Origin of the sequence: Alkalihalobacillus bogoriensis ATCC BAA-922 (assembly GCF_000621445.1) — a bacterium.
Taxonomy (GTDB): Bacteria; Bacillota; Bacilli; order Bacillales; family Bacillaceae_F; genus Bacillus_AO; species Bacillus_AO bogoriense.
This window is the reverse complement of the sequence record NZ_KK211278.1, coordinates 288358-346028: the sequence shown is the minus strand read 5'-3', so window position 1 is coordinate 346028 and position 57671 is coordinate 288358. Positions and strand designations below refer to the sequence as shown.

Here is a 57671-nt window from a genome sequence, read left to right as displayed (position 1 = left end):
CTTCTAAGTAATGCCTTTGATGGGATACAACCTTTGTGTAAGCAAGTACCACCTAATTTGTCCTTTTCAACGACAGCGACACTTAACCCTAACTGACTTGCTCGGATCGCAGCAACATACCCACCAGTACCAGCTCCTACTATGACCAGATCATATTCTTTAGTCATACGAGTCCCTCCTTTTATTCGTTCTCTTTCAAATCCTTCTCTCTCATCTCTCATATTGCATTCCATTTACCTGTTATAATGGAGTTCCAGAGGGATAATGTTTGGCCTTTTCTTCTTTTAGTAAAACGCGACTAGCACCTTCTGCCAAGGCCATCATTTCATCTTCACCAGGTGAAACAACAACTTTACTAATCCATTTCACTCGTTTTGTTATCGTTTCAACTAATCGCTCACTATGAGCTAATCCACCCGTGATAATAATGGCATCGACGTGACCAGCTAAACTGACACTAGCCGCTCCAATTTCTTTCGCTACTTGATAGCCCATCGCTTCTAAGTAAAATTGTGCTTCTTCGTCTCCCGCTTGAATTCTATTTTCGATTTCGACCCCATTATTTGTTTCTACATAACTAACAAGGCCTCCTGCACCAGCTAAAAACTTTAGTACCTGGTCCTTATTATAATTGTAGCATAGGTCTACTAAATCTCCTACTGGGAGTGTTCCCGTTCTCTCTGGAGAAAATGGTCCTTCTCCATATAAGCCATTATTCACATCGATGACTTTCCCTAGCTTATGGGCTCCCACCGTAATTCCTCCACCAAGATGAGCCACAATGACACTCAGACTTTCATACGGTCTATTCCAAGATTTTGCGATTTTTTTCGCAACAGCTTTTTGGTTTAAGGCATGAAAGATACTTTTTCTCTCGATTCCTTTTAACCCCGACACTTTTGAAACCGGTTCCATTTCATCGACCACGACAGGATCGACGATAAACGCCGGAATGTTTACTTGTTTTGCGAGTTCATAAGCTAGCAATGCTCCAAAATTTGAAGCATGCCAACCATGAAGCCCTTCCCTTGCATCTTTTAATAGCTCGTTGTTCACTTCATATGTTCCACTAGGAATGGGTTTAATTAACCCACCCCGTGCAACAATCGCATGAAGTTGTGACAGTTTAATGTTATTTTCACGAAGAAACGCTAGAATCGCTTCGTAACGAATTTGTTGCTGGTTCAATACGGTCGAATGTTGCTCAAGCTCTTCAACAGAATGAGTAATTGTCTTAACTTCCTGGCATATAACATGATTAAAATAAGCTACTTTTGTAGTAGTTGACCCTGGATTGATAACAAGTAATTGAATATCACTATTCATGTCTATTACCTTTTGTTTAGTACGTGATTTCCATTTTGTAAAAATGATTTTCGCGACATTCTCATTGTTTCAATTCGTTCTTCAGCAAGACGATCTGCTGCAACATACGTTGGAATTTGATCTCTTTTGGAGATTTCAAATACTTTCTCAATAGTAGAATAAATGTTTTCTACTTTTTTCATTGCACGATCACGATTATATCCATAAAGCTCATCTGCTACATTAATGACTCCACCAGCATTAATTACATAATCCGGAGCATATACAATGCCTAATTCAGTCAGCATGTCACCATGACGATTTTCTTTCAACTGATTATTTGCAGCACCAGCAATTACTTTTGCTTTTAATTTTGGAATTGTATCATCATTAATAATGGCACCTAGGGCACAAGGAGCAAAAATATCACACTCTTGTTCATATATTGCACTTACATCAACCGCTTTAGCACCAAAAGCATCCACTGCTTTTTGGACAGCTTCCTTATTAATATCTGTTACGATAAGTTTTGCGCCTTCTTCGTGTAGATGTTTACATAAATTAAATGCCACATTTCCGACACCTTGGACAGCTACAATTTTCCCTTCTAACATATCACTACCGAACGCTTCTTTAGCTGCTGCTTTCATCCCAACGTATACACCGTACGCTGTAACAGGGGATGGATTTCCAGACGAACCAAAGGCAGGTGAAATCCCAGTTACATACTTTGTTTCCTCATGAATCGTGTCCATATCTTCTACTGTAGTCCCGACATCTTCAGCTGTAATATAACGACCGTTTAAACCTTGAATATACCGACCAAATGCACGGAACATCGCTTCGTTTTTATCTTTTCGAGGGTCTCCAATTATGACCGTTTTTCCTCCACCTAAATTTAAACCGGCCGCTGCGTTTTTGTATGTCATTCCTTTAGCTAAGCGAAGGGCATCTTCAAACGCCGCTTCTTCACTTTCATACATCCACATTCTCGTCCCACCTAAAGCAGGCCCTAATGTCGTGTCATGAATTGCAATAATCGCCTTTAGTCCTGATGCTTTGTCTTGACAAACAACAACTTGCTCGTAATCATATGTTTCCATGTACTTAAAAAGTTCCATTCTTTCTTTTCCTCCTATCGACATTAACTTCTTGTTTGATTTTTCATTACATGAAGGGCTAATGCCAATGAATATAATTTATTTTGTTTTGTATCTGTTCTTGATGTGAGAACTATTGGAACTTTGCCACCCGTAATAAAACCCCCAACTTCTGCTTTGGCAAAATAAACTAGACTTTTGTAGAGCGTGTTTCCCATCTCTACATTTGGTACGAGTAAAATATCCGCTCTTCCTCCCACATCACTTTGAATCCCTTTGCGCTCTGCTGCCTCGATTGAAATGGCATTATCTAATGCGAGCGGTCCGTCAATAAGACAATGCTTAATTTGATTTCTTCTGTTCATTTGCGTCAATAGCGCTGCGTCCACTGTTGAAGGCATTTTCGGATTTACAACTTCAACAGCAGCAATCGGAGCAACTTTTGGTAAAGGCAATCCCATTGTTCTTGCGACTGACACTGCATTTTCAATAATTCCGACTTTTTCCTCTAGTGAAGGTGTTACATTCATAGCTGAATCGGTTAAAAATAGCGGACGGTTATATGTCGGGACATCAAATACCGCTACATGAGATAAAACTTTCCCTGTTCGCAATCCATACTCTGGGTGCAATGCGGCCTTTAATAAAACCGACGAAGGAACATGCCCTTTCATTAATATCGAAGCCCCACCTTCATGAATGAGCTTCACCGCTTCATGTGCACTTTCTTTTTCTTCTTTGGTCGGAAAAAATCGAATTTGTTCATCAGGCAATTTATAGTGCTGTTGTAAACTTGTTAATTTCTCTTCATTTCCAAACAAACAAAAGGAAGCTAAGTTGTACTGTAACGCATCTTTCACAACCGAAAACATATCATCATTATCAGCTGCAGCAATTGCAACAGAAAAGGAAGGAGTTCCCTCATTTTTGTGAAGTAAATTTCTAAGTCTCATGTCAAACCTTCTTTCTGCCTCACTACTTTCTTATTGCAAGTATTGTGCCAACTTTTCAAAAGAGTAAAAAATCCACAAATTCGTCTTAATTCCATGATGACATCCATGCAAAAAATTGCGTGGTGAGCAATATTTTGCATGCTCATTTTATCATAGTTTGTATTTTTCCATTTTATAATATAAATTCCGAATCGATAATTGCAACTTTTTCGCCGTTGCTGTTTTGTTGCCCTGACATGAATCAAGAGTTTCCTGAATCACTTGTTTTTCAAATTGCTCCACTAAAGAAGATAAAGAACCGGTTTGTTGCTCTACTTTTACTGACCGTTCTTGTTTATTTCCATTTTGATGAAAATCTGGCAATGTCAAAATTTCATCGTCGCTATAGTTCATATAAATTAATGCTCGTCCAATAACATTTTCAAGTTCACGAACATTTCCTGGCCAATTATGCTTCTTTAATAATATCATGACCTCATCTGCAATTTTTTCTACATTTCTACCGTAATCTTGATTTAATTTTTTTAACAAACGATCAGCCAGCATTGGAATATCTCCCTTTCTTTCACGTAAAGGCGATATGTAAATGGGCATTTTATTAATTCGATAGTACAAGTCTTCTCTAAAAGTCTTATCACTAATCGCTTTTTCAAGGTTTACATTCGTCGCACAAATAACGCGAACATCAATGGATATCGCTTTAGTCCCACCTACACGTACAATTTCATTTTCTTGTAATACTCGAAGTAATTTCGCTTGTGTTCCTACAGCCAACTCTCCAATTTCATCTAAAAATATACTTCCTTTATGCGCCTCCTCAAACAACCCGCGTTTGCCTCCGCGTTTTGCACCTGAAAAGGCTCCTTCCTCATAACCAAAGAGCTCACTTTCTAATAGACTTTCCGACAAAGCCGCACAATTCACTCGAATAAACGGACTATATTTTCGTTCGCTTTCATTATGAATGGCATGGGCAAATAACTCTTTTCCTGTTCCTGATTCTCCTCTTAGTAAAATTGTTGCTGGGGTTGACGCAGCTAATTTTGCTTGTTGAATGGCCAACTTCATTTCCTCGGATTGTCCAATAATATCATCAAACGTATATTTCGCTTCTAACGTGCGAATGCGTTGCTTCGCTCTTTCTAATTGGTCAGTGAGCTTTTTCATTTCCGACATATCATGAACGATTGCAATACTCCCTTTTAATTGTCCATCAACAATCACGGGTGCGACATTAACAACGACATCACGACGATGAGGCCCAACCTTTAATCGAACTCCACGAACTGGTTTTCTTGTTTGCAATACGTACATATGCATACTTTCGCCTTCAGAAATATCTGCTGTTGCCGGTTTTCCAATCACTTCTTCTGGCTGCAATCCGGTTAATCTTGTATATGCTCGATTGATCATTAGCCCGTTTCCATTTTCATCTACAACCGATATCGCATCATCGGTTGATTGAATAATAGCCTCTAACATCGTTTGAATACTCTTTAAGTTTGTGACTTCTTCCGCCATTTTTTCAATTTCAGTCACATCTTTAAATACAGCTAATGCACCTACCATTTGATTTTCATTTTTTAACGGCACTCTTGTTGTAATGATATTAGCCCCATTTTCCAGAATTTGATTTTTATTTCTTTCTTCCTTATTAGTAGAAATGATGGAAGGAAGCCGACTGGAAGGAAGGACTTCCTCTATTTGTTCTCCTAATGCATCAGCCGCTTTGACACCGGATATTTTTTCAGCTGCCTGATTAAATAATGTCACATTACATTTTGTATCAATAGCAATCATGCCATCTTCGGTTGAGTTTAATATTGTCGATTGAATCGATGCTGATTTTTTCAAATCAGAAATGAGCTTTTCTTTTTCATTCATTAATGTAAACAACAAACTCGCAACCGAGCTTGGAATAATGGTCGTATGTTTATGTATTTCAGCTTTTAATTGTTTTAATAATCGTTTATCACCAGTAGCCTCTAACACAACATCAATTTTCGGAGTCAGTAGCTTTTTCCATTCTGTTGTCGTGTTAATTCCTAGTTTCCGAGCAAGGACCATCCCTTCTGCTTGTTCATCAACATCTGAGACTCCTACGACATGAAGCTCTTCAGCTTCTACTAACAAATCTAAAAGCGCAGATCCACCTTTCCCTGCTCCAATAATAATTATATTTTTCATGCAAATTCCCCCTTTAGGAACCCAACTTCTGTTTCCACTATTACGCAAATGTCACAAACTTGCAACTGTTGTCTTGGACAGATTGTATCTTAATCAGGTAAAATATCTATATCACGATGTGTAGAAAGGGTTTTGATCTTGCAACGATTTATTGCGTTAACAATAATGGTGATTCCCGCTATTCTAGCAGGCTATGGTATAAAACTAATGCGTGAAACCGTGTTCCAAACACTTATCTCTCCCTTCCCCTCCCTCGGGTTACAATTTATAATCGGCTTCCTTCTGCTAATTGGTGGGGTTGCTTTTGTTGGGGGATTTATCTTTTACCGTGACAAAAAGAACGGAAAAGTAGCACCAAAATATTTAAAGAAAAGAACATAAAAACAATTATAAGCGCGTAGAACTCCACAGTTCTGCGCGCTTTTCTTTATTTTCAATTCGCTTCTATCTTTAAGAGTAGGAAGCAGACCATTTACTAAAAAATGTTTTTAAAAAGGCAAAAAACAATTCTTCTGTCGGAAGTAGCTTTCGATCTTTTGCAGTAATAATACCAACTGTTCGAGGAACAACGGGGTCAACAATCGGAATCTTCACTGTTGCTCTAGGAAAATTCTCTAACACCGTACTATCAGGTAGTACAGAAATGCCTAGTCCTGCAGAAACTAAGCCTTTCAAAGCGTCGACATCATCCCCTTCGAATGCCACATTCGGATTAAACCCTTGTTCTCGACAAGCCGACGTAATCATTTCTCTTAATTTCATCTTTTCAGGTAAAAGAATAAAAGATTCTCCTTTTAATTGTTTCAATTTTAAGACAGGTTCTCTCGCTAAATGATGATTAATAGGAACTAAAGCAACCATTTTTTCCGTAAATAACACATGACCATATAGTCGTTCGTCATGCTCTGGAACTGGTCCTAAAATAGCCATATTATAGTCACCATCTAATACAAGGTCGATTAATTCATGATAGGTAGCTTGCTTTAATTGAAACTTCGCTTCAGGATACTGCTCTCGGAAAGCGGAAATAGCTGTTGGAATAATGTAAGCTGCTAAACTAATCGGAAAAGATACTCGGATTGTTCCACGACTAGGGTCTAGTTGCTCTTTAACTTCTCTTGTTGCATTATCTAACATTTTCATCGCTTGAATTGTTCTATCTAAGAACATTCTACCAATTGGAGTGAGGCGTACCTTTCTCCCCTGTCGAATGAATAAACTTACACCAAGCTCAGCTTCTAAATTACTAATTTGCCTACTCACTGCAGATTGAGCGACATGCAATACGTCTGCAGCTTCTGTCATATGCTCACGTTTAGCCACCTCAATAAAATATTTCAATTGTCTAATTTCCAAACGGTTCCCTCTATTCTTATCTAATTTCGATATTAATATTATCGTTTATTTATATTGATTAGATTAATCACTAATTATAAAATACAGCTAAATCATTGTTTTTGCAATTGCTACTATAATGTGTCTTTCATAGTTTCGCTCATACATCAACGCGTTAACAAAATACTGAATATTCATAATATTTCGTTCTAAATTTGAAAGGAGTATATTCAATATGACAGAAAAAGAAACAAAAGAATGGAAAAACTGGCAAAGGAAAGTGCTATACGAGGAATATGTGAAACCTGAGCTATCCGAAATCTTATTAGAGAAAAAAATCGCCGCTGTCAATAAAAAGTACAATCCAAAATTAAGACATTAAAATGGGGTACCCCCCCATTTTTTTGTTTTATTACAAGGACACAAAAAAATAACAATCTCTTTTTTTCATATAAACACCTTGTCCTGTCTTACTAATATCATTTTGGCATTAGAATCATCTATTTTTTGTATTGTTGTAGATTAGCTGTAAATAATAAAATACAAAATAACAAATTATTTAAACAATTTTAAGAATATTCATAGATTATTCATAAAAATACATTCAAGGAGGAAACTATGCCAACGCTAGATATAAAAAAAGAGAATCAGCAAGAAACAGGAGCAAATCAATACGTACAGTTTATTTTCGAGGAGGTACAAAAAAGAAATCCGAATGAGCCAGAATTTCATCAAGCTGTAAAAGAAGTACTCCATTCACTCATTCCAGTAATCGAAAAAAACCCTACGTACATGAAACTAGGGATTCTTGAAAGAATTGTTGAACCTGAACGCTTGATTTCATTTCGAGTGCCGTGGGTAGATGATTCAGGTCAAGTAAAAGTTAACCGAGGTTTTCGCGTTCAATACAATAGCGCAATCGGACCATATAAAGGTGGTTTACGTTTTCACCCTTCAGTAAATGCAAGTATTATAAAGTTTTTAGGATTTGAGCAAATCTTTAAAAATGCCTTAACAGGACAACCAATCGGTGGCGGTAAAGGTGGATCAGATTTTGATCCGAAAGGAAAATCTGACGGAGAAATTATGCGTTTCACGCAAAGTTTCATGAGTGAGCTTAGCAAATATATTGGCCCTGATGTAGATGTTCCTGCTGGTGATATCGGTGTTGGCGCAAGAGAAATTGGCTATTTATTTGGTCAATATAAAAAATATCGTGGTGGCTTTGAAGCAGGTGTACTAACAGGCAAAGGAATTGGTTATGGCGGGAGCTTGGCTCGAAAAGAAGCGACCGGTTATGGTACCGTTTATTTCGTAAACGAGATGTTGAAAGATCAAGACTTAACCTTCTCTGGAAAAACTGTTGTTGTTTCAGGTTCTGGAAATGTATCCATCTATGCAATTGAGAAAGCGACACAATTAGGAGCAACCGTTGTTGCTTGTAGTGACTCTAGTGGTTATATTTACGATAGAGATGGAATTGACCTTTCTTTAGTCAAACAACTTAAAGAAGTTGAGCACGAACGAATCTCAGAATATGCAAATCGAAAGCCAAGCGCAGAATTTTTCGAAGGTTGCCAAGGAATTTGGTCGATTCCATGTGACATCGCTCTTCCTTGTGCGACTCAAAATGAAATTGATGAAATTTCAGCAAAAATCCTTGTTGCAAATGGGGTGAAAGCGATTGGCGAAGGTGCAAATATGCCTTCTACGCTTGAAGCGATCGATGTGTTCCAAGAAAACAATATTTTGTTCGGACCTGCCAAAGCAGCCAATGCAGGAGGAGTTTCCGTATCCGCACTCGAAATGGCGCAAAATAGCGCAAGACTTTCATGGTCATTTGAGGAAGTCGATCAAAAATTAGAAGAAATTATGAAAACCATTTATAAAGAGTGTGTCACTGCAGCAAACGAATACAACGCCCCTAATAATCTTGTTGTAGGAGCTAACATCGCAGGTTTTGTCAAAGTAGCCGATGCTATGCTTGCACAAGGTGTTATATAATCGAAGAACCCCCCACTTCAAAGTGGGGTTCTTTATTAATTAGACAGTCACTCAATCATGTTACAGACATTTGTTCCGTTATTACAAGAAAATCAAGCAGGTTTTCATTTTTTCGGACACCTGTTCCGTAATTTGACCAAAGCGAGAGCGCAAAACACCTATTTTTCTAATGTACCGGAACAGATGTCCATTAGCCATTGAAAAACAAAACTTTTTACTAAAATAGCGGAACAAATGTCCGAAAGAACATCCATTCAACCGATGCACCACGTACAAGTGCAAGCTTTCATTATTTTGACGAGTATACACCCCAACTATCAATCTTACGAAGGAGCGGAGATTGTTCGATCCAGTGTGAAAAGGAAACTTTTTCAGCCAAAAGGGTTAATGTAAAAAATAATAAGATCACATACCATTGATATTGAATTGGTGCGTATGAAACAGTTAATACCGCTAGAATTGCCCCAAGTGCGGTTGCTCCATTATCCCCTAGCATCGCAACTTTATGACCTTCGAGCACATAATGGACAAAAAAATAAGTTAATAAGTACAAATAAAAAGTAAATGGCATCGCCGCAAAGACCCCGACAAAAAATAAACTATAAACGAAGGTTATTTTCCACACGCGAAGCGGCCTAGTATCAAATAAATTCATAATATGTGGCGTAAGAATCAGAATAATCCCTGTCCTCACCCATTCCTCTAGACTTTGTGGTTGTAATGTGAGCAAATAAACGAAGGCTAAACTCACCGTCCCCCCGACTTTGAGTAACCCTGTGCTCACTTTTCCCTGTCGGATAAAATGAAGAAAATGTCCTTTTAATCCTTTTGTTTTTTTCGCACCAAATATATCATCAATAAGTCCGATAAACCACACTCCAAAAATATAAATAACACTCATCGTGGTTAATACGGTCGTTTCCCTTTGAAAAGCAAGGAGAAAGCCGAGCAAACAAAAAACAACTAATACCCCTAAACTATATGGGATTTTTTTGTGTTCATAATTAAAAGTAAACCAACCACATTGCAAAAAAAGAATCGCACTTGCATACGCAATTATCGGCAATAATAAAATTAGGGCACCAGTCATTCTAACCCTCTCCATACGGACTTTTCTAACTCTAACCACTGCTTGCCACGATGAAGAAATCCAGCGAGATTTTTTCCTGTTGCCCGATGAGTAATAAATGTATCGACTTCAATGACTGTTGCACCTGCTTCTAATAAATCCAGAAGCATTGCAGTTTCTATACCGTATCCTTGATATTGATTTTTCATTAACGTTGCTAACCATTTTTTTCGAAATGCGCGCTGGCCAGAAAGTGGTGCGCTAATCCAATGACCCGTCTTTTTATAAATCAATCGTTTTGCTCGCTCTTTAACAAATCCTAACCCTCTCACCTTTTGTTGTGGTAATCGTCCGATGACGACATCAATAAAGTCCGACTCAAACGGTTCAATTAATGGTTGTGCCTCTTTGACCGATTCACCTAAATCCGCATCTAAACAAACAATAATGTCACCACTTGCTTGCTCCCAGCCGATTTGTAGCGCCTCACCTTTTCCTCTGTTTCGTTCCAATTGAATGGCGATATTACTTAAATTCGCACAAAGTTCTCCTGTTGCATCCGTACTTCCATCGTTTACAGTAATAATTTCGTGAACCCACGATTGTTTTCTTAATGTTAATAATGTCTCTTCAATGATATCCGCTTCGTTATAAGCTGGTACGACAACACTAATTTTCATCATGAATTGTCTCTCCTTTTAATTTTAGTAACGAAAGATAAAATTGAAAAATATCCGGATGCTCATCAGGGACAGTATCGAGCACTAAATGTGGAAATTCATATTCGGTAACTTCATGCCCAATAGAAACTACAATTCCTTCTTGAGCAAATAGTGATTCTAACGGTTCTAACTGCAAAGGCTCTACCCCAATTTGCTGAAATAATTGCTGGAGATGACGATCATCCTTTTCTTCTGATGCCACATAAACTGGAATCGCTTGTAGTTGCTCTCCGATAAAGGTCAACCAATGTTCACGTTCATAGTGTAGCATTTGGTTTTCTGCTTTAATTTTCGATACATACGCGTTTTCTTGTTCTGACAACCACTCTTTATCTAATAAAAGACCAAATACAAATCCAGCAGTAAAAATAAAAGCAATGAGGATAAAAGATTTAAAATGGAGTTTAGTCATGTTACTTAACCTCCTATCCAATAAAAAAGTATCGAAAGCAATGCAAAAAATTTAGACGATTGTGTAGCAATGGCAAGAACACTTGCCGTTACTGCGATGGAACTCACTTGGGGTGTAAACCAAGCCGAAGAATGGTCAAGTAATTGATGTATTCCTTTAAGGTCAACAATTTTATGACCTGCATTCATCCGAACGAGTAGACTTGATCCCATTCCAGGACGACCTTTCTCTAAATAATCGGTCATCGATGTATGGCTTCCAACGATAAAAATGAGCTTTGCTTTTGCCCAATAAGAATACATAATCGCAATATCTTCACTTGTCCCGATAAAATCTATCGTCTCAGCTTGTAAACCTAATTTTTCAATTCTTTCCTTTCCAGGAGATTGTCCATTTTTATAACTATGGGCAATCAAAGTTGCACCCGATTTTAACGCCGCTTCACTGACTGAATCCATATCACCAATAATGAAATCAGGTCTAAGCCCGATATTGACTAAGCCATCTGCACCACCATCAACAGCGATAATGACGACTTTTTTTTGTTTAATCCATCTTTTCGCTACCTTTAAATCAGCTTCATACTCTTGGCCTCTTGTTACGATTAATACTTCTTGTCCGTTTATTTTTTGTAAACAAGTAGGTATTTGAGGTTCAACTAAAAATTCATTTAATTCTTTTTCTCCATATTCAAAGGAGTTAGCTGCAAAACTTTTAAATGTCGATGGGAAATTGGCCTGTGCTTTTTCGATGATTTTTCCACATCGTTCGAATGTATACCGAAATAAGGATGCGATAAACACCCATCGATTTTCTTTCCAAACAAAAAGCTTCTCGTCCCTAATTTTAACTTTCATCCCATGAAGGCACTCATTGTCCATCTCCATTACGACAACGTCATAAACAGGGATATTCGCTTGAAGTAATTGAATAACGCCTTGGTGTACATAATCGCCACTCATGGATGACTCAAAATTTAAAATCGCTTTTACTTGCTTTTGTTTTAACCCGTCTACAGCAACCGAATCAATATCACGATGATGTAAAATCGCCACTTTTCTTTTCGGAAGTGTTTTCAGTAGCTCTTTCGTTCGCTTATGCTCATACGCGGTTTCAGCAATAAAAACGTCCAAAGTCCTCAAACTCCCTCTTCCAATTGTTCTTACGTTAGTATGAGCATTCTTCAAAAATAGATTCCTGAAAAAGCAAATTATGAGAAATGACATAAAGAAAAACGCGGGAGCTTCTTTTCTTTCAAGCGAAGTGGAGAGCCTTGACCGCTTTTTGACAAAAACAACCAACACATCCCATGTCTCATTTTTGCGGTCAGAGCAGCCATTATTTGTGAACATGATACGGGTTTCCGTTTTTTAGCGGCCACAGGAGCGCTTATTCACGCAAAAGCCACTCTATTCCTAACGATATATTATGATTAACGGCTCCTGTGTCCTCCAACGTTCCAAAACGCTAGCAATGTTCACAGGTAACGGTTTTCATGGCCGCTTACTTCCTATAAACAACAAAATCTCTACGCGTGAAACGCGCAGGAGCGTAGTTTAAACAAAAAGGCCAAATCTATGATTTGGCCCCTTTGATTAACTAATATGAACAGCCTGTTTACCTACTTGAAGCTGATACATTTGATAATACTTCCCTTTTCCTTTCAAGAGTTCCTCATGATTGCCACGCTCAATAATTTCACCGTGGTCTAAGACGAGGATTTGGTCAGCATGCTTAATCGTCGATAACCGATGGGCAATGATGAAAGTTGTTCTTCCTTCTTTCACAACATCTAATGCATGTTGAATCATCGCTTCGGTTTCTGAATCAATATTAGCGGTCGCTTCATCTAATACTAAAATCGCTGGGTTAAATGCAAGCGCACGTGCAAACGAAATTAATTGACGTTGTCCCGCCGATAAGGTACTGCCTTTTTCAATCACTGTCTCGTCATAACCGTTTGGTAAGTTTAACACAAATTCTTCGGCACCGACATCTCGGATCGCCTGTTCTATTTTTTCTCTTGTTATCAATGGATCATGTAAACTCACATTTGTAGCAATTGTCCCGGAAAACAAAAACGGCTCTTGCAAAACGATAGCCATATGCTTCCGAATTTGTTGACGTGGCATTTTTTGTATATCCATTCCATCAATGAGAATCGAACCTTTTTGATAATCATAAAAACGGAAAAGTAAATTAATTATCGAACTTTTTCCTGAGCCAGTATGACCAACTAATGCAATGGTTTCGCCTTGTTTTGCATCAAAAGATAATTGCTTTAGTACATCATTTTTCCCATTATAAGAAAATGAAACATTTCGAAAAGATACTTCCCCTTTATACCGTGGAATTAGCTGCTCATTAACATCTTCTCCTATTTCATCCATTAACTCAAATACTCGAATCGATGCGACTCTCGCTTGTTCGAGTTGCGCAAGTTGGTTTACCACATCAGTAACCGGCTGGAACATTCGACCTATATAGTCGACAAACGCATAAAGCATTCCAATGGAAATCATCGTTGTTGCATCAAGTGACATTCCACCAAAATACCAAATTAATAACACAAGCGTGAGATTTCGAAGCACAGAGACAAGATTATGCGAAGTGAGCGAGTTTAAGCTTAATAATTTGTTTTGGTACGTGAAATGTTCATGATTTAAAGCTTCAAATTCATCAGATGTTTTTTCCTTGCGACGAAACGCTTGAATAATCGGCATTCCTTGAATTGATTCATTAATCATACCGTTCATATCACTTAATCTAGATCGAATTAAATGATTGTATTTTGCTGCATATTTTCGATATAACACGATCCAAATCAATAAAATCGGGATAACTAGTAATGTAATAAGCGCAAGTTGTACATCTAATAAAAATAAAGCGATGTAAATCCCAATTAAATAAATGGCGCTCGTAAAAAAGGTCGCTAATACTTTTACATATAATTCGCGAATCGCTTCGGTATCATTTGTAATTCTCGATACGATTTTCCCCGCTGGCCGGCTATCAAAATATCGAATCGGCAACCGTTGAATTTGTTGAAACACATCTGTACGCATTTTTTGGATAATCCGATTGGCTGCTGATTGTAACAAGACCGATTTCCCATATTGAAACAAAGCCGCAAACAACAGCAGCCCTAAATATAAAGCCAATAAAAAGACGATTGGTTTAATTTCCGGCTGATAAAACGCCCAAACTTCAGCAGCAGATAGTTGCTCCACCTCATATTCGACTTTTTGTTCCCCTAGCGTAATCGTTAATAAGGAACCATCTAGAGAGCGTTGACCGTCAAATAATACAGGTTCATCTACAAAGTAAAAGAAACGACCAATTTGTAGTATTCGCACTTCACGGTCAACAGCGATTCCTTCTGCATATTGTTCTCGAACAAATGATTCACCTCGGTACGAAACGACATTTTCATTTTCTTCTGTCGTCGCATACCACGTTGCTTCAATACCAAGAATATGATCATCAATAATCTTTTTGGCGATAAAGGGGCCACTTAATTCTGCTGCTACTGCTACTGAGAGAAGGAGAAGTGCGATCAGAATGGTCTTTTTAAACGTTAATGCGTATGCAACTAATCGTTTTCCAGTTGTTTGATTTTTCATCCTATCCCACCTCACCATACGAATCCGCTTGCTGACGTTCACATTGCTCTTTATACCAGCCGTGTAAGGTAAGCAATTGTTCGTGTGTTCCTTCTTCAATGATCTGTCCATTTTCCATTACAATAATCCAATCCGCATGTTGAACTGCTGATATGCGGTGAGCAGAAATGAACGTTGTCTTCCCTTTTCTCTCGTGACGAATATTTTCAATAATTTTTGCTTCAGTTTTTCCATCCACAGCTGACATCGCATCATCTAACATTAAAATTTCTGGATCTTTTAATAGCGCTCGTGCAATCGAAATTCTTTGCTTTTGACCACCTGATAATGCAACTCCTTTTTCTCCGACTAACGTTTCTAACCCTTCTGGCAATAACGTTAAATCTGTATCAAAAGCTGCTGAAGCTAATACATTATTAATTTCTTCTGTTGAGACATTTGATTTTCCAAACTCTAAATTTTCACGAATAGAGCGGGAAAATAATATTTGCTCCTGTGGTACATAACCAATCCACCGTTGAAGTGTATCTAGCGTGATATTTTCAATAGGAACACCTGAAATAGAAATTCTCCCTGCACCTACTGGGTACTCTCGTAATAACTGCTTCAATATCGTTGTTTTACCACTCCCTGTTTTCCCAACAATCCCTATCGTTTGACCCTGTTTAACCGTAAAGGAAACATTTTTTAAATTCAATGTTGCAGACATCGGATATTGGAAACTTACATTGTCATAAATAATGGATGTGGGTACATCCAAATCGGCAGAATCCTCTTTATCAAACACATCCGGTTTGTAACTTAATGTTGTATTGACCCGGTCTAACGAGGCATTTCCACGTTGCATGACATTAATTAACTCACCAACAGCAAACATTGGCCAAATCAACATCCCTAAATAAACATTAAAGGAAACAAGTTGCCCAAGCGTAATTTCATTTTGGAATACTAAATACGCCCCAAACCCTAAACCAATAACATAGCTAATTCCGACTAAAATCTTGATAGTTGGTTCAAACAATGAATCGGTTCTAGCTACCGACATATTTTTTTCAAAGACATCGTCAGTCATCATTTGAAACCGTTGTTGATCCGCTTTTTCTTGAACGTAGGCTCGATTCACACGAACGCCAGCAATTGACTCTAAAACGTTGTCATTCATATCCCCAAACGAATCTTGTGCAGCTAAAAATTGCTTATGAATGACTTTTCCATAATAATTAATTGCAATGGCCATAATCGGCATTGGTAATAGTGCCGCAAGTGTTAATTTCCAACTTATAAAAAATCCCATGACTCCAATGATAACCATCATAAAAATACTGGCGTCAATTAAAGTCAGAATTCCGAAACCTGCAGTCATTGAAATGGCTTTTAAATCATTTGTAGCGCGTGCCATTAAATCACCAGTTCGATTTTTTTCATAAAACGTCGGTGTCATTGACAACAAGTGTTTCATAAATTTGAACCGCATTAGCCTCTCTAATAAAAATGCACCACCAAATAACTGATACATCCAAAAATAAGTTAACACATAGCTTACAACAATAATCGTTCCGTAAAATAAAATCAATTGCAGTAAACTTTCTGTTGTTAACGTCCCAAATTGAATTTCATCGATAGCCATCCCAACTAACCATGGTGGGATCACATCTAAGAAACTTACAATAATTAATAAACTGATTGCTACGGTATACCGTAACCAATATTTTTTAAAAAACCAAGCTAATTTACCTAAAACTGAAAACATCTATTCTCCCCCAATCTTAATTAACCGCCTTCAATCTCTCCTAAACCAATCATACGAATTCTTTCATTTCCATTCATCTTCATTACCTCCTTATATTTTTGTATATTAAAGGGTCAAAAAAAACCCAGTAATAACAATCCACCATTTTATGAAAAAGGAAAACGACGAAACAAAAAAAGACGACAGAGCGTAAACACGCAATGTCGCCACTTTATTCTACAAAAAGGGTTCATTAGCGTAGATCACAAGGCGTGACCTACTTTGATTAACGAGTTCTCGTTTAAACGGTCACAAAATGAGCATATGAAATTTGAGTTTGGTGTGTTTTAGTGTGAATTCTCATTTTGTTTCCCTCCGTTTCCTAATAATGGTTTCTTTACTTATTATATACCTGTTCAATAATCTGTCAATTGTTTTTTATAAAACCCATTGACGAATCGCTTTTGCCACTCCGTCTTCAGTGTTTTTGTCAGTAACCCAGTCTGCCGCTTCTTTAACTTTATCTTGAGCATTTCCCATTGCAATCCCTAAGCCTGCCGCCTGAATCATCGCTAAATCATTCAAGCTATCTCCCATTGCAATAACGTCTTCCATCGTGATTCCTTCTTTTTCACAAACTTTGGCTAAGGCAACAGCTTTATTGATTCCGACAGCATTCACTTCAATATTCGTAGGACTAGAGTTACTAAGTTCCAGTTCCTCATTTGCTGATAGTATACTGAAGATTTCTTCTCTTGCCTTGTCATCTTCAATATCAAAACCATATTTTAACCATTGTTCAGCATCTGGTATCTCTGGAAATTCATCTCGCCACACTTTATCTTTTGTTACCGCCCACATTTTTGTTTTATATGTATTCGTTAAGTCCCACATTGTTTTAATATGCTTATAGTGTAATGGGTTCCGTTCAAGCAATGTTCCTTCGGTATGCCAAATTTCACTCCCATTGACAGTGACTAAATACGATGATAATTCAAGTTGTCTCGCAATATCCTCACAAGTTCGAATAGAACGCCCTGTACTTAATACAACGATTACTCCTTTTTCTCTCGCAGCTTTAATCGCCTTTTTATTTGCCTCTGGTACCTCATGCTTGTCATTTAATAATGTTCCATCAATATCTAACGCGATAAGTTTCCATTGTTTCGTTTCTCTCTCTTGTTTCATCTCCATCTCCTCCTACATTTTTTAAACGCATTTCCCTCTATCTTACAACAGTTTGAAAAGAACAGAGCTTTCACTCTGTTCTTCTCTATTATAACTTGAATTGTTGAATTAATGAATTCAGTTTCGTTGCCTCTCCTTCAAGGGCTTTCGCACTATTTCCTACTTCTTCCATCGAGCTTGTTGATTGTTCTGTCGTTGCTGATACTTCTTCAATACCAGCTGCTGCCTCCTCAGACACAGTAGCAATTGTATCTACTGCATTATTCATCCTTTGCGTATCATCTAACACATCAAATAATGAATTTGTCATTTCATCTACTTTTGTTACTGCTCTTGAAATTGTATTTGTCAATTTTCCAAACGTTTCTCCGGTTGTTTCAATTTGTGTCGTTCCTTCTGTTACAAACTCATAGCCACTTTCAAGTGAGCCAACGACTTGCTTCGATTCCGTTTGGATGCTGCCAACAATATTTGTAATATCACTAATGGAATGACTCACTTGTTCTGCTAGTTTTCGAACTTCGTCTGCCACAACAGCAAACCCTTTGCCATGTTCTCCGGCTCTTGCGGCTTCGATAGCGGCATTAAGAGCTAATAAGTTCGTTTGCTCGGCGATAGATTGAATCACATTAACTAACTCTGTTATTTGCGTTGTTTTATTGTCTAACCCTTTGACCATATTTAAAGACTGTTTCATCGTTTCATTAATTTCAGTCATTTTCTTAACCGATTCCACCATGTAGTGACCGCCTTCTTCGGTTAATTTCAACATGATTTCTGATTCGGCTTTAATTTCAGTACCTGTATTATTTACTAAGAAAATGGTCTCACCAAATTGCTTCATTCTCTCGCTTAACGCGACCGTGCTGTTTGCTTGTTCTTCGCCACCTTTTGCTAATTCCTCCATCGTAATTGCAATTTGTCTACTTCCTACTGTTACTTCATCTGCATATTGAACTAACTCTTCACTTTGTGCAGTAACATTTCCTGATACAGTTGATATTTGCGTTACGATGTTTCGGAGGCTACCATTCATTTTATTAACAGATTCGGTTAATCGACCAATTTCATCATTAGATGGGACGATAAGATCTTCATCTGGCAACACTCCACTCGCGATTAGATTCATTCTTTCTTCAACTTGAACGATTGGTTTCGTAAGGCGATTCGCTATAATTACAGCGATAAGTATACCGACCACGACAACAGCAAGCGCTAAGATAATGGCGACAATCTTTGTTAAGTTCACCTGAACCAATAATTCATTTCCATCTGCCTGTATTTGTTTTTCACGTTGTTCTGCTAAGTGATGAAAACCATGCATTAATTCAATCGCTAATGGCTCTGCTTTAACACGTAATACCTCTGCAGATGTTTCAATATTAGTGTACGTAAACACTTCACTTTCAATTATCTCTTGCCACTGCACACTTTTCTCGATTAATTCCACCATGTCAGCAGGAGGATTTGTTGCAAGAACAGTTGCTTCGATGGCCTTGCTTTCTTCTGTATACATTGCAAATACATCTTGATATGATTTGTCACCGTATAAAACATAAGCTCGAGATACAGCAACTCGTTCAGCGATATTATATGCTAACTTTTCTTCTGAAATTAATAGTGGCAGCTCTTTTCCTAATATACGATCAACTGAACGGTCGATCAACGTTATCCCTAATAAGCTGTTAATGGCCAGCACACATGTTAATAAAATTACAATAGAAAAACTAATGATTAATTTCAATCGAATGCTTTTCATTTTCATTTCTCCTTCACTTTTACAAATAAGAAATCTTACCTAGTACTATAGTCTATACCTCATTATAGCACGCCTTTAAAACTTTTGCATATAAAATAATTATCACAAAAAAACATCACCTTTTACTCTATGTAAGTTACATACGAGTAAAAAATGATGTCCTTCTTTATGCTTTTACTTATCTCGTTCCTCTCAAGAAACTTTATGTTCAATGCGAAGCTTATCAGCTACCATCGCAATAAATTCTGAATTTGTTGGTTTTGCTTTTGAATGGCTGACTGTGTATCCAAATAACGATGAAATTGAATCAATATTTCCACGACTCCACGCCACTTCAATGGCATGACGAATCGCACGTTCTACACGACTTGATGTTGTGTTGAACTTTTTCGCGATGTCTGGATATAACACCTTAGTGATTGATCCAAGTAATTCAATATCATTGTAGACCATTGTGATGGCTTCCCTTAAATACATATACCCTTTTATATGAGCTGGTACACCTATTTCATGGATAATGTTCGTAATACTTGCATCAAGGTTAAACTCTTGTACCTCTGGTTTAAACGATTGGACAGAAACTGTTTTTTGAATGAAAGACGTTGTTTTTTGACCACTTACTTCTCTAATCTTTGTAATCAATGTTTCCATATCAAACGGCTTTAAAATATAATACGATGCTCCCAGGTCAACTGCCTTTTTCGTCACATCTTCTTGACCAAATGCTGTTAACATAATAATATTTGTTTTTTGCTTTAAACCTGTTTGGTTTACCTTTTCAAGAACAGCTAAGCCATCTAAATGAGGCATGATAATATCTAATATTAAAACGTCTGGTTGTTTTTCTTCAACAAGGCGTAAGCACTCCTGGCCGTTAAAGGCAATTCCAACAACCTCCATATCATCTTGAGCCGTAATATACTCATTTAATAAATTTACTAATTCTCTGTTATCATCTGCTATACATACTCTAACCTTTTGCACGCGATGTCCTCCTCAAACTTCTTTATATTTTGTCTGTCCTACATTTTCGACAAACACTTTTCAGTTCCTTTTATTTTTTCAAAAAAAATAAAATTTTTCTTGTTTTTTATTATGTAAATGCGATATAATATTAATTTCGACTTTCTTCGATCTCCAAAAGGAAGATACTGGAGCGTTTGTCGAATTTCTTTTAGCTGTTTTTATCATACCACTTTTTAATAAATATTTCTTTATTTTTTTATAATATGAAAAAAAGACGAGTAATTAACTCGCCTTTGCCTTTCCGTAAATATCTATCCCTGCTTCTTCTAACATCCATTCAATATGACAACCATACCCACTCGTAGGGTCATTTACGAAAACATGTGTAACTGCTCCGACAACTTTTCCATCTTGAATAATCGGACTTCCACTCATTCCTTGTACAATTCCACCTGTTGCCTCTAATAATTTTGGGTCGGTCACTTTAATGACAAGCCCTTTTGTTGCTGGAAATTTCTGTGGTACACTACTGACGATTTCAATGTCAAATTCTTTTACATCTTCACCTTCAACAACAGTCAAAATTTTAGCAGGGCCTTCTTTTACTTGACTAGAGACGGCAATCGGCATCTCTTTATCCATAATATTATTTTTTAATTTATTTGTTGTAAGTTCTCCAAATATCCCAAAAGAACTATTTTTACTAATATTCCCTAGAACTTGTCGCTCATCTGAAAAACTCGCCAATTTCTCTCCAGGATCCCCATTACTTCCTTTTTCAATGGAGGTTACTGATGATCGAATAATTTGTCCATCATGTACAACGATAGGTTTTTGAGTATCAACATCTGAAATAACATGTCCTAACGCACCATATTTTTTTGATTTCGGATCGTAGAAAGTTAAAGTACCAACACCAGCTGCAGAATCGCGAATGTATAACCCTAAACGATACGAATCCTCATCTTTTGCTTTTAAAGGTATTAGCTCTTTTTGTAACACTTTGTCTTCTCTTTTTACTTCAATTTGAAGAGCCTTTCCTTTTTCACCTGCGTCTTGAACAAAACTAGAGACTTGATTCATCTTATCAATTGATTCCCCATTGATTTTTGTAATCATATCTCCAACTTTGATTCCGGCAATTTCACCTGGTGACTGTTCACCATCTTCGGTTTCGACTAGATGGTGTCCCACCACTAGCACACCGTCTGTATTTAATTTCACACCGATGGATTGCCCGCCTGGAATAACTTTAATTTCAGGTAACACATTGACATTCACTTTCTTAACTGGAAAGTTGCCAACTTCCATTGTCACAGTATCATCACCTTGATTCTCAGCTGTCACTGTAGCAATTTGCCCATCATTTTTTTCCTCATCAGCGGTCATATTAAATACAACGATATCCTCTTGCTCGCTTTTTGCAGTTACTTGTGAGTGAGATGATTCAAACAAAACCATTTCTTGTCCTTCTGTAAGAACGATGTTTGTTGGAATGCTTAACCACTCTTGTACAGGCTTATTAAAGCCTAAGCTGATTACAAAAACAAGGAGAATCACACCAATCGCTTTTCTCATTTTGTCTGTATTCAATCATTTCACTCTCCTCGCCTCTGGCCCACACCTCCAATTTCACTGTACTACTAATGTTGCCTTGTTTTAGGTTATTTATAACTCCTTCATAAGAAAAAAGCTCGCCTATTTTGGCCAGCTTTTCAAGAATTGGATTTAATTTTTTGCGCTTGTTCTAATAATTCTTTTGCGTGTTCCCTCGTTAATTCCGTCATTTCAACACCTGAAATCATTCTACCAATTTCCTCCACTCTTTTTTCATTGGAAAGTGGATGAACAGTAGTAAAGGTTCTTTCTTTTTCTTCTTTTTTAGCAATATATAAATGCTGATCAGCCATTGCTGCGACTTGAGGCAAATGCGTAATACAAAACACTTGAGAATTGCTTGAAATTTGCAAGATTTTCTCAGCAATCGCTTGAGCAACACGACCACTCACGCCCGTATCCACTTCATCAAATATAAGTGAAGTAATCCCTTGAGAAGATGAAAATATCGTTTTCATCGCTAACATAATTCTGGAAATTTCTCCCCCAGAAGCCACTTTCGCTAATGGCTTCACAGGTTCGCCAGGGTTTGTCGATAATAGAAACTCAACTTGATCTACACCGTGCTCAAAGAAACGTGATTCTTTCGTTTCATGCTCTTTCCACGAAACGGCAAACCTTGTTTTGTCCATATAAAGAGCTTTTAATTCATGGTGAACAGCTTCAATTAACTGGGCTGCGGCTTTTTTACGAATCGTTGTCAATTGTTCTGAAAGCTGTTTTAATTGCTGTAATGTTTTGGATAATTTCACTTCAAGTTCTTGAATTCGGTCATCTTTATGAAGAAGACCATCTTTTTCTTGAGCTATATTCTCTGCATAAGCCATAATTTCTTCTACCGTTGAACCGTATTTTCGTTTTAGTTGATTTAATTCATTTAATCGACTTTCAATGACATCTAAACGGCCAGGGTCAAATTCAACTTGCTCTTTACGGTCTCGGAGTGAATAAGTGGCTTCCTCCAATAAATAAAAACAGTTACTTATTGTTTCATGTAAATCTTCAAGCTGTGAGTCAATTGAAGCAGCCTCTTCGATATAGGCTTGAGTTTTTGTTAACCAATCCAGTCCTTTGCTATCACCGTATAAACCATTGTAAGCGTCCTGTAATAGATGATATAATTTTTCACTGTTCGCCAGTCGGTATTTTTCTTCAGCTAACCGCTCATCTTCATTTGGTTCTAACTTTGCTTTTTCAATTTCTTTTAATTGATATTGAAGTAAATCCAAACGATGAGTTAATTCCTGGTCATTTTCAGTCATTTTTTTTACTTGTTTTGATAAAGACAAATATTCAGAATACAAATCTTGATACTGTGCGAAAGGTTGAATTAATTCCTGTTTAGCCATAGAATCAAGCAGTTCAAGATGTCGTTCTGGCTGCATTAAAACTTGGTGTTCGTGTTGTCCGTGAATATCAACAAGAGTTTGTCCAATTTCACGCAAAATAGACAATGTGACCATTTTACCATTAATACGACAAACACTTTTTCCATTTGCAGTAATATCACGACGCAAAATCATCATATCATCATCACTATCAATTCCAAACTCTTCTGCTTTTTCTATCGATAAGTGACCTGGATGGATAGAGAACAACCCTTCAATTTCAGCTCGCTTTGTTCCATAACGAACAAATTCAGTTGATCCTCTTCCACCAACAAGCAATCCAATAGCATCAATAATAATGGATTTTCCTGCACCCGTTTCTCCCGTTAAAACAGTTAATCCTTTTTCAAAAGGAATCGTAAGTTTATCAATAATGGCAAAGTTTTTAATCGATAATTCAACAAGCATGTTTTTCCCCCACACCTTTTATAGCATTTCTAAAAAACGCTCCGTTACAATAGGCGTTGCTTCTTTTTGTTTACAAATAATAAGAATCGTGTCATCACCACAAATCGTTCCCATGATTTCAGTCCAATCTAAATTATCAATTAATGCTCCGACCGCATTTGCATTTCCAGGTAATGTTTTCATTACAATTAAGTTTTCCGAGCGATCTATACTAACAAAGCTATCCATTAAAGATCGCTTTAGTTTTTGTAATGGGTTAAAACGCTGATCAGCTGGTAAGCTATATTTATAACGGCCATCCATCATAGGAACTTTCACTAAATGTAATTCTTTAATATCACGCGAAACCGTAGCTTGTGTGACATTATATCCTCCATTTTTTAATTGCTCCACTAATTCATCTTGCGTTTCAATTTCTTTGTTTGTAATAATTTCTCTAATTTTAATATGACGCTGCCCTTTATTCATAATCCATCCACCTTTATATATATACTTTCATTAACGCTTAACACTGCGGTTCCAATCATACTTCTACTTTTTATCATACATGATTTATTCAATTTTAACAAATAAATATTAAGTTTTATGAATAAATAATACTACACAAACTTTATGCTTTTGTGAATAAAGAAAAACGCCGGAGCATCTTTTCTTTCAAGCGAAGTACGGATTCTTCGCTCTTCTAGAATAAGCTTTTAAAGCTTCCACAGCTATACCTAAATTTTCTTAAATGTTAAAAAAAGGATACCCCTTAAACTTAAGAGATATCCATTACTCAAACCACTACATGTATTTAGTTATGTTCCATTAACTGAACGTGTGCTTGGTTGACAACTTGTTCTGCGGTGACTTGACTTTGAAATTGACTTTCCTCGTCATCCCAACGCAAGTGCAGTAAAAATTCGATATTACCTTCCCCACCTTTAATCGGTGAGAAGTCAACTCCAGCAATGTGGTAGCCTTCTTGTCTTGAGAATGAGATAATCTCTTCTACTACACGAAGGTGAATTTTTTTATCACGCACGATCCCCTTTTTTCCAACATCTTCTTTTCCTGCTTCAAATTGCGGCTTAATTAAAGCAACAACATCACTATTTGGCAATAATAATGTTTTTAAAACTGGTAAGATGAGTCGTAGTGATATGAACGATACATCAATGGTCGCAAAATTTGGCAAACCAAATGGTAAATCGGCTTTTGTGACATAGCGGAAATTTGTCCGTTCCATGACACAAACACGTTCATCTTGCCTAAGTTTCCAAGCAAGTTGATTATAACCTACATCAAGCGCGTATACTTTTTTTGCTCCATTTTGCAAAGAGCAATCCGTAAATCCACCTGTGGAAGCACCAATATCAAGAACAATTTTATCCTGTAACTCCAACCCAAATGACGAGATCGCCTTTTCTAATTTTAATCCACCCCGGCTAACATAAGGGAGAACATCTCCCTTTACCGTTAAGACCGTTTCTATATCTATTTTCACACCCGGTTTATCCAACCGCTCTTCTTTTGCATAAACAAGACCAGCCATTATAGCGCGCTTAGCTTTTTCTCTCGTTTCAAATAACCCTTGTTCTACAAGCAGAACATCAATTCGTTCTTTTTTTGCCATTCATTTACGCCCTTTGTCTTTTCCGAGGTAACATTAGTTTAACTTTATCGACAACGGATGGTGTTGTTAACCCAATTTCTTCTAACAATTGAGAAACACTTCCATGTTCGATAAAGCGGTCTGGAATACCCATACGATGGATTGTCAAGTCGTGGTAGTTGGCATCATGATAAAATTCTAAAACAGCACTTCCAAAACTTCCTTGAATTGCAGCTTCTTCTAATGTAAGAATGGGAATATTTTGCTTTGCTATATCAAATAATAGCTCATCATCAAGCGGCTTAGCGGACCTTGCATTTACCACTTTGACAGATATGCCTTGGGCAGCTAACTCTTCAGCCGCTTGTTCTGCAACAGGAATCATTGTCCCAAATGTTAAAATACAGGCGTCAGAACCTCCTCTTAACACATCCCATTTTCCAATTGGAATTTGTTTTAACTCCTCGTCCATTTTTATACCATACCCATTACCACGAGGATAACGAACAGCAATTGGTCCTCCGTCATATTGTATCGCAGTATAAATCATATGCTGTAATTCATTTTCATCTTTTGGCATTAAAATAACCATATTTGGTAAATGTCGTAGAAAAGCAATATCAAACACGCCTTGATGTGTTTCTCCGTCAGCCCCTACAAGCCCAGCACGGTCAATGGCAAATACAACATTTAAATTTTGGCGACAAACATCATGTACTACTTGGTCATACCCACGTTGTAAGAAAGTCGAATAAACTGCAAATACCGGTTTTAACCCTTGTGTTGCAAGTCCACCAGCCATTGTCGTTGCATGTTGTTCGGCAATTCCGACATCAAACATTCGCTCAGGGAAAGCTTTTGCAAATTGATCTAGTTTTGTTCCGCCTGGCATTGCAGCGGTTAAGGCTACGATTCGATTGTCATCTGCTGCAATTTTCTTCAGTGTGTCACTAAATACACCACTATAGCTTGGAGGTCCTGGTTTTTTTACAACTTCACCAGACTCAATTTTATAAGGTCCAAGACCATGCCATGTTCCTTTCGCATCATTTTCCGCCGGGGCATATCCTTTTCCTTTTTTCGTTAACACATGGACGAGAACTGGTCCCGATGTTTTCTTCGCATATTTCATATTTTCCATTAAATCATCTAAATCATGCCCATCAACAGGACCTAAGTATGTGAATCCCATCTCTTCAAAGAACACACCTGAAACAAGTAAATATTTCAAGCTGTCTTTCACACGTTCAGCTGTTGAAGCCAGTTTTCCTCCAAACGCAGGAATTTTTTTAATGAGCATTTCAAGCTCTTCTTTTGCTTTTTGGTATTTCCCTGCTGTACGAAGCTTCGCTAATACATTGTGTAATGCTCCTACATTTGGTGCGATCGACATTTCATTATCATTTAAAATAACAATTAAGTCTTTTTGTTCATGCCCAATATGGTTTAATGCCTCTAATGCCATTCCACCTGTTAGGGCGCCATCACCAATAATAGCAATGACATTATCATCTGTTCCTTTAATATCTCTTGCTGTTGCCATGCCCATCGCCGCTGATAAAGAAGTTGAACTATGTCCGGTTTCCCAGACGTCATGTTCACTTTCATCACGCTTTGGAAATCCACAAAGCCCTTTATATTGTCTTAGTGCGTCAAATTGATTTGCTCGTCCAGTTAAAATCTTATGAACATACGCTTGATGACCAACATCCCAAATTAATTTATCTTTAGGACTATCAAAGCAATAATGTAAGGCTAGTGTTAGCTCCACAACACCTAAATTTGGTCCTAAATGTCCGCCTGTTACTGAAAGCTTTTCAATTAAAAAACTCCGGATATCACTTGCTACATATTCTAATTCTTGTTTTGATAAAGATTTTATGGCACTAGGGTCTTTAATACTCTCGATATCCATAAATACCCTCACTTTCGCTTTTTCTGCTCTTTTCGTTTACTCTTCCCATTTTTTGAAAAAAGACTTATTTTTAATTTTACCTCTATAATATACAATAATCTACCAACTTGATAAATAATTGGCGTCGAAAATTGTATAGCCATCGTTTTTCCAATCGATTTCCCACTAACCGTAAGGGCTGCAACAACACTCGTAAACAGGACCGATATAAAAAACTGAAAATAGGACCCATCATCGTACCCTAATTGCAATGCAATTTGAAGAACAACATAGGCTGAAGCAGTTCCACTAACAATACCTGAAATATCACCAATGACATCATTGCAAAAGTTTGCAAATTTATCTGCGTTTCTCGTAATTTGAACAGCTTCTTTTGCACCAGCTAACTTTTTCGCAGCCATCGCATGAAATGGAGCTTCATTTGCTGCCGTGGCAGCTACACCAATTGTATCAAAAAATATACCAACTAATACAATTAGTAAGACGATTATCATTCCAACCCCCCATGTTACTCCACTTAATAAGAAGGTTGAAATAATTGAAAAAATAGCCGCTAACACAAGCGTGATAACGGCAATCCCTAAGCTCCAGTGTATAGTTTTCAAAAGGGAATGTTTCATCGTTAAGTAATCGACACCTTTATATTATTAAACTATTTACAACCAATTGTAAACGTTTAAGAGTATGTACGGACTGAGTGGTCATATAAAGAGTAAAAGCTGTGGCTTAGGTCCAGTAGGATTTCCCAAATAAGTACCAAATCGTCGCCGATCTGACGGTTTCCCTTTAAACCTATCTTAGCGCTGTCACCAAACGCTAGACTGGATTACCACTTAGTCCACACTTCAATCCCCTTTATATGTCTTATGAACAGTCTAGGAGTTTTCCTCAACAGCCCTTGCTATACTTTTATCCTCTTTTGCAGAGCAGATTTCATATGGCAAAGAATATTCGTTGTTGGCCGACAACTAAAATATCCCCAATTTCCATAATCCCCTCTAACTCCACTCAAGGCAGGCTACGCTGCTAGTATGCTTCCCAAAGCTACTGTCGCAGGTTCATACCCTTCTTTCCACTTTACACCTTAATGTGTAGCATGAAAAAGAAAGGCCTCCGCGGTATTAGGGTCAACGCCCACATGCCGTTGTGGATCGCCCGAATACCTTAACACCCAGCGCCGACCCAAGGCTGGGCGCCTCAAGCCGACACAAGGAGCTTCATCGATGTGCCCTTCGGCGGATTTTTAGGCCCGCCCTCAAGTATAGAGAACTGACTAGAATACTGCACCACTCAGTTTTACAAGTTATTATAACACCTGCTTCGTACATCCTCAATGAAAATGTATGGAAGAGATGAGAATTAGTTAATGGTCACGCTCAGCGATATACTCTGTAATCGCTTCTAACAAAGAATTTTCCATCTTTACTTTATATAAATATTCTTTTGCTCGTGAAGTATGCTCATTTAATTTTGCTTTTGCCCCGTCCATTGTTAAAAGGCTCGGATACGTCACTTTATTATTATCCTCGTCACTCCCAATCGGCTTTCCAATCGTCTGTTCATCACCTTCAACATCAAGAATATCATCTTTAATTTGGAAAACAAGACCTAATTCTTTTGCAAAAGCATGAAGATTGTCCACCTCTGCTTGCTCAGCGTTCGCTAAAATGGCACCAGCTACAACCGAATAAGCAAGTAAATCCCCTGTTTTATGGTGGTGGATATATTCCAGATCATCCAGTTGTAACGTTTTCCCTTCACCATCTAAATCTGAAACTTGTCCACCTACCATTCCTTCTGGTCCAGCTGCTTTCGCTAATAGTTCCATTAGCTTCACTTTCATTTCAGATGTGATGCTTGGATGTTTCAAACCTGCTATTAATTGAAAACTATACGTAAGGAGGGCATCGCCAGCTAAGATGGCTAATGCTTCACCAAACACTTTATGATTTGTTGGTTTCCCACGACGCATATCATCATCATCCATCGCCGGTAAATCATCATGAATTAAAGAATACGTGTGGATCATTTCGATCGCACATGCGACATCAATCCCAAGTTCTTCTTTTTGGTTAAAACCATGTAGAGTCGCTAATAATAATATCGGACGGACACGCTTCCCACCAGCTTGCAAAGAATAAACCATCGCTTCCTTTAAACTTTCTGGTGCTTGAAGCTTCTGAATGTGCTGTGGGAGAGCCTCATCAATCTTTTGTTTATGTATCGCTAGAAATTGTTGTAGTCTTTCGTTTCTCACTCTTTATGATCCTCCTGAAAGCTCGTGACTTCCACTTGACCGTCTGCATGTAAAATTTGTTCCATTTGTTTTTCTACAGCTGACAGCTTGTCATGGCATACTTTCGATAGTTTCATTCCCTCTTGAAACATGGCAATAGCTTCCTCTAATGGTACATCCCCTTGCTCTAACTTATCGACCACCTCTTCAAGTTGTTCAAGTGCAAGTTCGAACGTGATTTCAGTTTCTGGCTTACTCATTTTCATTTCCTCCTGTTACTTCTTTTGTTTCTATATCTTCAACAACGCTATAAATATGGCCATCTTTTACTCGAATCGTGAGTTTATCCCCTTTTGAAACATGACGAGTCGATTTTATTAACTGTTTATTCTCACCATAAGCCAAATTATATCCTCGATCCATCATCGCCAGTGGACTTAAGACTTGTAGCTTTGCAAGTTGCTGCTGAAATTGATTTTCGGATTTGGTTGTTTTTTCTTTCAATAAACGAATTAATGTTTGCCTCATGTGTTCATGTTGTTTTTTTGCTTCCGCTATCAAGCGGGCCGGATGATTTCGTTCAACAGCATTCGTTAATTTTTCTACTGTATCTTGCTTTTGTTTAATCATACGTAAAAACTCTTTTTCCAACTTTTCAATTGTCCGGTCAAGTTGCTGTTCCTTTTGCTTGATTAGTTGTTCAGGATATCGGAAAGCATAGGACTTCTGTAAGCGCGACAAACGTTGTCGTTCATTCCCTAAACGGTCCTTAGTCGCACGGAGCATTCGTTGTTGTAATCCTTCGACTCTCTGTATTAATTCTTCTATATGTGGAACTGCGAGTTCAGCTGCCGCTGTTGGCGTAGCTGCTCTTACATCAGCTACAAAATCAGCAATCGTAAAATCCGTTTCATGTCCAACTGCCGAAATAACTGGCAAAACAGATGAGAAGATCGCTCTAGCAACAAGCTCTTCATTAAAGGCCCATAATTCTTCAATAGACCCTCCGCCACGACCAACAATAACAATATCAAATAAATTAGCTTGATTTGCTTGTTCAATCGCGCGTGCAATCGATGGTGCTGCCCCCTCACCTTGAACTAACACCGGAAGTAACGTAACTTTAGCAATCGGGTAACGGCGTTTAATCGTCGTAATCATATCTTTAATTGCTGCTCCCGTTGGTGATGTGACAATGGCAATATGTTGGACAAAACGTGGTAAGGGCTTTTTATGTTCAGGATGGAACAACCCTTCCGCTTCAAGCTTTTGTTTTAATTGCTCATATGCCAAATATAAATTTCCGATTCCATCTGGTTGCATCTCACGAGCATACAACTGATATTGTCCATATGGTTCATATACAGAAACATTGCCACGAATTAACACTTTCATACCGTCTTCTGGTTTAAATGTAAGTGAGCGATTATTCCCAGCAAACATGACTGCTTGCATTCTTGACCCTGAATCTTTAACCGTAAAATACATATGTCCACGACTATGTAATTTAAAATTTGAAAGTTCCCCGCGAATCCAAACATCTTGAAGAACATCGTCTAAATCAAATGTTTTCTTTATATACCTCGTTACTTCTGTAACTGTTAAAAATTGTTCTTGTTTCATAAAAACACCTTATTATGCATAACGTTTTGCCGCTTCAATCGTATTATGAAGAAGCATCGTAATCGTCATTGGTCCTACTCCACCAGGAACAGGTGTAATAAAAGACGCGACTTCTTTTGTTTCCTCGTATTTTACGTCTCCACATAACTTTCCTGTCTCAAGACGGTTCACCCCAACATCAATGACAACAGCACCTTTTTTTATGTAATCAGCTCCAATAAAGTTCGCTTTTCCAACTGCGACAACGAGGATATCCGCCTGTTGTGTAATTGACTTCATATTAGTTGTTCGAGAATGACAATAGGTGACAGTTGCATGTTCATTTAATAAAAGTTGTCCTACTGGCTTTCCGACGATATTACTACGTCCAATAACGACCACGTGTTTTCCCGCTATTTCAATCCCTTTTGATTTAATCATTTCAACAATACCTAAAGGAGTACAAGGTAAAAATGTTTCTTCCCCAATCATCATTTTACCAATGTTAATCGGATGGAATCCATCGACATCTTTTTCTGGAACAATCGCTTCAATGACCGCCTGTTCTTGAATATGGTTAGGTAACGGCAATTGAACTAAAATACCATGAATTGCCTTATCTTCATTTAAATCATAAATTTGATTTAATAATTGTTGCTCAGAAATAGAATCTTCCATTTCAATAAGAACAGAATGAACTCCAATGTCTTCACATGCTTTTTGTTTCGCTTTAACATATGACCTTGAAGCTGGGTCGTTTCCAATCAAAATAACAGCTAATCCAGGTGTTATTCCCCCCTGCTTTAACTTCATTACTTCTTGTTTCATCTCTTCTCTCTTTTGTATAGCTAATTCTTTCCCACTAATGACTTCTGCTGTCATCATTTTCACACTCCTATCCCATTTCTTTTTTTATATTTGCTCTACAACGTTTGAAAGTACCCCGTTAATAAAGCGTCCAGATTCTTCTCCCCCGAATGCTTTTCCTAACTCGATAGCTTCATTAAATGTTACATTTTTAGGAATGTCCTCAATGTGTAAAATTTCATAAATGGCCATACGTAAAATCGCACGGTCTACGTTCCCGACTCGTTCCAATGACCAATTTTCAATATTCTTTTTTAAGATCGAGTCAATTTCAGGTTTATGTTCTAGTGTTCCTTGAACAAGATTTTCTAAAAAAGGACTCGTTTCTTCATTTTCATCGAGCGTGCTCTCAATTGCCTCTTGCCATTGTGAGCCTGTTAAATCAATTTGAAACAAGGCTTGGACTGCACGTAGTCTCGCTAATCTTCTGTTCATTGGCTTTTACTCCTTTTGTTGGTACCTTTGTCTTCTTTTTCTATGTACGATAATAGCATAACTATTGAAATGAATACAGTTGAAAGTGCGAAATTGATCGAAAAACAGCCAAAGGTGTCCTTTGGCTGTGTCTTCTCTAGGAATTAGCATTTCCAAATCCATTCAGTTTTAACCGTATTACGATTAAATCCCCGTTTCTTCTAACGGTGCTTCACTCGTTTGTTCAAACTGGATTCCAACAACATGAACATTTACCGCTTCTAAATCAATGGCTGTCATTGTTAAAAGTGCTTGTTTAATGTTGGATTGAATCTTTTTCGCTACATCTGGAATGGATACCCCATACGTAATCGTCACAGTTACATCGACAGTAATTCCACTTTCTCCAAGGTCAACTTTGACACCTTTTCCATGGTTTTTGCGGCCAAGTCGTTCAGCAACGCCTGTAGCAAAGTTTCCACGCATCGTTGCAACCCCTTCAACTTCAGAAGTTGCAATCCCTGAGATTACTTCAATGACTTCTGGAGAAATTTCAACCTTACCAAGTTCGTTTTTTTCATCATCCATTTCAAGAATATGATTTTCGCTCATAATACGACACCTCCATTTTATTTTGGAGCCTATATGACGAGTATATCATACAAAGGCTTTTCTTACTCTGCTTTTGTTGTTAAGTCATAGGTTTCTAAAAATTTCGTATTAAAATCCCCTGATACAAACACTTCATGATTTAATAGTTTCAGATGAAACGGAATCGTCGTATCAATGCCTTCAATTTCAAATTCAGTTAATGCCCGTTTCATTCTTGAAATCGCTTCTTCACGAGTGGCGCCATACGTGATGACTTTTGCAATCATTGAATCATAAAAAGGTGAAATCATATACCCTTGGTATGCTGCAGAATCAACACGTACACCTAATCCTCCTGGAGGAAGATAAGTTTTAATTAATCCTGGGGATGGCATAAAATTTTTCTCTGGGTTTTCAGCATTAATGCGGCATTCAATCGACCAGCCGTTAAAGGTAACCTCATCTTGTGTAACTGAAAGTTTTTGCCCTGAGGCCACTTTAATTTGCTCTTTAATTAAGTCAATCCCTGTAACCATTTCAGTAACTGGATGTTCTACTTGAATTCTCGTATTCATTTCCATAAAGTAAAAGTCACCAGTATTATGGTCAAAAATAAACTCAACCGTTCCCGCACCTGAATAGTTAACCGCTTTTGCTGCAGCAACCGCAGCTTCACCCATTTCAGCTCGTTTTTCTGGAGTAATCGCTGGAGATGGTGTTTCCTCAACTAATTTTTGCAATCGGCGTTGTATACTACAATCTCGTTCACCTAAATGAATAGCGTTGCCATAATTATCTGCCATGACTTGAATTTCAACATGACGGAAATCTTCAATATACTTTTCAATGTAAACACCAGGATTCCCAAATGCCGTCGCTGCTTCTTGTTGCGTAATTGAAATTCCTTTTTTCAATTCTTCTGGTGTACGAGCAACACGGATACCTTTTCCGCCGCCACCAGCAGTCGCTTTAATAATAACAGGATAGCCAATTCCTTCTGCTACCTTTAATCCATCTTCAACAGTCGGTATGATACCGTCTGAACCCGGGACAATAGGGACTCCTGCTGATTCCATTGTGTCTCTTGCAACATCTTTTGTCCCCATTTTATTTATTGCTTCAGGACTTGGTCCAACAAATGTAATATTACAAGCTGCACATATTTCAGCAAAGTCTGCATTTTCTGCTAAAAATCCGTATCCGGGATGAATCGCATCAACTTCTGTTAACGTAGCAACGCTCATTATGTTCGTAAAATTTAAATAACTTTTCGAAGATAATGTTGGTCCGATACAATACGCTTCGTCGGCCATTCTGACATGCAAAGAGTCTTTATCTGCCTCAGAATATACCGCAACGGTCTCAACTCCAAGCTCTTTACAAGCACGGATAATTCGTACCGCAATTTCTCCTCGGTTTGCTATGAGTAGTTTTTTTATCATGAACAACGCTCCTATTCCGGCTTAACTAAAAATAGTGGTTGACCATATTCAACAAGCTGACCATTTTCAGCAAGGACTTCGACAACTTGCCCTTTCACTTCAGCCTCAATTTCATTCATGAGCTTCATTGCTTCCACAATACAGACAACGGTTTCTCCACTTACTTTATCTCCTACTTTTACATACGGATCAGCGTCTGGTGCTGGAGCCACGTAAAATGTACCGACCATCGGAGAAACAATTTTATGTAATGACGAATCTACTTCTTGTGCTGAACTTTCTGTTACTGTGTTTTCTTTTGGTGTTGCCTCAACCTGCTGCTGTTGCTGAGGAGCCGGTTGCACCGTCTCTTGAACGACATATGGTTGACTAGGTTGTCCACCTGCTTGTTGAGGAAGTGCAGAATATTTCTTTAATGTAATCTTTGACCCTGACTGCTCGTACTTAAATTCATCAATGTTCGATTTGTCTATGAGTTTAATTAACTCACGGATTTCTTGTATTTTTAACATTATTTTTCCTCCTAACTTCCCTCTTAGTACCAACCTATTATACCATATCAAAAATAATAAAAAACCCTCTATTTTAGAGGGTTTTTATTCTTCACCCTCTATTACCTGTTCTTCTTCTTTTACAATTGCGTCTAATTTATATTGGCGAAACACAGGAAACTCGGATAAATTATCTGGAATCTTTCCGTTTTCCAACAATATAATTTTTACAATGTTTTTATTTCGGGCCATGTGGTATTTTTCACCGTACTCATTTTCTTTTGTAAAGCGTTTTAAGCTATCATAATCTTCCTCTTGAATAGAGACTGTATATACACTTCCACTTTCTGTTTCAAACTCCTGCTTAAATCCAACTTCAAACTCAACAATTTGAATATTGTCATTTTTTAAGTTTCGTGTTTGTTCAAGTACTGCTTTTGCTCCTTCAGTTAAATCATTCCATTCCATAGTTACATTACTCTCCCTTTCTTAGTAAACATTTTTCATACGATTACTCGTAATCACTTTGTATAGTATAGCATGTTACAAATCAGGATTCATAATTTATCCAAAAACATGTTTATCTTACAGAAGGAAAGTGAACGTTCAGAATGAAATGACCCCAATAGTCTAAAGACTTTGGGGCCTTACGTTTGACCTAACATGGCCACGTTTATTTAGAAGCTTGGTGTTTCACAAGAACGTGCTTGTCACCCAATTGTTCTCTAGCTAAAGCTAAAATCTCAACTGCTTCTTCACGAGAAAGCTCATCTGCTTTTACAATCACATTCACTCTATCGTCTTTTGTAATGACTAGTACGTCTTCATAGCCTTTTGTACGAACTAACGTTTCTAACATTTCTTCTTGTTGTTGCATCGATAACAAAGCTTCTTGTTTATCAACCGCTTCTGCAATAGCTTCAGCGGAAGCCCCAGATGTCATTACATTTGTATAACTTTCTAGTAATTTATCTCTTGATACTTGACGGTCTAATCGAAGAGAGGTAAAGGTTTCATCACTTGAAATCGCTGAAATCATCCCTGCTTCTTCATCCCCTTCAGCAGCATCCTCATAAACAACCTCCATGTCCATGTCCAATTCCATCTCTTCGTCTACATTAACCGTTACATCAACATTATCTTCTTGCGCGTTTTCCTCATCCATATATGCATAATCAAGTGATTCTCCTGGAGACGTCATATAATAAGCAGATAACACAATAATTAAACTTAACATTGTTAACAACCATACCGTTTGTCTTTTTAATACCATTTTTTCTTATTCCTCCTTTGTTTTTTTCGGTAGAACAGAAACACGATGGGAAGGGACATCTAGTACCCTACTAACCGCTTCTACTACCCATGTTTTCACTTGAGCGTTTTCTACTCCTTTGGCTACAACAAGAACCCCTCTAATTTCTGGCTTTTCCTGTTTCACAAGAATGGCTTCCTCCCTATCCCCATTACGGACGATAACGACTTGCTCATCTCTTGTTGTGTCCTCCACTTTCCGTTTGCCACCTTCACGGTCCGTTTCATCAGTCACTTGTTCTTTCGTATTTGTATTTCGTTCATATACATTTCTTTCCGTTTCAGCTAAGTTAATCATGATTGAAACGTCTGAAACACCAACTACTTCATCAAGTACTTCTTTAAGTTGATTCTCATAGCGAATCTCATAATCTTTCATCGAATTTGGTTCTGGACTGTCACTTTGCCCGAACACTGGTTGATCGTCTGTGGAAGATTGGTCTGAATTAAAAACAGGTTGACTTGTAGGAGATGTCTCATCACTAGAAAAGAAATTTCCTAATATCATTAGAGCTACACCAACACATAGAATCATGACAACATAGTGCATTCTCTGTTTCCCGTTTTTGCCTGCCCCCTTCTCAAACAGTTTCTTCAACCATTGCTTATCCTTTTCGCCAGAGTCCATGCTACTGCTCGCCCCCTTCCCATGTTACAGAAATCATGTCTTTTGGAATGTCCCATTCTTCTGATAAAAAAGAAACAATTGATGTTATATCGAGGTTCTCGCCAACTTCTTTTGTTTCCGGTTGTTCATCAACATTAATAGAAACAACAGGAACAGCTTCAACTAATTCGTTTTGTTGCTCTACTTCTTTTAAATGGTCTTGTTTTATTAAATGAACCTTCACTTCTTCAATTGCTTCTTCTGGCCTATCAGCATGAACAGGGATTTCCTTCACAGAAAGTTTAAGTTCCTTCATCTCTACATCAAACCTTTCAATCAACTCCTCTTCCACTTGTCTTTCCAGTTGGACAGCCACCTCTTCAAAAATATATGCACGTTGTCCCATTTCTATTTCTATTTTCTTTGATTCTATAGAATTTTCTAATGATAAGTTTGAAGTATGGTTGTCCTCTAATATAGGTAAAAACTCACCTATATCCTTTGAAAAGATTGATAGAACAGGGTTTAGCAGTACAACTAGCAACAATAATCCGACGACCATCTTGACATATCGTTGCATGCTGGAATTCGGTAATAACAACTCGATAATCGTTGCCAGCAAAATAAGAAGAATGATATTTGTTAGCCAATCGGTTAAAACACCCATGAACCATCCCCCTCCTTTACCTCATCATAAGTGACACATTTCCCGCTGCGATGACAATCGTGACCGCAAGGAAAAACATTAAACACACTGTAGCGAGCGCGGCAAAAATATACATTACCGATTTTCCAATAATCGTTAAACAATCTATAATTGGTCCGCCACCAAGCGGTTGTAAAATAGCGGCTGCGATGTTAAAAATTAAAGCAAGGGATAATACTTTTATAGCAGGAAAGGCACATAACAAGATGAGAATCGCTAACCCTGCAATTCCTACTGTATTTTTTAATAACACACTTGCACTCATGACCGTATCCGCAGCATCGGTAAACATTCTCCCGACAACTGGGACAAAGTTTCCAGCTACAAATTTGGCTGTTCGAATCGTAATTCCATCAGCAGCAGCACTTGTCGCCCCTTGTACGGAAATCACGCCTAGAAACACCGTTAAAAAAAGACCTAAAGCACCGATGCTTATATTTCTTAAAAAATTGGCCAGCTTTGTCACTTTATAATGAGAAGTGAGTGTACTAACAATGCTAAGCAATGCTGATAAAAACAATAATGGCATTACAAAATTTTGAATTAATAGTCCGCTTGTATTGACTAAAAACACGATGAGAGGGTGAAAAAACGCGACGGACGTAATACTACCGATGGACGCCATTAACGCTAACAATAACGGGATTAAGGCAATCATAAAATGAATCATATTATCTATCGCTTCTACAGCGTACGTAATTGCAACATGAAAACTATTTAGCGCTAATATAATGAGCACCATGTACGTAATTGCATAGGCGACTTTTCCGATCGAATGTTGCTCAAATGCATTTTGCAATGTTTGTAAAATCATTGAGAAAACCGTTAACAAGATGAGCATACCTAACAATTTTCCGTTGACTAGTAACTCGTGCAGTAAAAATCGCAAAAACCCAATGAACCACTCTTTAATAGAGAAGTTTTTCTCGCCACGAAGAAAATCCATTAACGACCCTTTTTGACTTTCCGGCAAAAACCCACCGTATTCATTCGCAATTTCATCCCAATACTTACCAATCTCATCCAACCCAAGTTGGTCAAGTTGTTGCTCGACAAAGCCTTGGTCAGGAGGCTTGTCTACTGTTTCTGCAACAACCGTTATTGGAAGAATCGATAAAAAGATTGCTAATGTTAGAAAAACGACTCGCATCCATTCACCCCCTTTTAAAGCTTGTACACTAATTTGGAATTAACGAGATGAGCATTTCAATTATGGCTGTTAAAATCGGGATCGCCATGACCATAATGAGCACTTTTCCGGCTAATTCAATTTTTGATGCAATCGCTGCTTGTCCAGCATCTTTGGCAATTTGGGCTCCAAATTCTGAAATATAGGCAATACCAATAATTTTTAAAATCGTTTGTAAATACACCATATTAATATTGGCTGTCACCGCAATTTGTTCTAACATCTGTAAAACTCTTGAAATTTCATCAATTAAAAATAAAAATATAAGTACACCGACAAAGACTGTTAATAAAAAGGCGAAAATGGGTTTTTGTTCTTTTACTACGAGGGCTAGGAACGTGGTTACTAGTCCTAACCCTACAATTTGAATGATTTCAATGGTCATCACCCCCCGGCATTATCCTTGAAGGAGGAAAACGCCTTTAATTTTTTGGAATAAGTCATCGACAATTGAAGCAACCATATATAATACGACAACAAACCCAATGAGGGTAACCCAATGTGCCCAATCTTCTTTGCCCATTTGCTTTAGAACTGTATGAATCATGGCCACCACAATGCCGATTCCAGCAATTTGAAAGATTGTATTTACATCATAAGCCACTCATCTCTCCTCCTCTTGTCCATCATTTATCCGTTTCATTGGACTTACAGCATTAAAATAATAATGAGTAGACCTGATAAAAACCCAAGGCTTTTAATCATTTTTTCATAACGTCTTTGCTTTTCTAATGCATCCCCTTCTTCACGTTCGAGATGGGCTAATGTTAAGCGTATTTGCTTTTGTTGATTGGCTCTATCATGCTGGCCAAGTGTGAAACCGAATTGTTTCATAATTTCAAATTCTGATTGAACTAAAGAGGTGAGATGCCATGTTTCAACTAGACTTTCCTCCCAAGCTTTCGCCACACTTTCTTCCTGATTGAGCAAATGAAAAGAAAAGCGTTCGAATAAATACCTCATTGGTTTCGGTAATTGTTTGGCTAAGTTCGCACTTGCCTCTGCTAACGGGGTCATCCCATACATAATCTCCGCTTCTAGTGATTGTAACGCCACTTTTAGGTGGCGAAGTTGTCTTGGTCGTTCGCTAAGACGTTTGGCAAATTCAAATCCTACCCATGTCGAACCGAGCAATATGATGATAGCCCCTAATAGTTTCAAATGACCCTCACCACATCTTTCTTCCCGCTATTTCTTATTCTCTTTATCGTTCCAGCTCTTTCACCTTTCGCTAATTCAATGCATCTGTCAAATACTTTCATTTCAAGCAATTCCTTAACGATGGGGCGATGTTCAATATCTTCCATATCAAATCCATGTATCGTAGTAACAAGCTGGACGCCAGCATTTATCGCTTCATGGATAGCAACAGCATCTTCTTTCCTCCCAATTTCATCAACAATTAAAACATCCGGACTCATCGAACGAATGAGCATCATCATGCCATCTGCTTTCGGACATCCATCTAACACATCAACGCGACTGCCTAAGTCATGTTGAGGGATGCCATGTACGCACGCTGCAATTTCAGACCGCTCATCGACAATCCCCACTTTACTTGGTGGAATATTCGCTTTTTTTGACCCGTAACTTATCACTCTGGCAATATCCCGTAGCATTGTTGTTTTTCCGGTTTGAGGTGGGCCAATTAACAATGTGTTTAACCAGCCTCCATCATAAATATGTGGGATAAGCCTTTGCGCTACACCTATCTTTTGTTTGGCAATCCGGATATTATAGGAGCTTATTTCTTTCAACGCTTTAACCTGTCCATTTTCAACAATGACTTTACCTGCTAGTCCGACACGGTGACCGCCACGAATCGTAATATACCCTTGTTTTAATTCTTCTTCGAACGCATACAAGGAATATTGGCTTAATTGATTTAACAAATGCTTTGCATCTTCTCGAGTGACAATATAACTTTTGCCATTTCGTTCAGGATAATATGGTTTACCTGCAGCAATAATTTCTAACGGTCGATGAATTCGAACTCGGATTTCTTCGATTTGCTCATGTAACGAAAAAGGAAATTGACTAATCACTGAACGAAGTGATTCAGGTAATACGACATATACTTCTTCCATTTATGGCTCTCCCCCATTGTCGTCTTTCACGTAACACTTCTATCTAAAATGTATGCGAGATGGACAAGAATATGACGATTTACTTACGCAAACCGATTAAGATAAGTGCGACACCAGCCCCAATTAAGAGCAACTTCCCAACAGAAAGCTTATCCGCCATTCCAACAAGTCCAATCGCCATCGTTGAGATTAAGACGACAGGGCCAACAACGGCTAGCAATGCATTAATTGCCACCGCTTTTTCTACACTATTAAACCGAAACATAAGTGCTGCTGCGGATAATTCAATTAATCCGGAAATGACCCGGATAACAACCATCCCTAACACTGCAGCTTCTAATCCTGAAAATATCGATTTCATCTTTTCCACCCTCTACAATGTTCTCTTTGTACAACCTATGTTGTCAGCTTTAGATTAAGAACAAGAACTAGCTTCGAAAAAAAGAAAAAACGGCCATTGCCGTTTTTGAACTAAGAAGCGATCGTATCGAATTATTATGCTGTTTTTAAAGGAAATAAGCCGTAAGAACGGTGATCCAAACACCCAATAAAAAAAGCGTAAACCGCTCACTTGCTTTTAATTTCTCATTTTTGCGGTCAGAGTAGCCGTTATTTGTGAACATGATACGGCTTTCCGTTTTTTAACGGCCACAGGAGCGCTTATTCACGCAAAAGTAACTCTATTCCTAGCGATATATTATGATTAACTGCTCCTGTGTCCACCAACGTTCCAAAACGCTAATAATGTTCACAGATAACGGTTTTCATGGCCGCTTAATTAGCATAAACAACAAAAAAAGAGCTGAAAATCCTTTGGATTTCCAACTCTTTTATCATACATTCAAATATTAGGCTCTAGAAACATAAGCTGCATTTCGAGTATCAATGATAAGAACATCACCTTGGTTCACAAAGAACGGCACTTGTACGGTTAAGCCTGTTTCTAATGTGGCAGGTTTTGTTCCTCCGCTTGCTGTATCACCTTTAATGCCTGGTTCCGTTTCTGTTACTTCAAGTTCAACCGTGTTAGGAACTTCAATTCCTAACATTTCCCCTTGATACTGCATAATTTGAACATCCATATTTTCTTTTAAGAACTTTAATTCATACTCAATTTGAGAAGAGGTCAGCTCAATTTGCTCATATGACTCGTTGTCCATAAATGTATGCACATCACCACTAGCATATAAATATTGCATGCGACGGTTTTCGATATGTGCTTTCGCTACCTTTTCACCTGCGCGGAATGTTTTTTCTTGAACAGATCCTGTACGAAGATTGCGAAGTTTAGAACGAACAAATGCCGCTCCTTTACCTGGCTTTACGTGTTGAAATTCCATTACTTGCCAAATACCTCCGTCAACTTCAATCGTTAAACCAGTTTTAAAATCATTAACCGAAATCATAAATAGTTCCTCCATCTGTATGTACTACGTCTTTCAATTTAAACTATACCACATGTTTTTTAATTATTCACCGACAAATAATAATTCTTTTGTTGACTTTGTAAACGACTGATTTCCATCTTCAGTAATTAAAGTATCATCTTCAATACGAGTACCGCCGACACCTGAAATATAAATACCTGGTTCAACTGTAACAACCATGCCTGGTCGTAACACAATGTCCGATTTCACTGATAAGCCTGGTGCTTCGTGGACTTCCATTCCTAATCCATGTCCTGTTGAATGACCGAAAAACTCACCATATCCTTGTTCTGTAATATAATCACGCGTTATTGCATCGGCTTGTTTTCCTGTCAATCCAGGCTTAATTTGGTCCATTCCACGTTGTTGCGCTTCTTTCACGGTGTTATAAATATTAACTAGCTCGTCACTCACTTGGCCAATCGCTAATGTACGTGTTATATCAGAACAGTACCCTTTATAATAAGCACCAAAATCAAGAGTGACTAATTCACCTTTTTGAATAATCTTATCGGATGCAACACCATGCGGAAACGCCGACCGAATACCTGAAGCGACAATAATATCAAATGAAGATGACGCTGCCCCTTGCTTTCTCATAAAAAATTCAAGCTCATTGGAAACATCAAGCTCCGACATCCCTGCACGAATAAAGGATATAATATGGTCAAAAGCAGCATCCGCAATTTGAGCAGCTTCAGTCATTATTTGAATTTCTGATGCATCTTTAATTAAGCGCAACTCTTCAACTAATCCTGTGACAGGGACAAGTTCACACGTAATGTTTTTCTTATAAATATCATAGGATTGGTATGTAACATGTTCTTGCTCAAATCCTAATTTTTTTATGCCCATATCTGCTACTTGTTTTGCAATTTCTGTGTAAATCGCACCTGAATGTTGTACTACTTCAAATCCAACCGCTTGTTCCTTTGCTTGGTCAGTATAACGAAAATCTGTAATAAATTTCGCTTCTTTTTCTGAAATAACAACAGCCCCAGCCGTCCCTGTAAAATTCGCAATATATCTTCGGTTATAAGGACTAGCAATTAAAATGCCATCAACCTCATGTTCTTTAAACAACTCACGCAAACGCTCAATTCGACTCATCTTGCATTCCCCTTTCCTTAAACGCCAATACAGCTAATGTATAACCAGATAATCCAAATCCAACAATTTGTCCTGTTGTGACAGGTGCCGTTACAGATGTATGACGGAATTCTTCTCGTTGGTGAACATTTGAAATATGGACTTCAATAACAGGAACATTGACACTTGCAATCGCATCACGAATCGCATAACTATAATGAGTGAAGGCACCCGGATTTAAGATAATACCGGTTACATTTTCATCTTGTGCTTTATGAATCCAGTCAATAATGTCTCCTTCATGATTTGATTGTCGACAAGTGATTTCAAACTCATGTACTTTCCCAAAATCGACAATCGACTGTTCTAATTCTGCCAAAGTGACCCGTCCATATACCTCTGGTTCCCGCAATCCTAAACGATTTAAATTCGGTCCATTCACAACAAGTAATTTTTTCATCGCACTCTCCCTAACCTATTGGATCATACGGTCATTTTACCATAGCTGTTTCATTTTTACTATGAAAGGAGTTCAGAAAAATCACTATGTACGGTGTTGAGCTTGGTTTAATTCTTCATATTCATATGAAATCGAGTAACCAATGAACACCCCATATAATATATATAAACAAATCGATGTAATAATCGTATTGATATCTAATTGATTTAATGGTTTTAATCCATGAAAAACAGGGTTTAACAAATAAAACACAAGTCCCCATAATACCAAGCCGTATGCGAGTCCTGCCCAAATATTATTAAATTTTTTTAACAACACCATGTAAATAAATGCCACAAGAATGGATAATAAGCCAATCACAAAAATACCTACAATTTGTCCAATATACCCATTTTTCCAATCTCCTAACGCCCAAGGCATCAGTACTAACGCCGGCCCTACTCTCATAAAATTAAAAAAGAATGCAAGATACCCGATAAGACTCCAAAAAATCCCTCCACAAAATCCAATCGTTGCTACTTTTGCATTAAATGTCATTGGTTCTTCTCTACGGTTTTGTTCAAGTTGTCTATTTGCCATGTTTGATTACACCTCCATAACGTAGTATGTCCCGCTATTTTATTCGTTATTGATGTTTCTTTTAAAAAATTTATTCATTTTTTTAATCCATACGTGTAATCTAAAAGAAACAAGGGAAAAGTATAGAAATAAAATGAGATTTGAATCAAAAGGATTTTGCGACTTCCTTATCGAATAATAAATATAGTTTTCTTTATAAAACGCTACTAGATTTTCACATTAAAAGATTTTAATTGGAGGTGAGTTGTATGTCGCGTCTTCGAATCAATCCGCTTGTTTTGCTTTTAATCGGGTTAGCTATCTTTGGGTTCATGTACACTCTCATAACTGATCCAATGCGAATAATCACTCAAGTGCTTATTTTTTCTGCGATTGCGTTTGTCTTGTTCTTTCTTTATAAGCGCTTTCTTGCAAAACAATATGGAATGCCAAAACAAAGCTCTCACCGTCCAATTAAAAAAGCAAGCAATATCGTACCACACCGGAGTAAAAACCCGAGTGCAATAAAACGAAGCAAACCTTTACAGAAGCGGAAAACCGAACATAATTTTAAAGTAATAGAAGGAAAGAAAAATAAAAAAAAGAATCGAGCGCTTTTTTAAGCTCGATTCTTTTTAATACTGCCATTTTTTTAAAAACAATTCCGTTTTCATCTTCCCTAACTGAACAAGCTGCTGTTTCATTTCATCAGATAAATCAAAATCGGTTGCTTTCACATCGTCAATCGGGATAAAAACGATGTTTTGGGCATGCTCTTTAATAATATAACGAATATCATGTGCTTTTCTCATCGTTTCAAATAGAGAATGGAACATTTCTAACGCATTGGAGATTTTTCGATTCGGAATATCTTCGAGTTTTGGGGTTAACCGAAAACCAATGACAGGACGGCGCGAACGTAATGTTTGAGGATCCATAAATAACCAAATCGGAAAATTACTTAACACTCCACCATCAACGATATATGACTTTTTCCCTTGCCGGTCCCATAGTTTCGCAGGTTCAAAGAAATAAGGAATACTGCTACTCATCCGAACGGCTTTCGCTATCGGAAATTTTTCAGGAATTAAACCATATTGAGGCAAATCATCAGGTATTACGACAATCCGCCCTCGTGTAATATCCGACACAACAATTTTCAAGCATCCCTCTGGTAAATCTCCAAAGGTCGATATTCCTTTATCAGCTAATTTTTCTTTCACCCATTTTTCTAAATGTTCACCTTTATATAAACCTAATTTATAATACAATAAGAACCATCTCATAAATTTATTCGGGATCCATGTTTTTCGGTAATCCATCAGGGACTGTGCATCCAATTCATTAATGAGATTATATATTTCCTCACTTGTATAACCGGCTTTAACAAAGGAAGCTACAATCGATCCAGCACTAGTTCCTGCCACTCGTTCAAAGGAATAATTCCTCTCCTCTAATACTTGAAGTGCGCCGATAAAAGCAAAAGATTTTACCCCTCCACCTGCAAACACACCATCAATTAACATTGAAACACCCCCCTAACTCAATTGTATGAATGAAATAAGGGATTGTGCCTAACAAATTAATTTTGCAGGGAGCGTTTAATGTCTTTAACCAACTCATCTATTCTATTAATTAAAAGTAGTAACTTTATCCCTAACAAAAAAAGCGGGAAATAGACAGGTTTCACTATTCAAAAAAGTTCCATCCATTACAATATGATATCAGTTTGTATTCTTTCCTTTAAAAACAAGAAGGAAAAAGCTTTTCAACGCTTCATTGCTAATAACCTAAATTTTAAAATAAACGCAGGAGTGCCTTTTTGTTTCAAGCGAAGTGCGGAGTCCTGCCCGCTTTTTCCAGTGAATCCAATTGCTCTTTTTGGGGTGAAACACTCAGGTGAGGAGCCTTCTCTTTTCTTGAAAACTTCACTGCTAGACCAAATCTTTTCTTTCTTACCTAAAAAAAGAACAATCTCCATTAAGATTGCTCTTCCTCATTTCGTTTTTGTACGATTCGCAAAGAATTGACTCTTGACTCATCTTCTTGAAAAAATTGAACTAAGTCACCGATGCGGTCAATTGCATCCCAACTAAGATGGTGTTCAATTCCTTCTACATCAGCGTAAATATTTTCACTTGAAACGCCAATTATCTTCATGAAATCTTCAAGAAGATCATGGCGATACACAAGACGCTTTCCTACTTTTTTTCCTTTTGCTGTTAAAACAAGCCCTCGGTATTTTTCATAAATTAAATATTCACTTTTATCAAGCTTTTGGACCATCTTGGTAACTGAAGAAGGGTGGACTTCTAATGCTTCTGCTATATCTGAAACGCGCGCATATCCTTTATCCTCAATTAACAAATATATTCGTTCTAAATAATCTTCCATACTCGGTGTTGGCATGGTGTCTCCTCCAATCTTTCACCATGAATGCAACAGGCATTCCGTTCTTGCATTGTATCTATTTTACTATAATGAAAAGCCAACAACAACGGAAAAACACGAATCATGTAAAATATTCTATTTTTGCCATCGGAAAAAACGTATTAATATAAGATTCAATCGTTTTTCTTAGCTCGTCCGCTTCATCAGTTTTATACACATATTTCCCTCTTCCATATTTTCCCCATTTGTATTTACGCTCATCCTCATTCATGACAAGTTTTGTTTTCGGGTAGCGTTTTTCAATAATCCGTTTTGCCGTTTTTGTAAATCGATGTTGGATCATTTCAAACGTTAAATCTTTTTTTGCATAATCAGGTAATGTGTCCGCGAGCCGTTCGAATAACTCTAAATAGCCTTGTTCCCAGCCTTCATGTCGGTATAATGGAGCTAAAATAAAGCCTAGAGGATAATTCGCTTTGGCCACCTTACCCGCAGCTTCAATACGTTTTTCAAACGGGGACGTTCCGGGTTCAAAGTGTTTAATGACATAATTGGAATTGACACTAAATCGAAACCTAGTTCTACCGTTGTGCTTGGCATCAAGTAAATGATCGACATGGTGATATTTCGTTACAAACCGTAATCGCCCAAAATCTGTTTGCCCGATAAACTCAATTGTTTTCTTTAACGAATGCGTTAAATGATCTATGCCAACAATATCCGATGTACAAGCTGCTTCAAATCTTGTTATTTCTGGTTTACGTTCTTCGATATAAGCTGTTGCTTGTGCAAATATATCTTCTAAATTCACATACGTTCTAATATATGGTTTGTCTCCCATTGTCGTTTGTAAGTAACAGTAGTGGCAATGCCCCATACAACCCGTCGCAAGCGGAATTGCATATTCGGCTGACGGTTTTGACGGTTCAAATTTCAATGTTTTTCGCACGCCAACAACTAAAGTGGATTTCGCATTTCGATATTGCTGTTGTTCATTATCTCCAGGGATATTTCGTACTTGATTATGTGATGTCGTCTGACGAATTTCAATGCCCATCTTTTCAAACTTCTCTTGGAGCTCTTTCCCTAATGGGTATTCAAGCGCTTGTGGTTCTATATAAACAAGCTGTGGAATAAAGGGTTCCATGTCAATTCTCATCCTTTTTTTCTTTAGCTTGTTCGAACTACACTTGGCGCAAACAAAAGGTTATTGGAAATAAAGAAAGGATTAAGCATTTTGCTTAATCCTTTAATTTAAAGACTTTTCCCATTACTTTTAATCCTATATAAATACGTTCAAAAAGAAGCGGCATGTCCCATCCTAAATCGATTTTCTAAACGATACCTCAATGATAAACTCATTTTCACGGACATGAGCAAGCGCTTTTCCTCCCTGTTTGTTAACAAGTTGCTGAACAATATGAAGTCCTAATCCAAGCTGGGTACCAGATCGACTTGTGTCCAACCTGAATGTTCTATTAAAAATCTGTTGAAGTTCCGTAATATTAATGTTCTCAACATCATTTACTGCCCTTAACCAAATATATTGCTCTTCCTCTACATAATTAATTGTTAAATAACTTTTAGCATAAGTTAAGGCATTCTGAATAATGTTGGTTACAATCCGAACAGTTGCTTTATTGTCAGCAAGAACAGAGGTTACACTCGCTTCATCTAAGTTTACCTTTAATTGCTTTTTCTCAAAATCATCATAGAACATTAGCATTGTTTCCACAACAATTTGATCGAGAAACTGCTTTTCCATCGTCAATTTCTTGTCCGATGAGTCGAGTTGTGAAAGTTCATAAAATAAATCAACAATCATGGTGAGATTATCAATCTTCTTTTGAATAATTGCTAAAAACTCTTTCCTTTCTACTTCAGATATGGACGGTTCTGTTAATAACTCTGAAAATCCTTTAATTGATGTTAAAGGCGTTCTTAAATCATGGGAGATATTCGTAATTTCTTGCTTTAGTTCCATTTCCCTTCTTTCGACAGACTGCTGATTCTGTTTAAATAATTGAATAAGCTGATTAATTTCCGAAGCAAATCGGGCCAAGTTTTTATTATGGGTATTTGTGCGAACTAATTCATTTGTCCCGAAATTCGCACTGATTTCCTCTAATTGTTTCGTCATCTTTCTGATATCCCAATGGACAAGCAGAAGTTTAGAGAGTGCAACAATTAACAGGAAAACCAAAATTATAATTAACCAGCTGCTCACGTTCTTCATCCCTTCTCCATCAATCGATGTTTTGATTTCCGAATCTTTTTGCTCCAATCAGCAAAGCCATCCCGGAAATAATGATACCTACAATCCAATATTCGAGCGCAAATTGGACTCCTTCATTCATAAAGCTCGTTAAGTTTTCATTGAACAATGTATTCGGTGCATAATTGTGTAACTCCTTTAAGCCTGATATCTCTCGGAAGACCCGCAGCAAGTTTCCAGATAATCCATAAATAAAAATCAACACGATAATGATGTATCCTTCCCCAACCTTGAGCATTTTCAATGTATGAGTTAGGAAAAATCCACTCAGAACAAGCGGAGCCATATTCACACATGCAATTAGAAAATTGCTCACCGACGGATTTTCACTTGATAGCAAGTTTTCACCTAAAACCATCATTAAAATGATCCCAACAACACAGACTAGTAAAAAATAACTTAATGTCAAAAATAGCTTAGACCAGAAGATGATATTACGAGAAATACCGAAAGAAACAGATTGTTTAATCAAAGAGATATCTTTGCCAGTGAGAGCTGAATTAAAGAGTAACCCTACGATGACAATCAACAATCCAGCACTAATTGCATTTGAATAGAAAAATTTACTTGTTGCGTAAGGAAAATTCGGGTCAGTCTGTCCAGATAAAGTAAGGACGGCAGCAGCGGCGACAATTAACAAATAACATATCAATCCTGTTACATAAGGTCCTTTTTTACGCAGTAGACGATAACATTCGCTTTTCATATAATTAATCATTTTGATTTCCCTCCACTAATCCTAAGAAGTATTCCTCTAGATTCAGTGATTCGATGCGAAACTCCTTCACCATCACTTCATGATCAACTAAGAGGCGATTGATATCTCCACTATGCTCTACATGATTTTGGATGGTGATAGCTTGATTAGGAAGGACTTTAAACTGAATATCTGCATATGCTCGTTCTAATAGTTGTGCTGCTTTTACTGTATCATCAACAGTAAGCAGAATTTGTTTCCGACTCTTCTCTTCCAGAACCTCTTTACTTAAATCATCAACGATTACACCATTTTTGATAAATACAAAACGTGTTGCTAGCAATTTCAATTCCGTTAAAATATGACTAGAAATGAATATAGTTACTTGTTTTTCCTGATTGAGCTTCTTCAACAATTTGCGGATTTCCATAATTCCTTCCACATCCAAACCATTGATTGGCTCATCAAGCACTAAACAATCAGGATTGCTTAAAAGACAAAGGGCAATGCCTAACCGCTGCTTCATTCCCATAGAATAGTCTCTAAATCGTTTCTTATTTTCATTAGCCAGACCGACAATCTCAAGGACTTCATAAATAACTTTCTTGTCCACTACGCCACGTTGTATCCGGAAATATTCCAAATTTTGAATGGCAGTAAAATCCGGGAAAAATGCAGGTGTTTCAATTATAAAACCCATTCTTTTTTTCACATTCTCGAGCTCTTTCCCAGATTTACCAAATAGATGAATCTCTCCCGAAGTCGGCATGATTTGTCCCGAAAGAATTTTGAATAAAGTCGATTTCCCCGCACCATTTTTTCCAATTAGTGCACAAATCTCTCCTTTTTTTAATGAGAAATCAAGCGGTTTGATCACTACTTGTTCCTTGAATTTTTTCGTCAATTGATACGCTTGTATAATGGCATCCAACTTTTTCGACTCCTTCACTAAATTTCTTATTGTTTTTAGTTTAGCTTAGAAGTCTTTAAAAACCTTTAAGCAAAACATAAAGAAATCATAAAGAAGTCAAACAAGTATAAAACCTACTCCCCATATGGTCTTTATATATTCTTCCGTAGTTATTTCTGAAATTTTCTTACGGAGATTAGAAACGTGAACACTGATTGTATTATCATCACCATAATACGTCCCGGTCCAGATTCTTTCATAGATTTCCTTTTTGGAAAGGGCACGCTCAGGATTATTTATAAAAAATGTTAAAATATCAAACTCAGCATTCGTCAACTGTAGCTCCTTCTCGTTTAAAGTTACAGACCTTTTTTCACTATTCACTTTAAGCCCTCGCCATCTCCTTTTACTTGGTTGCATCGGTTGAAAACTCGCTTTTCGTAATTGAACTTCTACTCGGGCCATCACTTCTTCCTGATGAAATGGTTTTGTTATGTAATCGTCCGCACCCATTTTTAATACTTGCACTTTATTCTCAAGATCCACTTTAGCTGAAATCACAATAATGGGAACCATACTCTTTTCTCTAATTTCTTTTATCAGATCCTCCCCACTTTTACCTGGTAGCATTAAATCCAGTAAGATTAAATCAAACGAATGATTTTGTAAATGCAACAAACCTTCTGTACCAGAATAAGCTGTAACCGATTCCATCTGTGATTTTTCCAAAATGACAGTTAGTAGTCTACTAATCTCTTGGTCGTCTTCAACAATTAAAATTCGTTTGCCTTCATACATAATATCACCTATTTCGTTTTGTCCTGTTACTATAAGAAAAACGCGGGAGCGCCTTTTCTTTCAAGCGAAGTGCGGAGCCCCGCCTGCTTTTGACAGTGAACCCCAAGTGCTCTTCTTGAAATAGCTTCCAAAGCTTCACTGCTACACCAAAAATATGATGCTCCCTCATTTGTCTCATTTTTGCGGTCAGAGCAACCGTTATTTGTGAACATGATACGGGTTTCCGTTTTTTAGCGGCCATAGGAGCGCATATTCACACAATAGTCACTCTATTTCTAGCGATATATGATGATTAACTGTTCCTGTGTCCACCAACGTTCCAAAACGCTAGCAATGTTCACAGATAACGGTTTTCATGGCCGCTTACTTCCCATAAACAATAAGAAAAACGCGGAGCGCCTTTTCTTTCAAAGCTTCACTGCTACACCAAAATTTTTATACTTCTTATCTTTTAAAAAAACACCCCTTCAGATAATAATATCCAAAGAGGCATTTCTTCGCGACTTTTTTATAAACATCGCAACTTTATTTCAGAGCTACACTTTCTCTTTATTTATCCGTTTATAACCCACATTTTAACTGGGCGCCACAACTTGTGCATGTATTACATCCACCGAGGTCTTCGACTGTACCTTCACGACAAACAGGGCACGTATCTCCTACTTCAGAGCCGATCGTTACTTTAGTGGAACGTAAATCAGCAATCGTATCCACTAAAACAACTGGACCTTTTTCCTTTGTAACTGCTGTTTCTTCATAATCATCAAATTGATTATCTTCTGCTTTTAACGAAAGAACTTGCGCATCACGGCTACCATCAACATAAACCGTACCACCTTTAGCTCCTCCACGATAAAGACGCTCATATACTTGTTGAACTTGCTCCACCGTATATCCTCTAGGTGCATTAACTGTTTTTGATAATGAGCTATCTACCCAACGTTGGATAATACACTGCACATCAGCATGTGCTTCTGGTGCTAATTCCATTGTAGAAATAAACCATTCTGGAAGTTGATTCGGGTCAGCATCCGGATTTTCATTCAAGTAATGTTGTACAATCTCAGCTTTTACTTCAATAAATTTCCCTAATCGACCACTACGGTAATAAGAAAATGAGAAATATGGCTCTAGTCCTGTTGAAACACCAACCATTGTTCCTGTACTTCCAGTTGGAGCAACCGTTAATAAATGAGAGTTACGAATACCGTGAGCCAGCACGCCTTCACGAATGTCCTCAGGCATCTTTTGCATATAACCCGTATTAATAAACGCTTCACGTAAAGCTAATGTTTCTTCATACGTGTCTCCAACTAAAAACGGGAAGCTGCCCTTTTCTTTTGCTAACTCTATGCTTGTACGATAGGCTGTTGTCGCAATTGTTTCAAACACTTCGTCAACCATTTGATTGCCTTCTTCAGATCCATACACCGTTTCACAATAAATAAGCAAATCATGTAATCCCATAACACCTAAGCCAACACGACGCTCACCTTTAGCTTGCTTTGTATTATCTTCTAAGAAATATGGTGTGGCATCGATAACATTGTCTTGCATACGCACGCCTGTTTCCACGGTTTGTTTTAGCTTTTCAAAGTCAACCACTTTGTTCGTGCGGTCCGCCATTTCTGCTAAATTAATCGCAGCTAAATTACAAACTGAATATGGAGCTAATGGTTGTTCTCCACAAGGATTTGTCGCCACAACTTTTTGACCATATGCTTTTGCATTTGTCATATCATTCGCATTATCAATAAAGAAGATTCCTGGCTCAGCACTATATGTTGCACAAATATTAATTAAATTCCAAAGCTCTTTTGCTTTAATTTTTCGGTATGTGCGAACTTTAAAACCACGTTGTTCCCACTCGCGCACATCCCCACATTCGTGCCACTCGTTATTGTAAATTTCCATTTCTTCTGGACTGTAATTTTCAACATCAGGGAAACGAAGAGCGTATTCTTCGTCAGCTTCCACAGCTGCCATGAACTCTTTTGTTAAACAAACTGAAATATTCGCCCCTGTTAAAAATTCTGGATTATTGACACTATAAGTGCCACCTAATGCTAATTTTTCTTCTGCTTCTTTAATCACTTTTTGGTCAAATCCACCTTGGCCGACCACTTTTTTGAAGTTTACAATTCCTTGATACATCGCTGTTTCCACTTCAGACAATGGAGTGAATTTTAATTTTTCTTTTACCAGCTGTTTAATTTGAGCGTCTTTTGTATTCTCAAGCAAAAATCGTAAAATACGAGGATTTTGCATTTTTGAAATAATAAATTCTAAAATATCAGGATGTGAATCGATAAGCATAATCATCTGTGCTCCGCGACGACTTCCGCCTTGTTCCACTAGATGTGTTAATTTTGCAATATCGTCTAACCATGATACTGAACCAGATGATTTACCGTTAACTCCCCGTGCTAATGTATTTCTTGGACGAAGAGTCGAACCATTCGTTCCAACTCCACCACCACGACTCATAATCTCCATTACTTGCGTACGGTGTTCTGAAATCCCGTTTCTTGAATCTTTTACATACGGCATAACGTAACAGTTAAAATACGTAACGTCCGTACCTGCACCCGCTCCGTATAACACACGACCTGCCGGGATAAAATTCATGTTCATTAACTCATGGTAAAATTTTTCAAATGATTCTGTTCGTTTGGCTTCATCAACTTCAACTGAAGCCAATCCTGTTGCAACACGTTTTGCAATTTGCTCATAATAAATTTCTAATGGTTTTTCAATTGAATCTAGAGAACGAAGGACTACTCCTGTTTTCATTTCCTGTGGGTCATCTAACACACCTTGGAATTCCTCATCCACTAAGATTTTCGCTTTGTTTTCATCTTTCAACATTTCTAAAACATAGCCGTAACCTCTTGCAGGGAATTTCGGGTCATCTTTAACCGTTAGAACAACGAAGTCGCCTTCTTTTAACGTTTTCTTTTCTGTATCCTTAAATGTATATCTGTCCAACATTACGAGACGAGATACACCTTTTTTAGTAATCCCCATATCTGCTGTTATTTCATGTACTTGTGGGAATTGTGCAATATCTTGATTTAAGCGCTCAATGTTAATGTTCATTACTTTTGACATCATCATCGTCATTGAGATTTCCTCCTTCTCCAGAAACAAAAATTAATTCGTAAAACATGTGCATCTTGATGTATGTAAGACTAAGCCGTAACCTAGCATATCGTACGATCTTTGATGTGGTTTCGCTAATAGATTGCTATGTTTTTCAACTTGGCTAATCGTACCATAAACGAAATAACAAATCAATATATTGTGTCCATAAATCTTATGCATATACTATATATTGTGAATCTTGCAGAAGAAATATTTTTTTGTCAACTATAAAACTATTCAAATAATAGAGTATCAATGAGAAAATACGCTAAAATACCTAAGAAAACCCGAATTTCGGACAATTTTCTACATTGCATTTTTATAGGAAAATGCAACCCCTTTTTACATAAGGATTCCACGTTTTTTACCAAAAACTTGTAATTACTATTTTTTTAGACTTAGGTCATTTGTAATGTAAATGTAATGAAAACAAGGTAAAAAAAGAAAAATACGGAGCGTCTTTTCTTTCAAGCGAAGTGTATGATGAAACAACAAACACATACCATGTCCCATTTTTGCGGTCAGAGCAACCGTTATTTGTGAACATGATACGGGTTTCCGTTTTTTAGCTGCCACAAGAGCGCTTATTCACGCAAAAGCCACTCTATTTCTAGCGATATATCATGATTAACTGCTCCTGTGTCCTCCAACGTTCCAAAACGATACCGATGTTCACAGATAACGGTTTTCATGGCCGCTTACTTACCATAAACAACAAAATTGCTAACGCGATAAACCCCCGCCCAAGTGTTGAATGATTCACTTGGGTCTTTTCTTGCTGTCTCATAGTATTCCAAATCCCTAATTCATTCTTCGTTTCATCCGAAGTGCGGAGCCTTCGCCCTTCTTGGATACAGCTATCAAATCTTCACTGTTATACCAAATTTTTTATACTCCCTCATAAAGAAAAGCCAGCCTCTATATATAGTGGCTGACCTCATCTTTTATCTTCTGAAATTCCAATCATCTTGCTCGTATCTTTCTTTGGCGACCTTTAACACTTGTTCCTCTTCTTCTTTCGTTAACTCATACAATTCAAGTTCAATATTTAAGCCTTTCTCAAACCCATTTTTAAATGCGACTTTTGCGTCATCATAAGCAATCGGGTGAGCGACGAGTTCATTAATTGCAACCGCTTTGTTTTTAAAATTCCGTTGCATCCGTTCGCGGACACGATCACTCGGATACGTAAACATATCAAATAATTTATTTTCATCTAAATCTAGAATAATGGACCCGTGTTGAAGTATAACGCCTTTTTGTCTCGTTTGTGCGCTTCCAGCCACTTTACGTCCTTCCACAACAAGTTCATACCAAGACGGCGCATCAAAACAAACCGCAGAACGAGGATTTTTTAATGCCTCTTGCTCTTCTTTTGTTTTCGGAATGGCAAAATAAGCATCTAAGCCAACATCACGAAACCCTTCTAATAATCCTTGAGAAATGACTCGATATGCCTCTGTGACCGTTTGGGGCATATCAGGGTGTTCCTCCGTCACAATGACACTATATGTTAGTTCTTGGTCATGGAGAACCCCTCTTCCTCCTGTAGGTCTGCGCACAAAACCAACATTATATTTTTTTACTGCTTCCATATTAATTTCTTTTTCAACCTTTTGAAAATATCCGATCGATAGTGTCGCTGGATTCCAACCATAAAAGCGAATTGTAGGAGGAATTTTTCCTTCACTATGCCATTGTAATAACATTTCATCTAACGCCATATTATATGACGGTGAGCAATGCCCTGAATCAATAAAACGCCATGTTTCCTTCATAAGCTTGTCCCTCTTTTCCATATACTTGCACACAATAGTGTACCAAATGAGAAATTAAGTTCATAGCAATTTGACTTTCATTCCCACTCATTTTTTCTTTGCCTTAACACTAAGACATGTATATAATTTAAAGAGAGCATGAAAACAAAAGGAGTGTTAGTGAGTCAATGGAATGGATTTTACCCGCAATTCTAGCAGCAGTACTCGTATTTTTTATTACAAAACGGTTTATAACACCAAAGTACTTAACCCCACTATCTCAAGAAGATTTTATTAAAGGGTACCGAAAAGCTCAATTAATAGATGTTAGAGAACAAAGAGAATATGAAGGCGGGCATATTTTAGGAGCTAGAAATATCCCTCTTACGCAACTACGAACACGAATGAAAGAAATCCGCACAGACCAACCAGTATATTTATATTGCCAATCCGGCGCAAGAAGTAAACAAGCCGCAACTGTACTAAAGAAAAAACGTGGCTGCGAGGAGTTGTACCACCTTAAAGGTGGATTTAAAAAATGGTCAGGACGCATTAATAAAAAGAAATAAAGAAAAACGCGGGAGCGCCTTTTCTTTTCAAGCGAAGGACAGAGCCTTCGCTCTTCTAGAATAAACTTTCAAAGCTTCACTGCTAGACCAAAATTTTTATACTTTCTTACATGTTAAAAAAAAAGAATGGACACTATGTTCATTCTTTTTTGTTTGTTCAATGGAAAATAGAGGAAAACAAGCTGGCCGAAGCGAATATACTCTTTTTACCAATAAGCATCGCACAAGGAGAAGAAAAATGAAAAAAATTATCACTTCTATTTTACTTGCCAGTATACTTGCATTCTTCTTATTTATCTATACAAGTCAACCACTAAAAATTGAAGGCCATTCAACTTTTGATGATGGTCACACACAGGTTGTTGTATATGAACTACATAATGATGGTTTTACAAAAGTTCATATTAAAGATGTTGCCGTAAATGGAAGAAGCGACTCTGATATTGTGCAATTAGGTGTTAGCTATGATACATCGCAATTTGTACAATTCTTATCAGATAACCCAAACATTATGTTTATGGAGTTCGACCAAGAACCGATTTTCCCAAAAGTATCACCAAAAGATATTAAAGCCATCATTGAAAAAAACGAAATGACACCGATCCATTACGGGATAAAAGTAGAACAGCCTGAGCATCTTATTGAATCGTTAACGATACAATACAGATATTTCGGTTTCCCGGTAACAAAAACTTATAAAGTACGTGACTAGTATATGCTACCGGACATGTGTTCCGTTATATTTGCCAAATACGATTTTTTCAAACAAGTTACGGACA

Annotated in this window: 59 protein-coding genes (1 of these 59 running past the window's edge); 6 read left to right on the top strand and 53 right to left on the bottom strand. The window is 37.5% G+C overall.

Features of this window, described 5'->3' with window-relative positions:
* From lpdA to T323_RS0120380, 5 genes are all read right to left on the bottom strand, one after another.
* A protein-coding gene (gene lpdA, locus T323_RS0120400) for a dihydrolipoyl dehydrogenase (RefSeq protein WP_026674941.1) crosses the window boundary here: on the bottom strand, positions 1–167 show its beginning. The gene continues 1255 nt to the left of window position 1, outside the view; the window shows 167 of its 1422 coding nt (coding positions 1–167); its start codon is at positions 165–167; its stop codon lies beyond the left edge, outside the window.
* A gap of 73 nt (positions 168–240) precedes the next feature.
* Positions 241–1326, bottom strand: a complete 1086-nt coding sequence (gene buk / locus T323_RS0120395; RefSeq protein ID WP_035179389.1) for a butyrate kinase — start codon at positions 1324–1326, stop codon at positions 241–243.
* A 5-nt stretch (positions 1327–1331) separates the two neighbouring features.
* On the bottom strand, positions 1332–2426 hold the full coding sequence (gene bcd / locus T323_RS0120390; protein WP_026674939.1) for a branched-chain amino acid dehydrogenase: 1095 nt from the start codon (positions 2424–2426) through the stop codon (positions 1332–1334).
* Between the two features lie 23 nt (positions 2427–2449).
* Positions 2450–3358, bottom strand: a complete 909-nt coding sequence (yqiS, locus tag T323_RS0120385; RefSeq protein ID WP_026674938.1) for a phosphate butyryltransferase — start codon at positions 3356–3358, stop codon at positions 2450–2452.
* Between the two features lie 150 nt (positions 3359–3508).
* Positions 3509–5545, bottom strand: a complete 2037-nt coding sequence (locus tag T323_RS0120380) for a sigma-54 interaction domain-containing protein (RefSeq protein WP_026674937.1) — start codon at positions 5543–5545, stop codon at positions 3509–3511.
* A gap of 138 nt (positions 5546–5683) precedes the next feature.
* Between T323_RS0120380 and T323_RS0120375 the strand changes: the two genes are divergently transcribed.
* Positions 5684–5926 carry a DUF2627 domain-containing protein gene (locus T323_RS0120375; protein WP_026674936.1) on the top strand — a complete coding sequence of 81 codons (243 nt, stop codon included), beginning with the start codon at positions 5684–5686 and terminating at the stop codon, positions 5924–5926.
* A gap of 69 nt (positions 5927–5995) precedes the next feature.
* On the opposite strand, the gene gltC is transcribed toward T323_RS0120375, so the two are convergent.
* Positions 5996–6901 (bottom strand): glutamate biosynthesis transcriptional regulator GltC, encoded by a 906-nt coding sequence (gltC, locus tag T323_RS0120370; RefSeq protein ID WP_026674935.1) that lies wholly within the window; start codon positions 6899–6901, stop codon positions 5996–5998.
* Positions 6902–7115: 214 nt separating this feature from the next.
* On the opposite strand from gltC, the gene T323_RS28965 reads away from it, so the two are divergent.
* Complete coding sequence (locus tag T323_RS28965) at positions 7116–7262, top strand: hypothetical protein (RefSeq protein ID WP_156942489.1); 147 nt, start codon at positions 7116–7118, stop codon at positions 7260–7262.
* Between the two features lie 236 nt (positions 7263–7498).
* Positions 7499–8884, top strand: coding sequence for an NADP-specific glutamate dehydrogenase (gene gdhA / locus T323_RS0120360; RefSeq protein WP_026674934.1), 1386 nt, complete (start codon positions 7499–7501; stop codon positions 8882–8884).
* A 289-nt stretch (positions 8885–9173) separates the two neighbouring features.
* Here gdhA and T323_RS0120355 read toward each other — a convergent pair whose 3' ends face one another.
* From T323_RS0120355 to T323_RS0120175, 37 genes are all read right to left on the bottom strand, one after another.
* A complete protein-coding gene (locus T323_RS0120355) occupies positions 9174–9974 on the bottom strand; it encodes a hypothetical protein (protein WP_026674933.1) in 801 nt (266 codons plus the stop codon).
* On the bottom strand, positions 9971–10636 hold the full coding sequence (locus T323_RS0120350; protein WP_026674932.1) for a glycosyltransferase family 2 protein: 666 nt from the start codon (positions 10634–10636) through the stop codon (positions 9971–9973). Before T323_RS0120350 ends, T323_RS0120355 begins: the two co-directional genes overlap by 4 nt.
* The gene (locus T323_RS0120345) at positions 10623–11087 is read right to left on the bottom strand and encodes a hypothetical protein (protein ID WP_026674931.1); all 465 of its coding nucleotides are present in this window, start codon (positions 11085–11087) and stop codon (positions 10623–10625) included. The genes T323_RS0120350 and T323_RS0120345 overlap by 14 nt, the downstream gene beginning before the upstream one ends.
* A 5-nt stretch (positions 11088–11092) precedes the next feature.
* The gene (gene steA, locus T323_RS27245) at positions 11093–12220 is read right to left on the bottom strand and encodes a putative cytokinetic ring protein SteA (RefSeq protein ID WP_051556638.1); all 1128 of its coding nucleotides are present in this window, start codon (positions 12218–12220) and stop codon (positions 11093–11095) included.
* Positions 12221–12682: 462 nt separating this feature from the next.
* The gene (locus T323_RS0120335) at positions 12683–14710 is read right to left on the bottom strand and encodes an ABC transporter ATP-binding protein (RefSeq protein ID WP_035179384.1); all 2028 of its coding nucleotides are present in this window, start codon (positions 14708–14710) and stop codon (positions 12683–12685) included.
* Position 14711: 1 nt separating this feature from the next.
* On the bottom strand, positions 14712–16460 hold the full coding sequence (locus T323_RS0120330; protein ID WP_026674929.1) for an ABC transporter ATP-binding protein: 1749 nt from the start codon (positions 16458–16460) through the stop codon (positions 14712–14714).
* A 417-nt stretch (positions 16461–16877) separates the two neighbouring features.
* Positions 16878–17627, bottom strand: coding sequence for a Cof-type HAD-IIB family hydrolase (locus T323_RS0120325; protein WP_026674928.1), 750 nt, complete (start codon positions 17625–17627; stop codon positions 16878–16880).
* 88 nt (positions 17628–17715) lie between these two features.
* The gene (locus T323_RS0120320) at positions 17716–19386 is read right to left on the bottom strand and encodes a methyl-accepting chemotaxis protein (protein WP_026674927.1); all 1671 of its coding nucleotides are present in this window, start codon (positions 19384–19386) and stop codon (positions 17716–17718) included.
* A 192-nt stretch (positions 19387–19578) separates the two neighbouring features.
* Positions 19579–20370 (bottom strand): sporulation transcription factor Spo0A, encoded by a 792-nt coding sequence (gene spo0A, locus T323_RS0120315; protein ID WP_026674926.1) that lies wholly within the window; start codon positions 20368–20370, stop codon positions 19579–19581.
* 264 nt (positions 20371–20634) lie between these two features.
* Positions 20635–21945 (bottom strand): SpoIVB peptidase, encoded by a 1311-nt coding sequence (gene spoIVB, locus T323_RS0120310; protein ID WP_026674925.1) that lies wholly within the window; start codon positions 21943–21945, stop codon positions 20635–20637.
* Positions 21946–22067: 122 nt separating this feature from the next.
* Positions 22068–23765: a DNA repair protein RecN gene (recN, locus tag T323_RS0120305; protein WP_026674924.1), complete on the bottom strand. Its 1698-nt coding sequence runs from the start codon at positions 23763–23765 to the stop codon at positions 22068–22070.
* A gap of 18 nt (positions 23766–23783) precedes the next feature.
* Positions 23784–24233, bottom strand: a complete 450-nt coding sequence (ahrC, locus tag T323_RS0120300; protein WP_026674923.1) for a transcriptional regulator AhrC/ArgR — start codon at positions 24231–24233, stop codon at positions 23784–23786.
* A gap of 325 nt (positions 24234–24558) precedes the next feature.
* Positions 24559–25380 (bottom strand): TlyA family RNA methyltransferase, encoded by an 822-nt coding sequence (locus T323_RS0120295; protein ID WP_026674922.1) that lies wholly within the window; start codon positions 25378–25380, stop codon positions 24559–24561.
* 4 nt (positions 25381–25384) lie between these two features.
* A complete protein-coding gene (gene dxs, locus T323_RS0120290; RefSeq protein WP_026674921.1) occupies positions 25385–27274 on the bottom strand; it encodes a 1-deoxy-D-xylulose-5-phosphate synthase in 1890 nt (629 codons plus the stop codon).
* An 8-nt stretch (positions 27275–27282) separates the two neighbouring features.
* Positions 27283–27894 carry a CNNM metal transporter family protein gene (locus T323_RS0120285; protein ID WP_026674920.1) on the bottom strand — a complete coding sequence of 204 codons (612 nt, stop codon included), beginning with the start codon at positions 27892–27894 and terminating at the stop codon, positions 27283–27285.
* Between the two features lie 743 nt (positions 27895–28637).
* Positions 28638–29531, bottom strand: coding sequence for a polyprenyl synthetase family protein (locus T323_RS0120280; protein ID WP_026674919.1), 894 nt, complete (start codon positions 29529–29531; stop codon positions 28638–28640).
* Complete coding sequence (xseB, locus tag T323_RS0120275) at positions 29528–29770, bottom strand: exodeoxyribonuclease VII small subunit (RefSeq protein WP_026674918.1); 243 nt, start codon at positions 29768–29770, stop codon at positions 29528–29530. Before xseB ends, T323_RS0120280 begins: the two co-directional genes overlap by 4 nt.
* Positions 29763–31133, bottom strand: coding sequence for an exodeoxyribonuclease VII large subunit (xseA, locus tag T323_RS0120270; protein ID WP_026674917.1), 1371 nt, complete (start codon positions 31131–31133; stop codon positions 29763–29765). The genes xseB and xseA overlap by 8 nt, the downstream gene beginning before the upstream one ends.
* A 12-nt stretch (positions 31134–31145) precedes the next feature.
* On the bottom strand, positions 31146–31994 hold the full coding sequence (gene folD / locus T323_RS0120265; RefSeq protein WP_026674916.1) for a bifunctional methylenetetrahydrofolate dehydrogenase/methenyltetrahydrofolate cyclohydrolase FolD: 849 nt from the start codon (positions 31992–31994) through the stop codon (positions 31146–31148).
* A 30-nt stretch (positions 31995–32024) separates the two neighbouring features.
* A complete protein-coding gene (gene nusB / locus T323_RS0120260; protein ID WP_026674915.1) occupies positions 32025–32414 on the bottom strand; it encodes a transcription antitermination factor NusB in 390 nt (129 codons plus the stop codon).
* A gap of 183 nt (positions 32415–32597) precedes the next feature.
* Positions 32598–33005: an Asp23/Gls24 family envelope stress response protein gene (locus T323_RS0120255; protein ID WP_026674914.1), complete on the bottom strand. Its 408-nt coding sequence runs from the start codon at positions 33003–33005 to the stop codon at positions 32598–32600.
* A gap of 62 nt (positions 33006–33067) precedes the next feature.
* A complete protein-coding gene (gene accC / locus T323_RS0120250; protein WP_026674913.1) occupies positions 33068–34426 on the bottom strand; it encodes an acetyl-CoA carboxylase biotin carboxylase subunit in 1359 nt (452 codons plus the stop codon).
* An 11-nt stretch (positions 34427–34437) separates the two neighbouring features.
* Entirely contained in the window at positions 34438–34938 is a 501-nt protein-coding gene (accB, locus tag T323_RS0120245; protein ID WP_026674912.1) for an acetyl-CoA carboxylase biotin carboxyl carrier protein, read from the bottom strand.
* Between the two features lie 84 nt (positions 34939–35022).
* Positions 35023–35385 carry a hypothetical protein gene (locus T323_RS0120240; protein WP_026674911.1) on the bottom strand — a complete coding sequence of 121 codons (363 nt, stop codon included), beginning with the start codon at positions 35383–35385 and terminating at the stop codon, positions 35023–35025.
* 205 nt (positions 35386–35590) lie between these two features.
* Positions 35591–36190: a SpoIIIAH-like family protein gene (locus tag T323_RS0120235; RefSeq protein WP_026674910.1), complete on the bottom strand. Its 600-nt coding sequence runs from the start codon at positions 36188–36190 to the stop codon at positions 35591–35593.
* Between the two features lie 6 nt (positions 36191–36196).
* On the bottom strand, positions 36197–36856 hold the full coding sequence (gene spoIIIAG / locus T323_RS0120230) for a stage III sporulation protein AG (protein ID WP_026674909.1): 660 nt from the start codon (positions 36854–36856) through the stop codon (positions 36197–36199).
* A 1-nt stretch (position 36857) separates the two neighbouring features.
* Positions 36858–37502, bottom strand: a complete 645-nt coding sequence (gene spoIIIAF / locus T323_RS0120225; RefSeq protein WP_026674908.1) for a stage III sporulation protein AF — start codon at positions 37500–37502, stop codon at positions 36858–36860.
* Positions 37503–37518: 16 nt separating this feature from the next.
* Positions 37519–38691 carry a stage III sporulation protein AE gene (gene spoIIIAE, locus T323_RS0120220; protein WP_026674907.1) on the bottom strand — a complete coding sequence of 391 codons (1173 nt, stop codon included), beginning with the start codon at positions 38689–38691 and terminating at the stop codon, positions 37519–37521.
* 28 nt (positions 38692–38719) lie between these two features.
* A complete protein-coding gene (gene spoIIIAD / locus T323_RS0120215) occupies positions 38720–39115 on the bottom strand; it encodes a stage III sporulation protein AD (RefSeq protein ID WP_026674906.1) in 396 nt (131 codons plus the stop codon).
* A 12-nt stretch (positions 39116–39127) separates the two neighbouring features.
* The gene (gene spoIIIAC / locus T323_RS0120210) at positions 39128–39334 is read right to left on the bottom strand and encodes a stage III sporulation protein AC (RefSeq protein WP_026674905.1); all 207 of its coding nucleotides are present in this window, start codon (positions 39332–39334) and stop codon (positions 39128–39130) included.
* A 44-nt stretch (positions 39335–39378) separates the two neighbouring features.
* Positions 39379–39891, bottom strand: coding sequence for a stage III sporulation protein SpoIIIAB (gene spoIIIAB, locus T323_RS0120205; protein WP_026674904.1), 513 nt, complete (start codon positions 39889–39891; stop codon positions 39379–39381).
* A complete protein-coding gene (spoIIIAA, locus tag T323_RS0120200; protein ID WP_026674903.1) occupies positions 39888–40817 on the bottom strand; it encodes a stage III sporulation protein AA in 930 nt (309 codons plus the stop codon). Before spoIIIAA ends, spoIIIAB begins: the two co-directional genes overlap by 4 nt.
* Before the next feature lie 79 nt (positions 40818–40896).
* A complete protein-coding gene (locus tag T323_RS0120195; RefSeq protein ID WP_026674902.1) occupies positions 40897–41178 on the bottom strand; it encodes a YqhV family protein in 282 nt (93 codons plus the stop codon).
* Between the two features lie 487 nt (positions 41179–41665).
* Positions 41666–42223 (bottom strand): elongation factor P, encoded by a 558-nt coding sequence (gene efp, locus T323_RS0120190; protein ID WP_026674901.1) that lies wholly within the window; start codon positions 42221–42223, stop codon positions 41666–41668.
* Positions 42224–42286: 63 nt separating this feature from the next.
* Entirely contained in the window at positions 42287–43354 is a 1068-nt protein-coding gene (locus T323_RS0120185; protein ID WP_026674900.1) for a M24 family metallopeptidase, read from the bottom strand.
* Positions 43341–43793 carry a type II 3-dehydroquinate dehydratase gene (gene aroQ / locus T323_RS0120180; protein ID WP_026674899.1) on the bottom strand — a complete coding sequence of 151 codons (453 nt, stop codon included), beginning with the start codon at positions 43791–43793 and terminating at the stop codon, positions 43341–43343. The genes T323_RS0120185 and aroQ overlap by 14 nt, the downstream gene beginning before the upstream one ends.
* Before the next feature lie 84 nt (positions 43794–43877).
* Entirely contained in the window at positions 43878–44372 is a 495-nt protein-coding gene (locus tag T323_RS0120175) for a YqhR family membrane protein (protein WP_026674898.1), read from the bottom strand.
* A gap of 248 nt (positions 44373–44620) precedes the next feature.
* On the opposite strand from T323_RS0120175, the gene T323_RS0120170 reads away from it, so the two are divergent.
* Positions 44621–44974 (top strand): SA1362 family protein, encoded by a 354-nt coding sequence (locus tag T323_RS0120170; protein ID WP_026674897.1) that lies wholly within the window; start codon positions 44621–44623, stop codon positions 44972–44974.
* Between the two features lie 12 nt (positions 44975–44986).
* Here T323_RS0120170 and T323_RS0120165 read toward each other — a convergent pair whose 3' ends face one another.
* From T323_RS0120165 to lipM, 10 genes are all read right to left on the bottom strand, one after another.
* The gene (locus T323_RS0120165; RefSeq protein WP_026674896.1) at positions 44987–45877 is read right to left on the bottom strand and encodes a patatin-like phospholipase family protein; all 891 of its coding nucleotides are present in this window, start codon (positions 45875–45877) and stop codon (positions 44987–44989) included.
* Positions 45878–46119: 242 nt separating this feature from the next.
* Positions 46120–46332: a hypothetical protein gene (locus T323_RS0120160; RefSeq protein ID WP_026674895.1), complete on the bottom strand. Its 213-nt coding sequence runs from the start codon at positions 46330–46332 to the stop codon at positions 46120–46122.
* On the bottom strand, positions 46332–46760 hold the full coding sequence (gene mntR, locus T323_RS0120155) for a transcriptional regulator MntR (protein WP_026674894.1): 429 nt from the start codon (positions 46758–46760) through the stop codon (positions 46332–46334). Before mntR ends, T323_RS0120160 begins: the two co-directional genes overlap by 1 nt.
* A 103-nt stretch (positions 46761–46863) precedes the next feature.
* Positions 46864–47889, bottom strand: coding sequence for a spore photoproduct lyase (gene splB / locus T323_RS0120150; RefSeq protein WP_026674893.1), 1026 nt, complete (start codon positions 47887–47889; stop codon positions 46864–46866).
* Positions 47890–48063: 174 nt separating this feature from the next.
* Positions 48064–49026 carry a sensor histidine kinase gene (locus T323_RS0120145; protein WP_245613752.1) on the bottom strand — a complete coding sequence of 321 codons (963 nt, stop codon included), beginning with the start codon at positions 49024–49026 and terminating at the stop codon, positions 48064–48066.
* On the bottom strand, positions 48989–49735 hold the full coding sequence (locus T323_RS0120140; RefSeq protein ID WP_026674891.1) for an ABC transporter permease: 747 nt from the start codon (positions 49733–49735) through the stop codon (positions 48989–48991). The genes T323_RS0120145 and T323_RS0120140 overlap by 38 nt, the downstream gene beginning before the upstream one ends.
* Positions 49728–50645, bottom strand: coding sequence for an ATP-binding cassette domain-containing protein (locus tag T323_RS0120135; RefSeq protein WP_026674890.1), 918 nt, complete (start codon positions 50643–50645; stop codon positions 49728–49730). Before T323_RS0120135 ends, T323_RS0120140 begins: the two co-directional genes overlap by 8 nt.
* 96 nt (positions 50646–50741) lie before the next feature.
* Entirely contained in the window at positions 50742–51422 is a 681-nt protein-coding gene (locus T323_RS0120130) for a response regulator transcription factor (RefSeq protein WP_026674889.1), read from the bottom strand.
* Positions 51423–51983: 561 nt separating this feature from the next.
* Positions 51984–54545, bottom strand: a complete 2562-nt coding sequence (locus tag T323_RS0120125; RefSeq protein ID WP_026674888.1) for a vitamin B12-dependent ribonucleotide reductase — start codon at positions 54543–54545, stop codon at positions 51984–51986.
* A 965-nt stretch (positions 54546–55510) separates the two neighbouring features.
* On the bottom strand, positions 55511–56365 hold the full coding sequence (gene lipM, locus T323_RS0120120; protein ID WP_035179373.1) for an octanoyltransferase LipM: 855 nt from the start codon (positions 56363–56365) through the stop codon (positions 55511–55513).
* A 146-nt stretch (positions 56366–56511) separates the two neighbouring features.
* Here lipM and T323_RS0120110 point away from each other — a divergent pair, with 146 nt between their 5' ends.
* Both T323_RS0120110 and T323_RS0120105 read left to right on the top strand, forming a co-directional pair.
* Positions 56512–56892 (top strand): rhodanese-like domain-containing protein, encoded by a 381-nt coding sequence (locus tag T323_RS0120110; protein WP_026674886.1) that lies wholly within the window; start codon positions 56512–56514, stop codon positions 56890–56892.
* 238 nt (positions 56893–57130) lie between these two features.
* Positions 57131–57604, top strand: a complete 474-nt coding sequence (locus T323_RS0120105; protein ID WP_026674885.1) for a hypothetical protein — start codon at positions 57131–57133, stop codon at positions 57602–57604.
* Positions 57605–57671 lie beyond the last annotated feature (67 nt).

Coding starts and splice junctions, on each gene's coding strand:
- T323_RS0120320 (WP_026674927.1), bottom strand. CDS start 19,386: ATGAAAAGCATTCGATTGAAATTAATCATTAGTTTTTCTATTGTAATT.
- T323_RS0120345 (WP_026674931.1), bottom strand. CDS start 11,087: ATGACTAAACTCCATTTTAAATCTTTTATCCTCATTGCTTTTATTTTT.
- gdhA (WP_026674934.1), top strand. CDS start 7,499: ATGCCAACGCTAGATATAAAAAAAGAGAATCAGCAAGAAACAGGAGCA.
- T323_RS0120255 (WP_026674914.1), bottom strand. CDS start 33,005: ATGAGCGAAAATCATATTCTTGAAATGGATGATGAAAAAAACGAACTT.
- T323_RS0120355 (WP_026674933.1), bottom strand. CDS start 9,974: ATGACTGGTGCCCTAATTTTATTATTGCCGATAATTGCGTATGCAAGT.
- spoIIIAD (WP_026674906.1), bottom strand. CDS start 39,115: ATGACCATTGAAATCATTCAAATTGTAGGGTTAGGACTAGTAACCACG.
- T323_RS0120325 (WP_026674928.1), bottom strand. CDS start 17,627: ATGAAACAAGAGAGAGAAACGAAACAATGGAAACTTATCGCGTTAGAT.
- T323_RS0120195 (WP_026674902.1), bottom strand. CDS start 41,178: ATGAAATCGATATTTTCAGGATTAGAAGCTGCAGTGTTAGGGATGGTT.
- T323_RS0120175 (WP_026674898.1), bottom strand. CDS start 44,372: ATGGCAAATAGACAACTTGAACAAAACCGTAGAGAAGAACCAATGACA.
- T323_RS0120335 (WP_035179384.1), bottom strand. CDS start 14,710: ATGAAAAATCAAACAACTGGAAAACGATTAGTTGCATACGCATTAACG.
- T323_RS0120130 (WP_026674889.1), bottom strand. CDS start 51,422: ATGTATGAAGGCAAACGAATTTTAATTGTTGAAGACGACCAAGAGATT.
- T323_RS0120380 (WP_026674937.1), bottom strand. CDS start 5,545: ATGAAAAATATAATTATTATTGGAGCAGGGAAAGGTGGATCTGCGCTT.
- T323_RS0120295 (WP_026674922.1), bottom strand. CDS start 25,380: ATGGCAAAAAAAGAACGAATTGATGTTCTGCTTGTAGAACAAGGGTTA.
- spoIIIAA (WP_026674903.1), bottom strand. CDS start 40,817: ATGGAAGAAGTATATGTCGTATTACCTGAATCACTTCGTTCAGTGATT.
- xseA (WP_026674917.1), bottom strand. CDS start 31,133: ATGAAACAAGAACAATTTTTAACAGTTACAGAAGTAACGAGGTATATA.
- T323_RS0120160 (WP_026674895.1), bottom strand. CDS start 46,332: ATGGAGATTGTTCTTTTTTTAGGTAAGAAAGAAAAGATTTGGTCTAGC.
- lipM (WP_035179373.1), bottom strand. CDS start 56,365: ATGGAAAAGAGGGACAAGCTTATGAAGGAAACATGGCGTTTTATTGAT.
- T323_RS0120285 (WP_026674920.1), bottom strand. CDS start 27,894: ATGAAACATTCCCTTTTGAAAACTATACACTGGAGCTTAGGGATTGCC.
- spoIIIAG (WP_026674909.1), bottom strand. CDS start 36,856: ATGGACTCTGGCGAAAAGGATAAGCAATGGTTGAAGAAACTGTTTGAG.
- T323_RS0120185 (WP_026674900.1), bottom strand. CDS start 43,354: ATGAGTCGAATTGAGCGTTTGCGTGAGTTGTTTAAAGAACATGAGGTT.
- bcd (WP_026674939.1), bottom strand. CDS start 2,426: ATGGAACTTTTTAAGTACATGGAAACATATGATTACGAGCAAGTTGTT.
- T323_RS0120105 (WP_026674885.1), top strand. CDS start 57,131: ATGAAAAAAATTATCACTTCTATTTTACTTGCCAGTATACTTGCATTC.
- ahrC (WP_026674923.1), bottom strand. CDS start 24,233: ATGAATAAAGGGCAGCGTCATATTAAAATTAGAGAAATTATTACAAAC.
- accB (WP_026674912.1), bottom strand. CDS start 34,938: ATGTTAAAAATACAAGAAATCCGTGAGTTAATTAAACTCATAGACAAA.
- yqiS (WP_026674938.1), bottom strand. CDS start 3,358: ATGAGACTTAGAAATTTACTTCACAAAAATGAGGGAACTCCTTCCTTT.
- buk (WP_035179389.1), bottom strand. CDS start 1,326: ATGAATAGTGATATTCAATTACTTGTTATCAATCCAGGGTCAACTACT.
- T323_RS0120125 (WP_026674888.1), bottom strand. CDS start 54,545: ATGACGATGATGATGTCAAAAGTAATGAACATTAACATTGAGCGCTTA.
- T323_RS28965 (WP_156942489.1), top strand. CDS start 7,116: ATGACAGAAAAAGAAACAAAAGAATGGAAAAACTGGCAAAGGAAAGTG.
- T323_RS0120240 (WP_026674911.1), bottom strand. CDS start 35,385: ATGGAATGGAATGATTTAACTGAAGGAGCAAAAGCAGTACTTGAACAA.
- T323_RS0120330 (WP_026674929.1), bottom strand. CDS start 16,460: ATGTTTTCAGTTTTAGGTAAATTAGCTTGGTTTTTTAAAAAATATTGG.
- mntR (WP_026674894.1), bottom strand. CDS start 46,760: ATGCCAACACCGAGTATGGAAGATTATTTAGAACGAATATATTTGTTA.
- recN (WP_026674924.1), bottom strand. CDS start 23,765: ATGCTTGTTGAATTATCGATTAAAAACTTTGCCATTATTGATAAACTT.
- splB (WP_026674893.1), bottom strand. CDS start 47,889: ATGGAACCCTTTATTCCACAGCTTGTTTATATAGAACCACAAGCGCTT.
- spoIIIAE (WP_026674907.1), bottom strand. CDS start 38,691: ATGCGAGTCGTTTTTCTAACATTAGCAATCTTTTTATCGATTCTTCCA.
- aroQ (WP_026674899.1), bottom strand. CDS start 43,793: ATGAAAAAATTACTTGTTGTGAATGGACCGAATTTAAATCGTTTAGGA.
- spoIIIAF (WP_026674908.1), bottom strand. CDS start 37,502: ATGGGTGTTTTAACCGATTGGCTAACAAATATCATTCTTCTTATTTTG.
- folD (WP_026674916.1), bottom strand. CDS start 31,994: ATGACAGCAGAAGTCATTAGTGGGAAAGAATTAGCTATACAAAAGAGA.
- T323_RS0120140 (WP_026674891.1), bottom strand. CDS start 49,735: ATGATTAATTATATGAAAAGCGAATGTTATCGTCTACTGCGTAAAAAA.
- T323_RS0120350 (WP_026674932.1), bottom strand. CDS start 10,636: ATGATGAAAATTAGTGTTGTCGTACCAGCTTATAACGAAGCGGATATC.
- xseB (WP_026674918.1), bottom strand. CDS start 29,770: ATGAGTAAGCCAGAAACTGAAATCACGTTCGAACTTGCACTTGAACAA.
- T323_RS0120235 (WP_026674910.1), bottom strand. CDS start 36,190: ATGGTATTAAAAAGACAAACGGTATGGTTGTTAACAATGTTAAGTTTA.
- accC (WP_026674913.1), bottom strand. CDS start 34,426: ATGATAAAAAAACTACTCATAGCAAACCGAGGAGAAATTGCGGTACGA.
- efp (WP_026674901.1), bottom strand. CDS start 42,223: ATGATTTCGGTTAATGATTTTAAAACTGGTTTAACGATTGAAGTTGAC.
- T323_RS0120110 (WP_026674886.1), top strand. CDS start 56,512: ATGGAATGGATTTTACCCGCAATTCTAGCAGCAGTACTCGTATTTTTT.
- T323_RS0120170 (WP_026674897.1), top strand. CDS start 44,621: ATGTCGCGTCTTCGAATCAATCCGCTTGTTTTGCTTTTAATCGGGTTA.
- T323_RS0120165 (WP_026674896.1), bottom strand. CDS start 45,877: ATGTTAATTGATGGTGTGTTTGCAGGTGGAGGGGTAAAATCTTTTGCT.
- nusB (WP_026674915.1), bottom strand. CDS start 32,414: ATGAACAGAAGATTAGCGAGACTACGTGCAGTCCAAGCCTTGTTTCAA.
- dxs (WP_026674921.1), bottom strand. CDS start 27,274: ATGGATATCGAGAGTATTAAAGACCCTAGTGCCATAAAATCTTTATCA.